Annotated in this window: 46 protein-coding genes and 1 tRNA gene; 26 read left to right on the top strand and 21 right to left on the bottom strand. The window is 73.9% G+C overall.

Annotated features, from left to right (window positions below):
* The first annotated feature begins 263 nt into the window (after positions 1-263).
* Positions 264-998: an ANTAR domain-containing protein gene (locus ACI79W_RS19255; protein ID WP_456563692.1), complete on the top strand. Its 735-nt coding sequence runs from the start codon at positions 264-266 to the stop codon at positions 996-998.
* 11 nt (positions 999-1009) lie between these two features.
* Here the strand turns inward: ACI79W_RS19255 and ACI79W_RS19250 are convergent, their stop codons facing one another.
* Both ACI79W_RS19250 and ACI79W_RS19245 read right to left on the bottom strand, forming a co-directional pair.
* Positions 1010-1399, bottom strand: a complete 390-nt coding sequence (locus ACI79W_RS19250; RefSeq protein ID WP_456563691.1) for a MerR family transcriptional regulator — start codon at positions 1397-1399, stop codon at positions 1010-1012.
* Positions 1400-1404: 5 nt separating this feature from the next.
* Positions 1405-2895, bottom strand: a complete 1491-nt coding sequence (locus tag ACI79W_RS19245; protein WP_456563690.1) for a SulP family inorganic anion transporter — start codon at positions 2893-2895, stop codon at positions 1405-1407.
* Positions 2896-3297: 402 nt separating this feature from the next.
* Between ACI79W_RS19245 and ACI79W_RS19240 the strand changes: the two genes are divergently transcribed.
* Positions 3298-4056, top strand: a complete 759-nt coding sequence (locus tag ACI79W_RS19240) for a YcnI family copper-binding membrane protein (RefSeq protein ID WP_456563689.1) — start codon at positions 3298-3300, stop codon at positions 4054-4056.
* Positions 4057-4185: 129 nt separating this feature from the next.
* The gene (locus ACI79W_RS19235) at positions 4186-6792 is read left to right on the top strand and encodes an HAD-IC family P-type ATPase (RefSeq protein WP_456563688.1); all 2607 of its coding nucleotides are present in this window, start codon (positions 4186-4188) and stop codon (positions 6790-6792) included.
* Positions 6793-7152: 360 nt separating this feature from the next.
* Here ACI79W_RS19235 and ACI79W_RS19230 read toward each other — a convergent pair whose 3' ends face one another.
* Both ACI79W_RS19230 and ACI79W_RS19225 read right to left on the bottom strand, forming a co-directional pair.
* Positions 7153-8028: a potassium channel family protein gene (locus ACI79W_RS19230; RefSeq protein ID WP_456563687.1), complete on the bottom strand. Its 876-nt coding sequence runs from the start codon at positions 8026-8028 to the stop codon at positions 7153-7155.
* A 151-nt stretch (positions 8029-8179) separates the two neighbouring features.
* Positions 8180-8560 carry an ArsR/SmtB family transcription factor gene (locus ACI79W_RS19225; protein WP_456563686.1) on the bottom strand — a complete coding sequence of 127 codons (381 nt, stop codon included), beginning with the start codon at positions 8558-8560 and terminating at the stop codon, positions 8180-8182.
* Positions 8561-8677: 117 nt separating this feature from the next.
* Between ACI79W_RS19225 and ACI79W_RS19220 the strand changes: the two genes are divergently transcribed.
* Positions 8678-9085 (top strand): four-helix bundle copper-binding protein, encoded by a 408-nt coding sequence (locus tag ACI79W_RS19220; protein WP_456563685.1) that lies wholly within the window; start codon positions 8678-8680, stop codon positions 9083-9085.
* 129 nt (positions 9086-9214) lie between these two features.
* A complete protein-coding gene (locus tag ACI79W_RS19215; protein ID WP_456563684.1) occupies positions 9215-9853 on the top strand; it encodes a DUF305 domain-containing protein in 639 nt (212 codons plus the stop codon).
* Between the two features lie 104 nt (positions 9854-9957).
* Here the strand turns inward: ACI79W_RS19215 and ACI79W_RS19210 are convergent, their stop codons facing one another.
* The 9 genes from ACI79W_RS19210 to orn all read right to left on the bottom strand — a co-directional run bounded on the left by ACI79W_RS19210 (position 9958) and on the right by orn (position 16313).
* Complete coding sequence (locus tag ACI79W_RS19210) at positions 9958-10821, bottom strand: F510_1955 family glycosylhydrolase (protein ID WP_456563683.1); 864 nt, start codon at positions 10819-10821, stop codon at positions 9958-9960.
* 83 nt (positions 10822-10904) lie between these two features.
* Positions 10905-11555 carry a DUF305 domain-containing protein gene (locus ACI79W_RS19205; protein WP_456563682.1) on the bottom strand — a complete coding sequence of 217 codons (651 nt, stop codon included), beginning with the start codon at positions 11553-11555 and terminating at the stop codon, positions 10905-10907.
* Positions 11556-11659: 104 nt separating this feature from the next.
* The gene (locus ACI79W_RS19200; RefSeq protein ID WP_456563681.1) at positions 11660-12109 is read right to left on the bottom strand and encodes a DUF6153 family protein; all 450 of its coding nucleotides are present in this window, start codon (positions 12107-12109) and stop codon (positions 11660-11662) included.
* 336 nt (positions 12110-12445) lie between these two features.
* Positions 12446-12985, bottom strand: a complete 540-nt coding sequence (locus tag ACI79W_RS19195) for a MarR family winged helix-turn-helix transcriptional regulator (RefSeq protein ID WP_456563680.1) — start codon at positions 12983-12985, stop codon at positions 12446-12448.
* A 14-nt stretch (positions 12986-12999) separates the two neighbouring features.
* A complete protein-coding gene (locus tag ACI79W_RS19190) occupies positions 13000-13896 on the bottom strand; it encodes a dioxygenase family protein (RefSeq protein ID WP_456563679.1) in 897 nt (298 codons plus the stop codon).
* Between the two features lie 43 nt (positions 13897-13939).
* The gene (locus tag ACI79W_RS19185; protein ID WP_456563678.1) at positions 13940-14539 is read right to left on the bottom strand and encodes a nitroreductase family protein; all 600 of its coding nucleotides are present in this window, start codon (positions 14537-14539) and stop codon (positions 13940-13942) included.
* A gap of 13 nt (positions 14540-14552) precedes the next feature.
* Positions 14553-15251 carry a GTP cyclohydrolase II gene (locus tag ACI79W_RS19180; RefSeq protein WP_456563677.1) on the bottom strand — a complete coding sequence of 233 codons (699 nt, stop codon included), beginning with the start codon at positions 15249-15251 and terminating at the stop codon, positions 14553-14555.
* Between the two features lie 250 nt (positions 15252-15501).
* Positions 15502-15577 (bottom strand) — tRNA-His (locus ACI79W_RS19175).
* Positions 15578-15665: 88 nt separating this feature from the next.
* On the bottom strand, positions 15666-16313 hold the full coding sequence (gene orn / locus ACI79W_RS19170; RefSeq protein ID WP_456563676.1) for an oligoribonuclease: 648 nt from the start codon (positions 16311-16313) through the stop codon (positions 15666-15668).
* A 155-nt stretch (positions 16314-16468) separates the two neighbouring features.
* On the opposite strand from orn, the gene ACI79W_RS19165 reads away from it, so the two are divergent.
* Both ACI79W_RS19165 and ACI79W_RS19160 read left to right on the top strand, forming a co-directional pair.
* Positions 16469-17647, top strand: coding sequence for a hypothetical protein (locus ACI79W_RS19165; protein WP_456563675.1), 1179 nt, complete (start codon positions 16469-16471; stop codon positions 17645-17647).
* A 136-nt stretch (positions 17648-17783) separates the two neighbouring features.
* The gene (locus tag ACI79W_RS19160; protein ID WP_456563674.1) at positions 17784-19547 is read left to right on the top strand and encodes a hypothetical protein; all 1764 of its coding nucleotides are present in this window, start codon (positions 17784-17786) and stop codon (positions 19545-19547) included.
* A gap of 21 nt (positions 19548-19568) precedes the next feature.
* Here ACI79W_RS19160 and ACI79W_RS19155 read toward each other — a convergent pair whose 3' ends face one another.
* Positions 19569-20198, bottom strand: a complete 630-nt coding sequence (locus ACI79W_RS19155) for an SACE_7040 family transcriptional regulator (protein WP_456563673.1) — start codon at positions 20196-20198, stop codon at positions 19569-19571.
* Between the two features lie 91 nt (positions 20199-20289).
* On the opposite strand from ACI79W_RS19155, the gene ACI79W_RS19150 reads away from it, so the two are divergent.
* From ACI79W_RS19150 to ACI79W_RS19140, 3 genes are read left to right on the top strand one after another with little or no spacing between them, the layout of a single operon-like run.
* Complete coding sequence (locus ACI79W_RS19150; RefSeq protein ID WP_456563672.1) at positions 20290-21903, top strand: carboxyl transferase domain-containing protein; 1614 nt, start codon at positions 20290-20292, stop codon at positions 21901-21903.
* 5 nt (positions 21904-21908) lie between these two features.
* Positions 21909-23912, top strand: a complete 2004-nt coding sequence (locus ACI79W_RS19145; protein ID WP_456563671.1) for an acetyl/propionyl/methylcrotonyl-CoA carboxylase subunit alpha — start codon at positions 21909-21911, stop codon at positions 23910-23912.
* A complete protein-coding gene (locus ACI79W_RS19140; protein WP_456563670.1) occupies positions 23913-25067 on the top strand; it encodes an acyl-CoA dehydrogenase family protein in 1155 nt (384 codons plus the stop codon).
* Positions 25068-25095: 28 nt separating this feature from the next.
* On the opposite strand, the gene ACI79W_RS19135 is transcribed toward ACI79W_RS19140, so the two are convergent.
* From ACI79W_RS19135 to ACI79W_RS19125, 3 genes are read right to left on the bottom strand one after another with little or no spacing between them, the layout of a single operon-like run.
* Complete coding sequence (locus ACI79W_RS19135) at positions 25096-26784, bottom strand: DUF885 domain-containing protein (RefSeq protein WP_456563669.1); 1689 nt, start codon at positions 26782-26784, stop codon at positions 25096-25098.
* Between the two features lie 35 nt (positions 26785-26819).
* Complete coding sequence (locus ACI79W_RS19130; RefSeq protein ID WP_456563668.1) at positions 26820-27833, bottom strand: NADPH:quinone reductase; 1014 nt, start codon at positions 27831-27833, stop codon at positions 26820-26822.
* Positions 27834-27869: 36 nt separating this feature from the next.
* The gene (locus tag ACI79W_RS19125) at positions 27870-28286 is read right to left on the bottom strand and encodes a hypothetical protein (protein WP_456563667.1); all 417 of its coding nucleotides are present in this window, start codon (positions 28284-28286) and stop codon (positions 27870-27872) included.
* A gap of 179 nt (positions 28287-28465) precedes the next feature.
* Here ACI79W_RS19125 and ACI79W_RS19120 point away from each other — a divergent pair, with 179 nt between their 5' ends.
* Positions 28466-28927 carry a hypothetical protein gene (locus ACI79W_RS19120; protein ID WP_456563666.1) on the top strand — a complete coding sequence of 154 codons (462 nt, stop codon included), beginning with the start codon at positions 28466-28468 and terminating at the stop codon, positions 28925-28927.
* Here the strand turns inward: ACI79W_RS19120 and ACI79W_RS19115 are convergent.
* Positions 28914-29354, bottom strand: a complete 441-nt coding sequence (locus ACI79W_RS19115; RefSeq protein ID WP_456563665.1) for a cupin domain-containing protein — start codon at positions 29352-29354, stop codon at positions 28914-28916. The two genes, ACI79W_RS19120 and ACI79W_RS19115, sit on opposite strands and share 14 nt — an antisense overlap.
* A gap of 51 nt (positions 29355-29405) precedes the next feature.
* On the opposite strand from ACI79W_RS19115, the gene ACI79W_RS19110 reads away from it, so the two are divergent.
* Positions 29406-30230 (top strand): alpha/beta hydrolase, encoded by an 825-nt coding sequence (locus ACI79W_RS19110; protein ID WP_456563664.1) that lies wholly within the window; start codon positions 29406-29408, stop codon positions 30228-30230.
* On the opposite strand, the gene ACI79W_RS19105 is transcribed toward ACI79W_RS19110, so the two are convergent.
* Complete coding sequence (locus ACI79W_RS19105; RefSeq protein WP_456563663.1) at positions 30217-32820, bottom strand: bifunctional FO biosynthesis protein CofGH; 2604 nt, start codon at positions 32818-32820, stop codon at positions 30217-30219. The two genes, ACI79W_RS19110 and ACI79W_RS19105, sit on opposite strands and share 14 nt — an antisense overlap.
* 378 nt (positions 32821-33198) lie before the next feature.
* Here ACI79W_RS19105 and ACI79W_RS19100 point away from each other — a divergent pair, with 378 nt between their 5' ends.
* The 5 genes from ACI79W_RS19100 to ACI79W_RS19080 are packed head-to-tail and all read left to right on the top strand — an operon-like array spanning position 33199 to position 37229.
* Positions 33199-34635 carry a 2-hydroxymuconic semialdehyde dehydrogenase gene (locus ACI79W_RS19100; protein WP_236834186.1) on the top strand — a complete coding sequence of 479 codons (1437 nt, stop codon included), beginning with the start codon at positions 33199-33201 and terminating at the stop codon, positions 34633-34635.
* The gene (locus ACI79W_RS19095) at positions 34632-35408 is read left to right on the top strand and encodes a 2-keto-4-pentenoate hydratase (RefSeq protein ID WP_456563662.1); all 777 of its coding nucleotides are present in this window, start codon (positions 34632-34634) and stop codon (positions 35406-35408) included. The genes ACI79W_RS19100 and ACI79W_RS19095 overlap by 4 nt, the downstream gene beginning before the upstream one ends.
* The gene (locus tag ACI79W_RS19090) at positions 35405-35830 is read left to right on the top strand and encodes a RidA family protein (protein ID WP_236834188.1); all 426 of its coding nucleotides are present in this window, start codon (positions 35405-35407) and stop codon (positions 35828-35830) included. The genes ACI79W_RS19095 and ACI79W_RS19090 overlap by 4 nt, the downstream gene beginning before the upstream one ends.
* A gap of 38 nt (positions 35831-35868) precedes the next feature.
* Entirely contained in the window at positions 35869-36447 is a 579-nt protein-coding gene (locus ACI79W_RS19085; RefSeq protein ID WP_236834189.1) for a 3-hydroxyanthranilate 3,4-dioxygenase, read from the top strand.
* 5 nt (positions 36448-36452) lie between these two features.
* Complete coding sequence (locus ACI79W_RS19080; RefSeq protein ID WP_456563661.1) at positions 36453-37229, top strand: alpha/beta hydrolase; 777 nt, start codon at positions 36453-36455, stop codon at positions 37227-37229.
* 28 nt (positions 37230-37257) lie between these two features.
* Here the strand turns inward: ACI79W_RS19080 and ACI79W_RS19075 are convergent, their stop codons facing one another.
* On the bottom strand, positions 37258-37701 hold the full coding sequence (locus ACI79W_RS19075) for an Lrp/AsnC family transcriptional regulator (RefSeq protein WP_236834191.1): 444 nt from the start codon (positions 37699-37701) through the stop codon (positions 37258-37260).
* 146 nt (positions 37702-37847) lie between these two features.
* Between ACI79W_RS19075 and ACI79W_RS19070 the strand changes: the two genes are divergently transcribed.
* The 8 genes from ACI79W_RS19070 (at position 37848) to ACI79W_RS19035 (ending at position 47839) form a co-directional block, all read left to right on the top strand.
* Positions 37848-38765, top strand: coding sequence for a tryptophan 2,3-dioxygenase (locus tag ACI79W_RS19070; RefSeq protein ID WP_456563660.1), 918 nt, complete (start codon positions 37848-37850; stop codon positions 38763-38765).
* Between the two features lie 5 nt (positions 38766-38770).
* Complete coding sequence (kynU, locus tag ACI79W_RS19065) at positions 38771-40099, top strand: kynureninase (protein WP_456563659.1); 1329 nt, start codon at positions 38771-38773, stop codon at positions 40097-40099.
* Positions 40096-41448 carry an FAD-dependent oxidoreductase gene (locus ACI79W_RS19060; protein ID WP_456563658.1) on the top strand — a complete coding sequence of 451 codons (1353 nt, stop codon included), beginning with the start codon at positions 40096-40098 and terminating at the stop codon, positions 41446-41448. Before kynU ends, ACI79W_RS19060 begins: the two co-directional genes overlap by 4 nt.
* On the top strand, positions 41439-42488 hold the full coding sequence (locus tag ACI79W_RS19055) for an amidohydrolase family protein (protein ID WP_456563657.1): 1050 nt from the start codon (positions 41439-41441) through the stop codon (positions 42486-42488). Before ACI79W_RS19060 ends, ACI79W_RS19055 begins: the two co-directional genes overlap by 10 nt.
* A gap of 78 nt (positions 42489-42566) precedes the next feature.
* Positions 42567-43676, top strand: a complete 1110-nt coding sequence (gene ald / locus ACI79W_RS19050) for an alanine dehydrogenase (protein ID WP_456563656.1) — start codon at positions 42567-42569, stop codon at positions 43674-43676.
* A gap of 51 nt (positions 43677-43727) precedes the next feature.
* Positions 43728-44987 carry an amidohydrolase family protein gene (locus ACI79W_RS19045; protein WP_456563655.1) on the top strand — a complete coding sequence of 420 codons (1260 nt, stop codon included), beginning with the start codon at positions 43728-43730 and terminating at the stop codon, positions 44985-44987.
* Between the two features lie 16 nt (positions 44988-45003).
* Positions 45004-46620 carry an amidohydrolase gene (locus ACI79W_RS19040; RefSeq protein WP_456563654.1) on the top strand — a complete coding sequence of 539 codons (1617 nt, stop codon included), beginning with the start codon at positions 45004-45006 and terminating at the stop codon, positions 46618-46620.
* Positions 46613-47839, top strand: a complete 1227-nt coding sequence (locus tag ACI79W_RS19035) for an amidohydrolase family protein (protein WP_456563653.1) — start codon at positions 46613-46615, stop codon at positions 47837-47839. The genes ACI79W_RS19040 and ACI79W_RS19035 overlap by 8 nt, the downstream gene beginning before the upstream one ends.
* A 28-nt stretch (positions 47840-47867) precedes the next feature.
* Here ACI79W_RS19035 and ACI79W_RS19030 read toward each other — a convergent pair whose 3' ends face one another.
* Positions 47868-48404 carry a helix-turn-helix domain-containing protein gene (locus ACI79W_RS19030; RefSeq protein ID WP_236834200.1) on the bottom strand — a complete coding sequence of 179 codons (537 nt, stop codon included), beginning with the start codon at positions 48402-48404 and terminating at the stop codon, positions 47868-47870.
* 296 nt (positions 48405-48700) lie between these two features.
* Here ACI79W_RS19030 and ACI79W_RS19025 point away from each other — a divergent pair, with 296 nt between their 5' ends.
* Positions 48701-50176: an ABC transporter substrate-binding protein gene (locus ACI79W_RS19025; protein ID WP_456563652.1), complete on the top strand. Its 1476-nt coding sequence runs from the start codon at positions 48701-48703 to the stop codon at positions 50174-50176.
* The last annotated feature ends 133 nt before the right edge of the window (positions 50177-50309 follow it).

Raw genomic sequence — 50309 nt, 5'->3', positions numbered from 1 at the left:
CCCCCCCCGCCCCCCCCCCCCCCCCCCCCCCCCCCCCCCCCCCCACCCCCCCCCCCCCCCCCCCCCCCCCCCCCCCCCCCGCCCCCCCCCCCCCCACCCCCCCCCCCCCCCCCCCCCCCCCCCCCCCCCCCCCCCCCCCCCCCCCCCCCCCCCACCCCGGTCGCGTGTTTCCGCCACCGGCCTCCCGGACAAGCACCGCTCTGCCGGCCAGCCCCGCCGGAAGGGGCGCGGTGCTCGGTGCTGCGCACGAGCACAGGAGTCCCGTGGCACTCGTCGAAGACTTCCAGATCGCGCTGGCCGCGTCCGCGGTCGACCTGCCCGGGCCGGAGCTGCTGCCCGAAAGGCTCGCCGTGGCCTGCGCGCGGGTCCTGCCCGTGGCCGGCGCCGGCATCAGCCTGTTCTTCGCCGCCGACCGGCGCCTGCCGCTCGGCGCGAGCGACCCGGTCTCGGCCGAGGCCGAGCGCCTGCAGTTCACCACCGGCGAGGGCCCCTGCCTGACCTCGCACGCGACGGGCGAGATCGTGCTCGCCGACGAGGCGACCATCCGCTCGAGATGGCCGGGCTTCCACGACGCGCTGGTCACCAGCACCCCCATCCGGGGCACCATCTCCCTGCCGCTCCGCGACGACCTGCGGGGCATCGGTGCGCTCGACCTGTACGTCGTCCCGCCGCAGGACGTGGGCGCGTTGAGCCTGCGGGACGCCGTGGTGGTCAGCGAGCAGGTCGCCGCGGTCCTGCAGGACCAGAGCCGGCGCACCCGGGCCGCGTCGGACGGCCCCGCCTGGCTGGACGCGCCGGCCGCGGAACGCCGGTCCACGGTGTGGCAGGCGATCGGCTTCGTGAACTCCGCCCTGGGCATCCCGAGCCCTGACGCCCTCGCCCTGCTCCGGGCCCACGCGTACGCGGTGGGGACGTCCCTGGACGACCTCGCCGCACGGGTGCTCGACCCGGAGGTGCGGGTGGAGGAGCTGGCCCTGGACGCGGGCAGCGCCGGTTAGCCGGACGGCGGTCAGCCCCGTGCGTCCAACTGGCCGGCGAGACCGTCGGCGAACCCCTCGGCGACGGCGAGCTGCTCGCGCAGCGCGGTGACCCGCGCGGTTGCCGCCTCGTGGAACATCCGCAGCCGGTCGAGCAGCTGCGCCCGGTCGCCGGTGCCGGCGTCGAGATCGGCGAGCAGTCCGAGCAGTTCGCGCATCTCCTCCAGCGCGAACCCCAGCGGCTTCATCCGCTTGATCACCTCGAGCCGGGCGACGTCGTCGGCGCTGTAGAGCCGGAAGCCGCCGTCGGTCCGCGAGGTGGGGACGACCAGGCCCTCCTCCTCGTACCAGCGGATGGTCCGCAGGCTGAGCCCGGTGCGCTCGGCGACCTGGCCGATCTGCAGCAGGCCCGTGCGCGTCACCTGCATCAGTGGGCCCCGGCGAGCCGGCCGGTGTGCCGCTCGAAGCGGTCGGCCGAGTGCCCGTTGAGGCCGGTGATCTCGACGGTCTTCCCGCGCACCTCGTACTTGTGCCGGATGGCGTCGAGCACGGCGACGGTGGAGGCGTCCCAGACGTGGGCGTCGGAGAGGTCGACGACGACGCTGTCCGGATCGCCGTTGTAGTCGAACTGGGAGACCAGGTCGTTGCTGGAGGCGAAGAACAGTGCGCCGTGCACCGAGTAGACGCGGGTGCCGCCGTCGGGGTCGAGGACGCTGGTGACCTCGACCAGGTGGGCGACCCGGCGGGCGAAGAGCACGCACGCGGTGAGCACGCCGACGCCCACGCCGATCGCGAGGTTGTGGGTGACCAGGGTGCCGGCGACGGTCACGAGCATCACCGTCGTCTCGCTGCGGGGCATGCGGTGGATGGTCCGCAGGCTGTGCCAGTCGAAGGTGGCGATCGACACGAAGACCATCACGGCGACGAGGGCGGCCATCGGGATGATCGCGACGACGTCGCCGAGCGCGACGACCAGGACGAGCAGGAACGCGCCGGAGAGGAAGGTCGACAGCCGGGTGCGGGCACCGGACTTCACGTTGATCATCGTCTGGCCGATCATCGCGCAGCCCCCCATGCCGCCGAAGAGGCCGGACGCCACGTTCGCCACCCCCTGGCCCCAGGACTCGCGGGTCTTGTCCGAGGCCGTGTCGGTGAGGTCGTCGACCAGCTTCGCCGTCATCAGCGACTCCATCAGCCCGACGAGGGCCACGCCGAGCGCGAAGGGCGCGATGATCGTCAGCGTCTCCCAGGTGAACGGGACCGCCGGGATGCCGAGGAAGGGCAGGCTGTCGGGGAGCTCGCCCTGGTCGCCGACGTCCGGGAGGGTCCAGCCGGCGGCGACGGTGAGCCCGGTGAGCACCACGATGGAGATCAGCGGCGAGGGGACGGCGGTCGTCAGCCGCGGCAGCAGGAAGATCATCGCAAGCCCGGCGGCGACCAGCGGGTAGACCAGCCAGGGGACGTCGACGAGGTGCGGCAGCTGGGCGGTGAAGATGAGGATCGCCAGGGCGTTGACGAAGCCGACCATGACGCTGCGCGGGATGAACCGCATGAGCCGGGCGACGCCGGCGGCGGCCAGCAGCACCTGGAAGACCCCGCCCAGCACGACGGCGGCGAAGAGGTACTCCACGCCGTGCTCGAGAGCCAGCGGGGCGACGACGAGCGCGATCGCACCGGTGGCGGCGGTGATCATCGCCGGCCGGCCGCCGGTGAAGGCGATCACCACGGCCATGACGAACGAGGAGAACAACCCGACGCGCGGGTCGACACCGGCGAGGATGGAGAAGCTGATCGCCTCGGGGATGAGCGCCAGCGCGACGACGAGGCCGGCGAGGACCTCGGTGCGGGCGGTGCCCGGGGACAGCCACGCCGGCCGGCGGAAGCGGGGCGCGGGCGGGGCAGCGGTGGCTGAGGACATGGATCCGTCTCGTTCGGGTGCGCCGTCTCGGGCGCAGGCGGGCAGCACCGGGTGGTGCCGGAGGAGCGGCGCACCGGTGCGCCGCGGCGGTCGCGCGCCGCTCGGCGGCGGCGTCGGCTCCTGCCGGTGCGCCGCGCCGGCAGCTGGTTCGCCGGTGTCAGGAGCAGTCTGCCCGCAACTCGTCCCTCACGTCAGGGTTGGCCGGTGAGTCGTTGCTCACGTCGCACCCGGCGCCCTCCGGTGGAACCGGGCGTCGCGCGGGGCAGCCGCGGCGTCCCGCGGGCGGGTGACCGCGGTCACCTCCGGCGCGGGCCGGGAACCGCAGCGGGTGCGCGGGCGACTACTGGACCACCGCACGGATCCGGCACGGTGCCGCACCGGCGGTCGACGAAGGAGCCTGCCGTGCCCGTCCGCCCCCTCCGCGCGCTCGCCGCGTCCTCCCTGGCCACGGTCGTGGTCCTCGCCGCCGGTGCGGGCGCGGCGTCGGCGCACGTCCGGGTGTCCTCGAGCGACGCTGCCCCGGGTGGGTTCGGCGAGCTGACCTTCCGGGTGCCGAACGAGAGCGACACCGCCTCGACCGTCTCCCTGCGGGTGCAGATCCCGGCCGACACCCCGCTCGCCTCGGTCAGCGTGAAGCCCGTGCCCGGATGGAGCGCGACCACGACCACCGGTCCGGTCGACCCGCCGGTCGAGGTGCACGGCAGCGAGGTCACCGAGGCGGTCTCGGAGATCACCTGGACCGCCGACCCGGGCGCCGGGATCGCCCCCGGCGAGTACCAGACCTTCTCCATCAGCGCCGGCCCCATCCCCGAGGTGGACGAGATCTCCTTCCCGGCGATCCAGACCTACGACGACGGCACCGAGCAGGCGTGGATCGAGCCGACCATCGAGGGGCAGGACGAGCCGGAGAGCCCGGCGCCCGTGCTCTCGCTGACCGGTGGGGGCGACGCCGCGCACGGGAGCGGAACCGGCTCGACGTCGGGTGCCTCGGCGGGGTCCGACGGCGCCGCGACCGGGACGGCCGCCGACGCCACGGCCGCCGACGACTCGACCGACGGCTCCGGGTTGGCCGTGACCGCGCTGGTCGTCGGCGTGCTCGGCCTGGCCGCCGGTGCCGCCGCCCTCGCGCTGGCGCTCGCCTCGCGGCGGCGCAGCAGCTGACCGCCCGAGCGGTCGCGGGACCCGGCGAGCCGCCGCGGCCGCCACAGCACAGACTGTCCGGGAGGTGCTTCCCGCGCAGTGACCGGCGACGGCGCGGGTGGTGGTCCCGGGCGGCCGTGCGGACCGCCGATGCGGGCGCGAGAGGGCGAGGTGGACGTGGACCAGGTCGACCCCGCGCACAGCAGGGGCGGAGGGGGTCCGGTCGGGCTGTCACCGGAGGAGGCCGAGACCCGTCGCCGGCGCGGCCGGGGCAACACGGCCGTCCGCGGGACGTCCCGCAGCTACGCCCAGGTCGTGCGCACCAACGTCTTCTCCTTCTTCAACCTCATCCTCTTCACCATCGGTGCCGCCCTGCTGTCGCTCGGCCGGGTCAACGACGCGGTCGTCAGCGTCGGCCTCGGTCTGGTCAACGCCGCCATCGGCGCGATCCAGGAGATCCGGGCCAAGCGCAAGCTCGACCGGTTGCAGCTGCTGAACCGGAGCCCGGTCACCGTCGTCCGCGGCGGCCGCGACGTCGAGGTGGCCCCGGACGAGGTCGTCGAGGGCGACGTGCTGCACGTGCGTCCCGGTGACCAGGTCGTCGTCGACGGACCGGTGCTCGCCGGTGGCCGGGTCGAGGCCGACGAGTCCCTGTTGACCGGCGAGCCCGACCCGCAGGTGAAGAAGCCCGGCGAGGACCTCCTGTCGGGCAGCTTCTGCGTGGCCGGTGGAGGGCACCAGCTCGCGCGCGACGTCGGCGCGGCGAGCTACGCCAGCCGGCTGACCGCCGACGCCCGTCGGCTCTCGACCGACACGACGCCGCTGCAACGTCGGATCCAGTTCGTCGTCCGGCTGGTGATGCTGCTCGTCGCGCTGATGAGCGTGACGATCCTGGCGCAGGCCGTCCTGGAGGGCTTCCCACTCGTCCGCGTGGTGCAGACGACGGCGGTGCTGTCGGGGTTGGTGCCGTACGGCTTGTTCACGCTCATCGCGGTCGCCTACGCCGTCGGTGCGGCGAAGAGCGCCGGGCACGGCGCCCTGGTGCAGCAGGTCAACGCCGTGGAGTCGATGAGCAACGTCGACGTGGTCTGCACCGACAAGACCGGCACGCTCACCACCGGCCGGCTCACCCTCGTGGAGGTCGCACCGGTCGGACCGCTGGGACGCGCCGACGTCGAGGGGGTGATCGGGTCGATGGCTCGAAGTGCGGCCTCGGCCAACCTGACCTCCACGGCCCTGGCCGCTGCGCTCCCGGGGGAGCCGTGGCACGTGCGGGAGGAGATCCCGTTCTCCTCGTCGTTGCGGTGGAGCGCGCTGCGCACCGACGACGGGGTGTACGTCCTGGGGGCACCCGAGGCGCTGGACCCGCACCTGTCCGGCACCCCGGGCACGAGCGCCGTCACCGAGCGGACGGCACGCGGTCTCCGGGTGCTCCTCGTCGCCCGCGCTGCCGACCCGCTGGTTCCGCTGCGTGACACCTCCGGCCGGCCCCGGTTGCCCGACCTCGAGCCCTTGGCCCTCGTCGCGCTGGCCGACCAGCTGAGGGAGGGCGTCGGCGAGACGATCGCCCGGCTCATCGACGACGGCGTGGAGGTGAAGGTCGTCTCGGGCGACGATCCCCGGACCGTCGCCGCCCTCGCCCGTCAGGCGGGGCTGGAGAGCGGGGTCCCGGTCAGCGGAGGCGACCTCGACTCCCTGCCGGACCCGCAGCTGGACGAGCTCGTCAGCCGCACCACCGTCTTCGGCCGCATCGCGCCGGAGCAGAAGGAGCGGCTCGTCGGTGCGCTGCGCCGCCAGGGCCGTTACGTCGCCATGCTCGGGGACGGCGTCAACGACGCCCGCGCGCTGAAGGCCGCCCACGTCGGGGTGGCGATGCGTAGCGGCAGCGCGGTGACGCGGGACGTCGCCGACATCGTCCTGACCGACGACTCCCTGGCCGCGCTGGTACCCGCGCAGCGGGAGGGTCGCCGCATCATCAGCGGCCTGTCGACGTCGTTGCAGCTCTTCCTGGCCCGGGTGAGCACCCAGGGTCTGGTGATCCTGGCCGTCACGATGCTGGGCCTGGGATTCCCGTACTCCCCGGCACAGGTGGGGCTGACCCTGCTCACCGTCGGGGTCCCGACCCTGCTGCTGACGGCGTGGGCACGTCCGGCACCGCCGGACCCGCAGCTGCTGGCCACCCTCGGCCGCTTCGTCGTCCCGGCGGCGGTGCTCACCGCGGCAGGTGGTGTGGCCGTGTACGCACTGCTGTACACGAATCTGCTGCAGGCCCTGGGCGACGCCCGGCTCCCGGCGTTCGCGGTGGCGGAGCTCGAGTCGTACACCGGCCTGTCCGCCGACGACGTCGGGTTCGCCGAAGCGGCAGCGACGCTGGAGGCGCAGACCGCCCTGTCGACCTTCGTCTCCTACGCCGCCTTCCTGCTGATTGTTCTCCTCAAGCCGCCGTCCCGGATGTTCGCGTCCTGGACCGAACCCGACGGCGACAGGCGACCGGCCGCCCTCGCCGCGGTGCTGGTCGTCGCGCTCACCGGGGGTCTCTACGTCCCCTGGTTCACGAACTACTTCGACCTCGCCGACGCGTCCGAGCCGATGTTCTCGGTGGTGGTGCCGACCCTGGCCCTCTGGTTCCTCCTGCTGAACGCCGTCTACCGGTTCCGGCTGCTGGACCGCGCGCTGGGCCTGCGGCACCTCCCGCCGGACGATCGGCCCGCGGTGTGCACGCACCAGCCGGCGGCAGCGGGACCGGCGACGAGCTGACCGGCCCGGCGGCCCGGGCGGATCTGCGAGCGACTCCGGCGCCGGCGTGGTCGACCCGACGCCGGAACGGGGAAGGCCTCGGTCAGTTGCCTGCCCGGGGACTTCGCCATGAGGTGAGTGATGGGGCTGGCACCCCCGACTGGGGCCGGTCCCGGCTTGGCCGTGGATGTCCAGGCCAGCCGATCGATGACCGTCCTCCTGCGTCCCTGGGCCTCCACGGGCCCTCTGTGCCTGACCGTTGCCCCCGATGTCACCCAGGGTCCGGAGCCAGCCGGCGAGCCCGTCGCACGGCGGGGCAGAGATCTCCCCGCGAGGAGCAACGGCCGGGCCGACGAACGGGCTGGTCGGGGTGCGCACCGGTCAGGATCCGGGGTGGCCGTGGTCCGCGGCGTAGTTCTGCAGCACGGTCCCTATGCTGTCTCCGGCGAGTGGGAACTGCCGCGCCAGCACGTGCGCGTAGTCCTGCACTGCCTCGGCCAGCACCGTCCCGGCCAACCGCAACTCCGCGTGTGTGGATTCCTGGCCGGCTCGGGCGAGCTCACGGGCGTAGGGCAGCTGCGCCGGCAGCGATGCCGCCGCATCGGCCTCGCGGAAGTAGTAGGTCTCGGCGTACTGGGTCAGGTCCACGCGGAGCTGGGTGAGTTCACCAGCCAGCGAGTGCAGCAGCGTGGCCGAGGACGAGGAGTCCGCCGGCAGCAGCTGTGCGGCGGCGGCCCGCCCCAGCAGGGCCAGCCGGATGGCCAGGGTCCGGCGCCGGGCCAGCGCCGGGTAGATCTGCAGGACCCACGACACCGCGGCGGTGAGCAGCGCGAAGCCGATCAGCGCCTGCAACGGCGAGGTCAGCCGCAACCAGGGCTGCTGGGGGACGATGTCGCCGTAGCCGAGGGTCGCGACGGTGACCAGGGAGAGGTACAGCGAGTCGAGGAAGTCGCTGCGCTGGGCGGGAGCCAGGCTGGAGCCGAAGGAGAACGCCTCGGTCATGTGCGGCCAGTAGATCAACGTCCAGCCCGCGACGATGGTGGCCGCCCAGGTGAGGATCACACCGAGCAGCGCCACCGGGCCCACGACCGAGCTCTGCTGGGCGCGGCGCTTCAGCAGGCGGGATCCGCGCCAGACCATCAGGACGACCAGTCGGCTGAGGGTGCCCTGGCCGCTGGGATGCCAGATGGTGTGGAACATGTCCCGTACGGCGAACAGGACGATCCCCGCGCCGCCGGCGGTGATGAGCCAGTCCATGAGCTTCCTCTCGTTCCGAGCGTGTGGTGTGCGCTAGCGGAGCCGCGGCAGCGCCAGATGAGCCGGACCCTGCGGCGGTAGCCGTACTGGCCGCCGGGCCGTGGCCGCACGGGTCGGGGGCGATCAGCCGGGGCTTGCGATGCGTGGCCTCTCAGCCCTCGTCGGGCGCCGGCGCCTGGGACAGGGCGATCAGCTGGCGCAGGCAGTGCTCGCGCAGCGGCTCGGGGAAGCCGTCGGCGAGGCGGTAGTACACAACGCGACCCTGCTTGCGGTTGACCACCAGCCCCGCCGTGCGCAGCAGCCGCAGCGCGTAGCCGACGGCGTCCTCGTTGGCCTCCAGGGCCAGGGCCAGGTCGCCGACGCACAGCTCCTCGACCACGTCGAGGGCGAACAGCACGCGGGCCCGCGTGGGGTCGGCCATCAGGCTCAGCACGCTGGTCAGCTGGGCTGCTTCGTCACGGCTGGGCAGCCGGGCGCGGGCGTGCGCGACGCGTCCGGGGTCGACCGGATGGGCGTGGGTGGGTTCGGTCATCCGAGAAACACCTCCGATGCGCTCATACCCGTACGGGTCTACGGGTAGCACGGATCGGCCGGCGACAGTCCCGGGCGGCACCCGAGCCCTCCGGCGCCGGACATCGAGGAGGTAGCCATGACCGTGGCCGCGCAGATGCTCGACACCTACCCCGAGGGCCTCGGCGGGGTGGACAAGGACAAGCTCCGGGAGTGCATCGAAGCGTGCTTCGACTGTGCCCAGGCCTGCACCGCCTGCGCCGACGCGTGCCTGTCCGAGGACACCGTCGCCGAGCTCACCACGTGCATCCGCACCAACCTCGACTGCGCCGACGTGTGCGACAGCACCGGCCGGGTGCTTTCCCGGCACACCGGCTACGACGCCAACCTCACCCGGGCGGTGCTGGAGGCCTGCGCCGCGGCGTGCAAGGCATGCGGTGACGAGTGCGCCGAGCACGCCGAGATGCACGAGCACTGCCGCATCTGCGCCGAGGCCTGCCGGCGCTGCGAGCAGGCGTGCCGCGACCTCATCAGCTCCCTCGGCTGACCGCAACCCCGACCTGATCAGCAGACGTCCCGGCGCACCAGCAGCCCCGAACGGGCGCGGGGACGTCGGCACGGCAGACCACCCACACCCGCACCGGAGACCGGCGGCGAGAGAACGGAGTACCACCCCATGGCGACCAAGAGCAGCAACGAAGAGCACCGGCACGGGCACGGTGGCGAGGAGTCGGACCACCACGACGACTCCGGTCACGGCGGGATGCAGACGAAGATGCAGCGGAAGATGTATGCCCGCTTCGCGGCGATGATCGCCACGTCCATGGTGGTCATGTACTGGACGATGTTCGCCGGCACCTGGGAGTGGAGCCACGTCCAGTTCAGCCAGAGCCGCGTGTTCATGGCGCTGACCATGGGCGGCACCATGGGGCTGGTCATGCTGGCCTGGATGCTCAACATGTACAAGAACATGAAGGGCAACATCGCGATCGTGGCCGTGAGCCTGCTGCTGCTCGGCGGCGGCATCGCCCTGGACCGCACCCAGGCGACCGTGCAGGACTCCGCCTGGATGAACGCGATGATCCCGCACCACTCGCTGGCCATCACCCGCTCCGAGCGCGCCGACATCGACGACGTCCGCGTGTGCCAGCTCGCCGTCGAGATCATCCGCGCCCAGGAGCGGGAGATCGCCGAGATGGAGTGGCTGATCGAGGACATCGAGCAGAACGGGAAGGCGACCACCCCCGAGGAGGCGCAGGCCCGACCCGTCCCCGAGTTCGAGGGCTCCGCGCTGCGCGACTGCCCGACCGGCTGAGCGGCGCCGACGGCCACCTCGGTGGCGACCGCGGCACGGGGCCGGCCGGCGGGGCCACTTTCGCCCGTCGGCACCGTCCGCGCTCGCTGTCCGCGGCGCCGGGCTCAGGTGGGCAACAGCGTGGTGAACGTGGCGCTGCCGTCGGTGGACTCCAGCAGACCGTCGTCGGTCACCACGAGGACGCGCAGGTCGCCGTCGGCGGTGGTCGCTCCGACCGCCTGCGGCGTCCCGTCCAGCTGCCCCCGCTGGGCCCAGCTGACCGCGGCGTCGGTGCTGGTCCACACCGCCCCGTCCGGCGTGAGGCCGACCGCGGCGGTGCCGTCGCCGGACCAGGTCACCACCTGCAGCAGCGGAGCGCCGTCCACCGGCGCCCACGTGGCCCCGGCGTCGGTGGAGCGCAGCAGCCCGGCGCCGGTGGTGGCCAGCACCTGGCCGTCGGGGGCGGCGGCGAGGGGGTGCGGCTCGGCCGGGATGTCCAGCTGCTCCCAGGTGATGCCGTCGGCGGTGCGGTGCAGCGACCCGTCGTAGCCCAGCGCCCCGCCGCCGGGCAGGGCGGTCAGGGCGTGGAAGTCCGACTCGCCGGCGCGGGACAGCGGCCTCCAGCTCATCCCGCCGTCGGTGCTCTCGATGAGGCCGACCGGGTTGGGCAGGTCCGTGCGCAGCCCGGGGTGCCCCGACGCCAGGTAGTGGTCCGGCCCGGCGACGGTGAAGCCCATGAGGTCGATGGCCGGGCCGGCAGCTGCCAGTCGTCCGTCGTCGCCGATGGTGATCAATCCCTCGTGGGTGGCCAGCAGCAGCGCACCGTCGCCGGGGTCGACGGCGACGGCGTGCACGTGCGCGGCCGGGAGCGTGCCGGTGGTGTCGGCCGTCTCGGGTGCGGCGGCGTCGCCGGTGGCCGCGCAGCCGGTCAGCGAGATGAGCAGGATGGCGCCCGCGAGCGAGCGATGAGCCGTGCGTGCCAAGCGCATGGGACAACTCCAGATCGGTGCAGTGCCGGGTCGGCTCCGGTGCGGCGGGGCAGGCCGGTGCGCCCGCCCCGCCGCGGGCCGGATCAGCCGCCGAGCTCGGTGAGCAGGTGCTGCATCTCGGCGATCTCGGCGTTCTGGCTCTCGCGGACGGAGGCGGCCAGCGCGAGCGCCTCGGCGTTGCGGCCGTCCGCGGACAGGCCGGCCGCCATCCCCACCGCGCCCTGGTGGTGGGCAATCATGCCCGACAGGAAGAGGCGGTCGAACTCGGCGCCGGTGGCGGACATCAGCGCGTGCATGTCGTCCGCCGACATCATCCCGCCGTCGCCGTGGTCCATGTCGTCGGGGTGGTCCATGCCGCCCTTGCCGACGTCGGTGTGGCCGCCGTCGGCGTCCCAGTCCTCCAGCCAGCCGGTCAGCGTCTCGATCTCGGGCCCCTGCGCGGCTCGGATGCGGGTTGCCAGGTCGAGCACACGGGGGTCAGCGGCGCGCCCTTCGGCCAGCTCGGCCATGGCGATCGCCTGCCGGTGGTGCGGGATCATCTCGCGGGCGAATGCCGCGTCGGCGTCGTCGAACGCGGCTCGATCGGCCGAGGAGCCGGCCGAGGGGGTGCTGCCGTTCGTCATCGAGCCGTGCCCGGCGGCGTCGAGGTCGTCGTCAGCGCACCCGGCGAGGACGACTGCGCCGGCGAGCAGAGCGGCGACCAGGCCGGTCAGGCGTGCGGTGGTGCGGGTCATGGTGGGGTACTCCTGGAGCTGCGGAAGCGAACCGGTGGGCATGCGCGCGTACCGCCACCGCGGCCGGCACGGTCGCTGAGGGCGGGGCGGTACAGGCGGTCGGCCTAGATCCGCAGCAGGCAGAGTGAGTGCAGGTCCGGCGGGCGCAGTGGTGCCAGGCCGATGGAAGCGTGCGTGCGCAGCCGCGCCCACGCCGCCGGCAGCGGCGCCAGCAGGCGGGGCAGCAGGGTGAGCAGCAGCGCCAGACCGGCGGCGAGCACGGCCAGGCACAGCGCCCACAGGTGGCCGCCTGCTCCGGTCGGCGCGCTGCCGTGGTCGGCGGCGAGCAGGCCGGCCAGCGGAGCGGTGGCGGCAACCGCCGAGAACGCGCCGCGGGTGGCGCCGTGGGCATCGGTCCCGGTGCTCGTCGCACCGTCGTCCAGCGGTTCGACCGGGATCGCGGCGAGGGCTGCGATGCCGTGCTCCGCCGGGTGGTCGGTGGCGGCGGCGGTGCACTGCAGGCCGTGGACCGCGAAGACGGCGGCCAGCAGCAGTGCTGTCCATCCTCGAGCCACCGCGCCCACCCCCTTTCCCGACGAGGCTACGACGCCTGCGGCCGGTCACCGCGCAGGCTGCCCGGCGGCCCTGCTCGTCGGTGAACCGCACCGGTGTTCACGGCGGAGGGCCCCGACGGCCCGCTTCCTGCCCGACCGGCGCGGCGATGTGCGACTCCTGCTCCGTGCTGGCCGATGGATCGGGAGCGGTGCCCCCGGCGGTGGCTCCAGCTACGAGCCCCCGCGACATGCGAGGCCACCGCAGCGACGGACGCGTGGGCCAGGCGGACGCTGCACCCGCCTGAGTGACCCGGTCGGTCCGGCTCGACCCGGCGAGCCGGCGGGACGAACGGCCGGTCAGCCCGAAGACGGTTCGCGGTCGCGCGGGTCAGCCGTGCCGGTGGTGAGCAGCCTGAGCGCGATCGACCGCAGTTGGGTGACCTCGGCGGAGGTGAGCCGGTCGAAGACCAACCGGCGGACCTCGGCGACGTGGCCCGGAGCGACCCTCTCCAGCAGTGACATCCCGGGGTCGGTGAGCGTGGCGTACTGGATCCGCCGGTTCGTCGGACAGGGCCAGCGGCTCACCCAGCCCTGCTCCTCCATCGCGGCGACGGCGTGGCTGAGGCGTGACGGGCTGGTCGCGGTCTGCCGGGCGAGCTCCCCCATGCTGAGCGTCCGCTCCGGCTGAGCGGAGAGGACGGCCAGGACCTGGTAGTAGGCGTGCTTGATCCCTGCGTCCTGGCGGAGCTGCCGGTCCAACGCCTGCGGCAGCAGTTGGAGGACCTGGACCAGGGACAGCCAGGTGGCCATCTCCTCGTCGTCCAGCCAGCGCACCGGCAGATCCCCCACCTCCGTGGCGCGGTCCAGGAGCAGCGGGTCGTCGATGGGGCGGGTCATCAGGGCTCTCGACGTCAGAGGATGTGGAAGGACCGCTTGGACAGCCCCAGGAAGAACCCGTCGACGGCGGTGGTGACCGGTGCGGTGGGCTCGGTGGCGGCGCCCAGCGTGACGAACAGCGGGGTGAAGTGCTCGACGGTCGGGTGGGCGTAGCGCAGACCGGGGGCCCGCAAGCGGAACTGGGCGAGCTCCTCGACGTCTCCGCGGTCCAGGGCGTCGGTCACCCACGCGTCGAAATCGGCCGACCAGCCGGGGACGGCGTCCGGCCGTGACCAGTCCATGTACTGCAGGCCGTGGGTCATGAAGCCGGAACCGATGACCAGCACCCCCTCCGACCGCAGCGACCGCAGCCGTTCGCCGAGGGCGAGCAGCGCGGTGGTGTCGTGCGTCGGCAGGCTCAGCTGGAGGACCGGGATGTCAGCGGCCGGGTACATGACCTTCAGCGGTACCCAGGCGCCGTGGTCGAGCCCGCGGTTGCGGTGCTCGTGGACGTGCTGGGTGTCCGGCAGGACCGACAGCACCTGGCCGGCGAGCACGGAGGCGTCGGGCGTGTCGTACCGCATGCGGCGGTACATGGGGTGGAACCCGCCGAAGTCGTAGACCAGCTCGGTCGGGGCCGTGCTCGTGATCCCCAGGCCGTCGGACTCCCAGTGCGCGCTGACGATGAGGATCGCCCTCGGACGCGGGAGAGCGCGGGCCCAGTCGTGCAGCTGCCGCATCCACCGGCCGTCCTCGAAGGTCGGAGGCGCACCGTGGCTGATGTAGAGCGCCGGCAGCGGGCCGTCGTCCGGCGTCCAGCCACGGTGCGGCCCGGCAGCCGCGTCGTGCCGCAGGTGCGCGACGAACGGGTGGCGGGGGTCGATCAGCGCGTCGGCTGCGGCTGTGCTGCTCAGCGGGGTGGTGGCGCTCATGCTGGTCTCCGAAGGTGTGCGGTGCCGGTGGTCCGGGCTGCGGTCAGACCTGCGCGTGCTCCGGCACCGGGGCGACGGCGAGCTGGAGAGCTCCCAGCGGCAGCCGCGTCCGGGCTGCAGTCTCGCGGCCGGCGAACGGCTCGGCCAACCGGGCCGTCGCGTCCCGGCGGCCGACGGCCAGCACGACCAGTGGTGTGACGCCGGTGGGCAGCAGGGCCCGGAGGCGGGCGGCATCGAAACCACCCATCTGGTGGACGGCCAGTCCCTCGGACTGGGCCTGGATCGACAGGTGCGCCACGGCCTGGCCGGTGTCGTAGCGGGCCCACGGCCGCTCGGCGCCATCGGCGTCCTCCTCCGTCGCGGCGACCACGACGAGCGCGGAGGCGGCGTGCGCCCAGGCTCGGTTGCCAGCGGCGAGGGTGTCGAGGACGGCGCCGTGGTCGGCGGTGCCGCGCAGGGCGACGGCGAATCGCCACGGCTGGGTGTTGGAGGCGCTCGGCGCCCAGCGGGCTGCCTCGAGCAGCGCAGTCACCTGCTCCGCGCCGAGCTCGTGCTGCGGGTCGAGGGCGCGGGGACTCCAGCGCTCGGCCAGCAGCGGGTGCAGCGGGACGGAGGTGTCGGCCGTCTTCGTGGCGCGGGTCATGGGTGTGCTCCGATCAGCCGACGAGCGGCAGGTCGAGGGTGTGCGCGGTGTGGTCGCGCTTGGCGATCAGGTAGCGGGTGTTCGACTCGGTCAGGTGCAGCCCGGTGGGCACCTGCTCGGTGACGGCGATGCCGTGCAGCTCCAGCTGGCCCGCCTTGTCCGGGTTGTTGGACAGGAGACGGATGCGCTCGGCACCGAGCGCGCGCAGCATCTGGGCGGCGACCGCGTAGTCGCGCTCGTCCTCGCCGCGCCCCAGCGCGACGTTGGCGGCATAGGTGTCCAGCCCGGCGTCCTGCAGGGCGTAGGCGTCCAGCTTGGCGTACAGACCGATCCCGCGGCCCTCCTGGCGCAGATACAGCAGGAAGCCGCCCGCGTCGGTGATGCGCTCGATCGCCTCCCGCAGCTGCGGGCCGCAGTCGCACCGCTCGCTGCCGAAGACGTCGCCGGTCAGGCACTCGCTGTGCGGGCGGACCAGCGGCGCAGGCCCTCCGGCCGCCGAGCCCTCGAGGACCCGCCGCCAGTCGCCGAGGCCGAGCAGGAGGTGTTCCCTGCCGTCGACCAGGCCGTCGAAGGTGGACACGTCCGCGGTCGTGGCATACCCGTCGGGGAAGCGCAGCGGCACGGTCACCGTGGTCCGGACTGCCGCGTCCGTCACCGCTCCGGCTCCGGTGCGCTGCGCGGGCACGTGCGCCGCCATGGCGAAGAGGGACATCGGGTACTCCTGTCGCTTGAAGCTTCAAGTAACCATAGGAGCAAAAGTTTGAGAGTTCAAGGAAAGACGTGGCGCGCACTGCGATGTCCCTGCGGCGGGGCCGGGGGGCCACCACGTCCGAGCGGTCGTGCTGCGGCGAGGTGAGCCGCGGCGGCTCGAGAGGTGCGGCGGTGGAGCGGCGTGGCACGCCACCACCCGGACCCGGATGCGGCGAAGGCCCTGGTCAATGTCCTGACCAGGGCCTTCGTCGTGGGGTGAGTGACGGGGCTCGAACCCGCGACACCCAGGATCACAACCTGGTGCTCTACCAGCTGAGCTACACCCACCGTGACTCCGCCCGGGGCGCACCGGCCCGGGGGAACGCGACAACGATACCGGAGGCCGCGAGGCGACCTGCCGGGGGAGTCGCCGGGCTCAGGCGGTCCCGGCGTCCCCGGCCGCGAGCAGCCCGGCGAAGGAGCCGACCACCTGGTCGGCGGCTTGCTTGGCCTGGTCGCCGCTGGGGCCGGGCGCGGGGACGAACAGCGTGCGCCGGTAGTAGGCCAGCTCGCGCACCGACTCGATGATGTCGGCCAGCGCGCGGTGGGCCAGACCCTTGGGCGGCTGGGCGAAGTAGACCCGCGGGAACCAGCGGCGGGCCAGTTCCTTGACCGAGGAGACGTCGACCATCCGGTAGTGCAGGTGGTCGTCGAGCTCGGGCATGTCGCGGGCGAGGAAGCCGCGGTCGGTGCCGATCGAGTTGCCGCACAGGGGGGCGGTGCGCCGCTCGGGGACGAAGCGCTTCACGTAGGCGAGGATCTGCTGCTCGGCCTCGGCGACGGTGAGCGTGGCGGCCCGGACGGCGTCGGTCAGCCCCGACTTCGCGTGCATCTCGGCGACGAAGTCGGTCATCCCGTCCAGGTCGGCGTCCTCGGCGGAGATGATCAGGTCCAGGCCCGGGTCCAGGACGTTGAGCTCCGAGTCGGTGATCAGCACCGCGACCTCGATCAGCTTGTCCTTGGTGAGGTCCAGCCCGGTCATCTCGCAGTCGATCCAGACCAGGTGCCCTGCGCTCTCCGCCACGACGCCCGACAGTACGCACCGCCCGCCACGACCGCCCCGATCACCCCTCGTGTCGATGCGCATCCCAGCCGCTGCGACGGCGCGACCCGAAGGGCTCGGATTCGGCGCTCGTGCCCGTTAGGGTCGCCCGAACGCCCGCCGTCAGGAAGCTCCCCGTGTCCTCTGCACCCGCACCCGTCGCGCCCGCCGCACCCCAGGCGCCGGGCACGCTCCGCGCCGGCCTGGCCCACCCGATCGCCCTGCTGCGGTGGCTGTGGGACGCCTACGTGACCCCGGGCCGGCCCGGGCGGCCCACCGGGCAGGCCGAGCTCCGGTGGATCTACACCGCCTGGCTTGCGGCGTTCCTGCTGAAGATGCTGGGCTCGTCCTGGGACGTCTCCTGGCACTTCAAGTGGCTGCGCGACGACCTCGCGCCGCCGCACCTGCTCAACACCGTGGGCACCGCGGTGGTCGTCGCCCTGGTGCTGTTCCACAGCTACACCGGCTACGGCGTGGACCGCCGCGCGCTGCGCTGGATGCAGGTCGGCACCGCGACCTTCCTCGTCGCCATCCCGGTCGACCTGGTCAACCACCGGGTCAACGGCCTGGACATCACCAGCTGGAGCCCGAGCCACGCGCTGCTCTACCTGGGGACGGCGATCATGCTGGCCGGCGCGCTCCGCGGCTGGTGGCTGTACGCGGAGCCGGGGCGCACCCGCGACCTCGTCTCACTGGGCCTGTGGCTGTTCTTCGTCGAGAACGTGCTCTTCGCGAACCAGCACCAGGAGTACGGCGTGCTCTCCCTGGAGGCTTACGAGGCCGGACGGACGACGGCCGAGCCGTCCCTGCTGGACTTCGCGGCCTCGCAGGGCCAGTCGCCGGCGATGTTCATGCTGCCGGTGCCGTCGTGGGTGCACCCGGCGTGGCTGGTCTGCGCGGGGCTCCTGGCGCTGCTGGTCGCCCGCCGGGTCGTGGGGGTGCGGTGGACGGCGACGCTGGTCGCCGTGGGGTACCTCGGCTACCGCGGTGTCATGTGGCTCGGGCTGGTGGCGCTGGACTTCCCGCCGTCCGTGCTGCCGGTGGTGCTGGTCGTGGGCGCGGTGCTGGTCGACGTCGCCGTGGATCGGCGGGTGCCCGGCTGGCTGGCCGGCCCGGCGGTGGCCGCGGCCGTCTACGCCGTCGCCTTCCCGCTGGAGCAGCTGGGACTGCTGCCGCCGTGGAACTGGTGGTCCGTGCTGCCGGTGGCGGCCGGGTTCGCCGCGCTGTGGGCGGCGCTCGACGCGTTGGCCGGCAGCGCGTGGTCGGCGCGCTGGCGCGCCGCGGACGAGCCTGCAGCCAGCACCCTCCCGGCCTGATCCCGCCGCCGCTGCGCGCGCAGCGGAGCCGGCGCGTCGATGACGTAGCGTCGTGGTCGGCTGCCCGCGGGGGTCGCCCGCGCCGCCCCACGCCGGCACGGCCCCGACCGCAGAACCCGACCGCCCGGAGGACGACGTGCTGGTCCTGACCCCGGCGCCGCTGGAGACGGCGGGTGAGCGCGCCTTCTTCGGGGAGCTCGCGCGGTGGGACACCGGCGCCTCGGTCCGCGCCGCGGTGGTGGCCTCCCTCCCGCTGGTCGACGAACCCATCGGCCGCCGCCAGTGCGACGGGGTCCTGCTGGTCCCCGAGGGCCTGGCCGTGATCCGCGTGGTCGAGGTGCTCCGGCAGTCGGGGGCGGTGACGGCGAGGCCCGAGGGGCCGTGGACGATCGCGCCCGCATCGGGCCCGGAGCAGGTGCTGCACCTGGCCGGTGGCGGCTCCTCGCCGCTCGACGGGTTGATGGCCGCCGGCATGGACACCGCGATGAAGCTGCGCCGGGCCGGGCTGGAGCCCGGGCGGATCGCCCGTCTCACGGTGCTGGTCGGCGAGATCACCGGCCTGGTCCCGGCCGACGGCGACCTCGGCGAGGGCGACCTGGTCGCCACGCTCGACCCCCGCTCCCTGCTGCTGGCGTTCGCCCGTGCCGCGCGGCACGCCGGCGTCGCGAACCCCCGGCTCTGGACGACCGCCGACGTGCGGGCGGCCCTGGAGGCGCTGGAGCTGCCGGGCCGGGGCCCCGCGGTCGAGGAACTCAACGGCGAGGCCTTCCCGTACTCGCCGTACGTGCTGCGCCGTCCCCAGCTCCTGGCCCCGGCGGCGATGGCCGCCTCCCCGGTGGTCGACCCGCCGCTGCTCGACCCGCCGGACGCCCGCGGCACCGGACCGGGCGCCGAGGAGGGGGCCACCGGGCGCGAGGGCGAGCCGCTGAGCGCCACGGCGGTGGCCCGCGCGGTCGCCGCCTCGGTGGCCTCGGCGCACGCAGCCGCGGTGGCGGCCGCCGCACCGACCGGTCCGGCGCCGGGGGCCACCGGCCGGCGGGACACCGTCGAGGTGGGCGGTCCACCCGCCCCGCCGCGCGCGGAGGCCGGGACGCCCGACCGCCGCGGCGCCGTGGACGACGGGCCGCCCACGCCGACCGGGCCGCGCACCGCGGTGCTCCCGGCCGCCTCGCGCGGCGCCGAGCCGCCGACCGCCGAGCCGCCGACCGCCGAGCCCCCGGTGCGCCCGCCGCTCTCCCCGGCGTGGGGCACCACCGCGTCGGGGCGTGCAGCGGACCGGACACCGGCCGAGCGCCGCCGGATCGCCGCGTTCGTCGCGGCGGTGGCGACGGTGCTCGTCGTCGGTGTCCTCGCTGCCTGGCTGCTCGGGGGTGAGCCGGCCGGCGAGGACGCCGGGGGCGGGAGCGGGGCCCCGACGGGCGCCGTCGTGGCCGGCCCCACGCCCGGCGAGGTGCGCGAGGTGGACGGCACCACCTACACCGTGGAGGCGGTGCAGGTCGACGGCACTTGCGCCGGGAACGCCTACGGGGAGGTGGCCGGGTTCTTCACCGCGCGCGACTGCATCGGGCTCTCCCGGGCGCTGTACTCGGCCGAGGTGGACGGGGCCCCGGTCGTGGTGTCGGTCTCCCGGATCACCATGGCCGACGACGCCGCCGCCCGCGAGCTGCGCGCGCTCACCGACCGCGACGGGAGCGGCAACGTCAGCGACCTGCTCCGCGAGGGAGTCACCTACGACGGCGCCCCGTCGGGGCTGCGGTCGGCGCAGTACGCCAGCGCGGTCTCCGGCTCCACCGTCACCGTCGTCGAGAGCGCGTGGGCGGGTGCGGGCTCCGGGGACACCGCGGCGGTGGACGAGGTGGCCTCCGACGGCCTGGCCCTGCCGGTGCCCGACCTGGAGTAGCCCCGTCGCGGGCGGAGGCCCCTAGCGAGCGGTGGCGGCCGCCCAGGCCATCGCGCGGAGCAGCTCGGCCATCGCGGGCCGGTCGAGCCGGCCGGCGCTGTGCGGGGTGGAGTTGATCAGCCCGAAGACGGCGTGCGCGCGGGCGCGGCACGCGGCCGCGTCGGCGTCCGGGTGCACCCGGGCCAGCACGGCCACCCACACCTCGACGTAGCGGCGCTGCAGCCGGCGCACCTGGGCCGCCTCGGCGTCGGGCAGCGAGGTGAGGTCCCGGTCGTGCACGACGATCAGCGCCGGGTTGTCCAGGGCGAACTCGACCTGGAAGCCGATGAGCGCGCGGAGCTGGTCGGCCGGGTCGCTGCCCGCGGCCGCCACCCGGTCGCGCCCGCCGTCGGCGAGCCGGGCGCTGATCCGCAGCAGCATCTCGGCGAGCATCGCGTCCTTGCTGGCGAAGTGCCGGTAGATCGCCGGCCCGGTGACCCCGACCGCCGCGCCGACGTCGTCGACCCCCACAGAGCGGGAGCCGCGTTCGGCGAAGAGCCGGGCGGCGGCCTGCAGGATCTGCTCGCGGCGCGACGGCCGCGCGGCGTCGGCGTGCAGCGCGCTGTCCCGGGCGGGGGAGCCCGGCTCCAGACCCGCGCCGGCCGACGTCATGCGACGGATGCTAGCCCGGCAGTGAGCCGCGGTTAACCCCTCCATGGGGAGGGGTGGACCACAACCGTGAACGGTGGTTAACCTCTCGGGCGTGGACGCACCGGTGCTCTCCCACGCCTCGACGGCCGACGCGGCGGGCGCCGCCCGCAACGCCGTGGCGCACGCCGAGCTGGTCGCCGACCTGGCCGGCCAGCTGAGGCGCGTCGCCCTGGGCGGCGGTGAGCGGGCACGCGAGCGGCACACCGCCCGCGGCAAGCTGCTGCCCCGCGAGCGGGTCGACGCGCTGCTCGACCCGGGCAGCCCGTTCCTCGAGCTCTCACCGCTCGCCGCCCACGGCATGTACGACGGCGAGGCGCCGGCCGCCGGGATCATCACCGGCATCGGCCGCATCTCCGGCCGCGAGTGCGTGGTCGTCGCCAACGACGCCACCGTCAAGGGCGGCACCTACTACCCGATGACGGTGAAGAAGCACCTGCGCGCCCAGGAGGTGGCGCTCCAGAACCGGCTGCCCTGCGTCTACCTGGTCGACTCCGGCGGGGCGTTCCTGCCGATGCAGGACGAGGTCTTCCCCGACCGCGAGCACTTCGGCCGGATCTTCTTCAACCAGGCGAACCTCTCCAAGGCCGGGATCGCGCAGATCGCCGCCGTCCTCGGCTCCTGCACCGCCGGTGGTGCCTACGTGCCCGCGATGAGCGACGAGGCGGTGATCGTCCGCGAGCAGGGCACGATCTTCCTCGGCGGGCCGCCGCTGGTGAAAGCGGCGACCGGCGAGGTCGTGACCGCCGAGGACCTGGGCGGCGGCGACCTGCACAGCCGGGTCAGCGGGGTCACCGACCACCTGGCCGACGACGACGCGCACGCCCTGCAGATCGTCCGCCAGATCGTGTCCACGCTCGGCCCGCGCGAGCCGCGCCCGTGGGACGTCGAGCCGGTCGAGGAACCGCTGCACGCCCCGGAGTCGGTGGTCGAGGTGGTGCCGCCGGACCCGCGCACCCCCTACGACGTCCGGGAGGTCATCGCCCGGCTGGTCGACGGGTCCCGCTTCGCCGAGTTCAAGCCGCTCTACGGGCAGACGCTGGTCACCGGCTTCGCCCGGCTGCACGGCCACCCGGTCGGCATCGTGGCCAACAACGGCGTGCTGTTCGCCGAGTCGGCCCTCAAGGGTGCCCACTTCATCGAGCTGTGCGACCGCCGGAAGATCCCCCTGCTGTTCCTGCAGAACATCACCGGCTTCATGGTCGGGCGGGACTACGAGGCGGGCGGCATCGCCAAGCACGGCGCCAAGATGGTCACCGCCGTCGCCTGTGCCCGGGTGCCGAAGCTGACCGTGGTCATCGGCGGCTCCTTCGGCGCGGGCAACTACTCGATGTGCGGGCGGGCGTACTCGCCCCGGTTCCTCTTCACCTGGCCCAACGCGCGCATCTCGGTGATGGGCGGGGAGCAGGCGGCCTCGGTGCTGGCCACCGTCCGCCGGGACGGGTTCGAGTCCCGCGGCGAGGAGTGGCCGGCCGAGGAGGAGGAGGCGTTCAAGGCGCCGATCCGCGAGCAGTACGAGTCGCAGGGCCATCCGTACTACGCCACCGCCCGGCTGTGGGACGACGGCGTGATCGACCCCGCGCAGACCCGCACCGTGCTCGGCCTCGCCCTGTCCGCCTGCGCCAACGCGCCGCTCGAGGACGTCGGCTACGGCGTCTTCCGGATGTGAGCCAGATGTTCGACACCGTCCTGGTCGCCAACCGCGGCGAGATCGCCGTCCGGGTCATCCGCACGCTGCGCGCGATGGGCATCCGCTCGGTCGCGGTGCACAGCGAGGCCGACGCCGGCGCCCTGCACACCCGGCTGGCCGACGTCGCCGTCCCCATCGGGCCGGCCCCGGCCGCGCAGAGCTACCTCTCCGTCCAGCGGGTGCTGGACGCCGCCGCCCGCACCGGGGCCCAGGCGGTGCACCCCGGCTACGGGTTCCTGTCGGAGAACGTGGAGTTCGCCCGGGCCTGCGATGCGGCGGGGACCGTCTTCATCGGCCCGCCGGTCGCCGCGATCGAGGCGATGGCCGACAAGATCCGCGCCAAGCGGACGGTGATGGCCGCCGGGGTGCCGGTCGTCCCGGGCCGGACGGAGCCCGGCATGAGCGACGCCGAGGTCACCGACGCCGCCGTCGCCGTGGGCTTCCCGGTGCTGCTCAAGCCCAGCGCCGGCGGGGGCGGCAAGGGCATGCGCGTGGTGCGGTCCAAGGAGGAGCTGCCGGACGCGATCGCCGGCGCACGGCGCGAGGCCAGCGGCTCCTTCGGCGACGACACGCTGCTCGTGGAGCGCTACGTCGGCAACTCCCGGCACATCGAGGTGCAGGTGCTCGGGGACGCCCACGGCACGGTGGTCCACCTCGGCGAGCGCGAGTGCAGCCTGCAGCGGCGGCACCAGAAGGTGATCGAGGAGGCGCCGTCCCCCCTGCTGGACACCGCGATGCGCGCCGCGATGGGCCGCGCCGCCGTCGAGGCGGCGAAGGCCGTCGGCTACACCGGGGCGGGGACGGTCGAGTTCATCGTCGACGCGGATCGGCCGGGCGACTTCTTCTTCCTGGAGATGAACACCCGGCTGCAGGTCGAGCACCCGGTCACCGAGATGGTCACCGGGCTGGACCTCGTGGAGCTCCAGCTGCGGGTGGCCGCGGGGGAGCCGTTGCCGATCGCCCAGGGTGACGTCTCGCTCGACGGGCACGCCATCGAGGCCCGGCTCTACGCCGAGGACCCGGCACGCGGCTTCCTGCCCCAGGCGGGCACCGTGCTCGGGCTCGCGGAGCCCACCGGCCCCGGCGTCCGCGTCGACAGCTCGCTGGCCGTCGGCGGGCGGGTGGGCACCGACTACGACCCGATGCTGGCCAAGGTCATCGCCTGGGCGCCCGACCGGGAGACCGCGCGGGCACGCCTGGTGGGGGCGCTGGGGCACACCGCCGTCCTGGGGGTGACGACGAACGCGGCGTTCCTGCGCGCGCTGCTCACCGACCCGGACGTCGTGGCCGGGAAGCTCGACACCGGCCTGATCGAGCGTCGCGGCGAGGAGTTGACCGCGGCCGGGGAGCCGCCGGCGCACGTCTACGCGGCCGCGGCGCTGGCGCTGCTGGTGGAGTCCGAGCCGACCGGCCCCGTCGTCGACCGCTGGGACGTGCCCGACGGGTGGCGACTGGGTGAGCCCGCCTGGACGGTGCGCCGCCTCCAGGTGGCCGGCGCGGACCCGGTGACCGTGCGGGTGCGCGGCCGGGCCGCCGACGCCGAGGTGGCCGTGGGGGACGCGGCACCGGCCCCGGCGCGGGCGGTGCGGGACGGCGAACGGCTGCTGGTCACCTACGCCGGCGAGTCGTCCTCCTACGTGCTGGTGCACGACGGCGGGACGGTGTGGCTGGCCGCCGGCGGCCGGGTGACCGCGTTGCGGGAGCACGAGCGGCTGGCGAGCTCAGCCGGACAGGCCGGGGGTGACGGTGCCGTGACCTCACCCATGCCGGGCACCGTGGCGGTCGTGCGCGCCTCCGTCGGCGACGAGGTGGAGGCGGGCACCCCGCTGCTCGTCGTCGAGGCGATGAAGATGGAGCACGTGCTCACCGCCCCGATCGCGGGGACGGTGACCGAGCTCGGGGTGACGGCGGGCCAGACGGTCGCGCTGGACGAGCGGGTGGCCCTGGTGACCCCGGCGGCTGCCGCTCCCGATCAGCAGGAGAACTGAATGCTCGACTACCGGCTCGACAGCGAGACCGAGGCGCTGCGCAAGACCGTCCAGGAGTTCGCCCGGGAGGTCATCGCCCCGCAGATCGGGGAGTTCTACGAGCGGGACGAGTTCCCGACGGAGATCGTGCGGCAGATGGGCGAGCTGGGCCTGTTCGGGCTGCCCTTCCCGGAGGAGTACGGCGGCGCCGGGGGCACCTACTTCGACCTGTGCGTGGCCCTGGAGGAGCTGGCGCGGGTCGACAGCTCGATGGCGATCACCGTCGAGGCGGGCGTCTCGCTCGGCGCCATGCCGATCTACCGGTTCGGCACCGAGGAGCAGAAGCGGGAGTGGCTGCCCCGGCTGTGCACCGGGGAGGCGCTCGGCGCGTTCGGGCTGACCGAGCCCGGCGGCGGGTCCGATGCCGGCGCGACGCGCACCACCGCGCGCCTGGAGGACGGCCACTGGGTGATCAACGGCTCCAAGGCGTTCATCACCAACTCGGGCACCGACCTGACCGCGCTCGTGACGGTGACCGCTGTGACCGGCACCAGGCCCGACGGCGGCAAGGAGATCTCGGCGATCATCGTGCCGTCGGGGACGCCGGGCTTCAGCGTCGGCCAGCGCTACTCGAAGGTCGGCTGGAACGCCTCGGACACCCGCGAGCTCTCCTTCGACGACTGCCGCGTGCCCGAGGAGAACCTGGTCGGGGCCCGCGGCCGCGGCTACGCGCAGTTCCTGTCCATCCTCGACGAGGGACGGATCGCGATCTCCGCGCTGTCGGTCGGCCTGGCCCAGGGGTGCGTGGACGAGTCTGTGAAGTACGCGGCGCAGCGGGAGGCGTTCGGGCAGCCCATCGGCCGCAACCAGGCGGTGCAGTTCATGATCGCCGACATGGAGGTGCGGGCCTCCACCGCGCGGCTGGCCTACTACCGGGCGGCGGAGAAGATGCTGCGCGGCGAGCCGTTCAAGCGGGAGGCGTCGATCGCGAAGCTCTACAGCTCCGAGGTCGCGATGGACAACGCCCGCTACGCCACCCAGGTGCACGGCGGGTACGGGTTCATGAACGAGTTCCCGGTGGGTCGCTTCTACCGCGACGCGAAGATCCTGGAGATCGGGGAGGGGACCAGCGAGGTGCAGCGGATGCTCATCGCCCGCGACCTCGGCGTCGGCTGAGGGGTCGCCCGCGGGCCGGACCGCCCGCTCAGCGGCGGGCGAGCTCGGCGGCCAGCGGGTCGAGGCCGAGCTGGCCCAGGGCGAGGACGTCGCGGTGCCACTGCGCCAGGTCGAAGGCGTCGCCCGCCCGGCGCCGGGCCTCCTCGCGGCAGGTCAGGAAGACCCGCTCGCCCACCTTGTAGACCGGCGCCTGCCCGGGCCAGCCGAGGTAGCGGTGCAGCTCGTCCACGCGCATGGCGTCCTCCATGCTCACGTGCCGGCGCAGGAAGGCCAGCGCCACGTCGTAGTCCCAGCGCGTGCCGGCCGCCGCGCCCGGGGGGATCGGCAGGTCGAGGTGCACCCCGATGTCGAGCACCACCCGCGCCGCCCGCAGCTCCTGGGCGTCGAGCATGCCCAGCCGGTCGCCCGGGTCCTCGAGGAAGCCGAGCTCGCCCATCAGCCGCTCGGCGTAGAGGGCCCAGCCCTCGGCGTTGCCCGAGCAGGAGCAGAGCAGCCGCTGCCAGCGGTTGAGCCGCTCCGCGTCGTGCACGGTCTGCCCGATCTGCAGGTGGTGGCCGGGCACGCCCTCGTGGAAGACGGTCGTGGTCTCCCGCCAGGTCGTCATCTCGTCGACGCCCTCGGGCAGCGACCACCACATGCGGCCGGGACGGCTGAAGTCCTCGCTGGGGGCGGTGTAGTAGACGCCCTCACCCGCGGTGGGGGTGAGCCGCCCCTCGATGCGGCGCACCGGCTCGGGGATGTCGAAGTGCACGCCGTCGAGCGCGGCCACCGCGCGGTCGGCGGTCTCCTGCAACCAGGCCTGCAGCGCCGCGCGGCCCCGGATGATCCGCGCGGGGTCGGCATCGAGGGCCGCCATCGCGCCGGCCACGCCCTGACCGGGCGCGATCTCCTCGGCGACCCGCTCCTTCTCGGCGACGACGCGGGCGAGCTCGGCCCAGCCCCAGTCGTAGGTCTCGTCGAGGTCCAGCCGCGCGCCGGTGTGGTAGCGGGACTCCACCAGGTAGCGGTCGCGCCCCACGCCGTCGGCCTCGGGCGCCAGCGGCAGCAGCACCCGCTCGAGGTGCCCGGCGAAGCCCAGCAGCGCGCCCGACGCCCGTTCGGCGCCGTCGGCCAGGTCGCGGCCGAGTGCGCTCCGCGGCTCCACCGGTGCCTCGCGCGCCAGCCGGGTGAAGAAGCCGGGCCGTTCCGGGGTGCCCGCCCACCGCCGCGCCCGCTCCGCCGCCAGCCGCACCTGCCGGGCGGCCGAGACGCGGCCCCCGTCGGCGGCGGCGTCCAGGCCGCGGGCGTACCCGAGCAGGGCCGCGGGCATCGCCGCGAGCCGGACGGCGACGGTGGACCAGTCCTCGTCGGACTCCGTCGGCATCAGGTCGAACACCTCGCGGAAGCCCTGCAGCGGGCTGTCGACCGTGTTGAGGTCGGCCTGGGCGTAGCCGGCGTCGTAGCGGTCCAGCTCGGCGCCGAGCCGCTCCAGCATGGCGCTGCGGGCGATCTCGTCCCGCCGGTCGACCGGTTCCAGCGCCTCGGCCTGCGCCCGGGTGCGGCGCAGCAGCTCGGCGTGCGCGGCGTGCCCGTCGGTGCTCAGGTCCGGCCAGCGGTCGTCGTGCCCCCGCACCCCGGTGTAGGTGGCGACCACCGGCTGCGCCGCGGCGTAGCTGTCGACGAAGCCGTCGGCGAGCTGGTCCAGGGGGGAAGGCGGGCGCGCGGGTGAAGCGGTCACCGGGCTCACGCTAGCCCGGTGCGTGGTCAGTACAGCTAGGCGGTGACGTCGACGAGCACCTTGCCGACGGCGCCGTCCTGCACCGCCTGGTGGGCGGCGGCCGTCTCGGCGAGCGGGTGCACGTGCAGCGGGAGGCCGGCGTCCTCACCGACCCGGATCGCGCCGTCGGCGACCGCTGTGGCGACGTCCTCGATGCCGAGCACCTTGGCCCGCTCCGGCTCGGTGTAGACCAGCACGAACTGCCACCGGGCGTTGGGCCCCATCTGCGCGCGCACCGGCACGGTCACCTCGGCGCCGCCGTCGTCGGCGTACATGGCGACCGCCCCGTGCATCCCGATCACCTGGGCATCGACGGCGGCGTTGACGGCCGCGGAGACCTCGACGATCGCGTCGACCCCCTTCGGGGCGATCTTGCGCACCTCGGCGACGACGTCTTGCTGCTTGTAGTTCACGACGTGGTCGGCGCCGGCCGCGGCCGCGAGCTGCGCCTTGCGCGGGCTGCTCACCGTGGCGATGACCGTCGCGTCGGCCCAGCGGGCGAGCTGGATCGCGGCGTTGCCCACCGCACCCGCGCCGCCCTGCACCAGGACGGTGTGGCCGGTGAGCGCCCCGGTGCCCAGCCGGTCGGGGAGGGACTCGGCGACGGTCAGGCAGCGGTGCGCGGTGAGGAACGGGATGCCGAGCGCCGCGCCGAGCTCGAACGGCGTGTTCTCGCCGAGGAGGACGACGTGCCGCGCCGGGACGAGGGTGTACTCCGCGGCGGTGCCCCAGGGCCGCTGCCACGCGGCCTCCCAGATCCACACCCGCTGGCCGAGCATCGCCGGCTCGACGCCCTGGCCGACGGCGTCGACGGTGCCCGAGCCGTCCTGGTTCGGCACCTGCCCGTCCGGGCCGGGCTGCGCGTTCGTGCGCGACTTCCAGTCGGTGGGGTTGACCCCGGAGAACGTCACGCGGACCCGCACCTCGCCGGGGCCGGGCTCGGGCACCGGGCGGTCGACCAGCTGCAGGACGTCGGGGCCACCGGGCTGGGTGTAGGAGATCGCTCGCACGCACCGCCCGCTACCCGGCACCGGGGGAACGATGCGTCAGCCGGGCGGTGCGTCGTCGTCGGTCGGCCACTCGGGGAGCGGCAGGCCGGACACGGTCAGCAGCCGCTCGACGGTCTGCTCGACCACCTCGTCGGTGGGCGGGACGCCGCCGGGGGAGGCCATGAGCCGTCGCACCTCGGCGGGCGCGAGGTCCGTGCCCACCGCGTCCCGGACCCACCGGGCGTAGCCCTCGGCCTCGGCGTCGACGTCGACCGGGGCGGAGGCGTCGGGCTCGTCGAAGTAGACGCGGGGCTCGTACCCCAGGAAGAAGCGGCCGCCGGAGGCGTCGGCGGCGCGGTAGTCGACGGTGGCGATATCGCTGTCGTGCACGTCGACCATCAGGAACGGCACCGCGGTCGGCCGTCCCGTGCGCCAGCGTCCCTCGCTGTAGACGAGCGTGCCGAAGTAGCCCATGGCCCCGAGGCTACTGACGTCCGGGCCGGCAGCCCGGGAGCCGGAGTCGTACCCGCGCCGGCAGGTCCGGTCCCGTGACCCGCGCTGACGACCGACCCGTCGGGCGGTTCCCGCCACTACTCTCCGGCGATCCGGGTGGCGCCCCTGCGGAGGCGGGGGTCGAGGGTGAGGAGCCAGGAGTGGACGGACGGCGGATGCTCAGGGCGCTGGCCGTCGGCACCGCGGCGGCGGTGCTCGGCGGAGCGGTCGGGGCGGTGCTGACGCGGGGGCTGATGCGGCTGGTCGCGCTCGTGGCCGGGGGCGACACGGCCTTCAGCTGGAGCGGTCTGGCCTTCATCGCGATCTTCTACATCGTCTTCCTGGCCCCCGGCGCCGTCGCGCTGGCCTGGAGGCGGTCCCGCTGGTCGCTGGCCGTGCTGGTCCTCGGCGCCGTCGCCATCTCGGTCCAGGCGGCCGGGATCGCGCAGAGCGACCTCGAAGGCGTCGGTCCGCTGGGCGTCGGCCGGTGGACCGCGCTCACGGTGCTGTTCGTGGCGATGGCAGCCGTGTACGCGCTCCAGGCCGTGCTCGTCCACCGGCTGGTGCGCGCAGGTGGGCGTGATCGGGGACGTGAGCCGGCGGCGCAGCTCACAGCTGCGTGAGCGACCCCGGCGGGAGGTTCACCACGATCGCCTCCTGGCTGCTGCGCGCCAGGACGACGACCGCTTCCTCGTCGCCGGGATTCTCCTCGCGGTGCGGGGTCCAGGGCGGCACGAAGACGTAGTCGCCCGGCTCCGGGGTCAGCCGCACCTCCTCGCCGTCCCGGGCGAAGACGAACACCGGCCGGCCGGAGACGACGTAGATGCCGGTCTCGGAGTCGCCGTGGTGGTGGTTGGCCGAGGCGGTGCCGGGCGCGACGTGCGCCTGGCCCATCCACACCTTCTCCGCGCCGACGCTCTTCCCGGACACCGCCTCCCGCCGGGTCATGCCGCTGCTCTGGCCGGTGTCGGTCGAGAGCTCGGCCGCGCGGACGTGCCGCAGCGGCGCGTGCCAGTGGTCGGTGCCGCCGGGGTTCGAGTCCTCTGCCATGCGCGGACGCTAGCGCTGGAACGCCGCCGCGGCAGGCGGGACCATCGGGAGGTGCTGCGCAGGGTGGGGCTGGGTGCGGCCGTCGTCGTCCTGCTGTGGACTCTTCTCGTGGGTCTGCTCTGGGCGTTCCAGCGCCACCTGGTCTACCTGCCCGACGCCGGTCCCGTCCCGCCGGCGGCGCAGGCCGTGCCGGGTGCGCGGGACGTCGTGCTCGAGACCGACGACGGCCTGCGGCTGGGCGCCTGGTTCGTCCCCGGCCGCACGCCGGACGCCGCCGGGGTGCTCGTCGCCAACGGCAACGGCGGCCACCGCGGCCTGCGGGCGCCGCTGGCGCGGGCGCTCGCCCAGGAGGGTCTCGCCGTCCTGCTCTTCGACTACCGCGGCTACGGCGGCAACCCGGGCACCCCCGGCGAGGCGGGGCTGGCGCTCGACGCGCGGGCGGCGCGGGAGTTCCTGCTCGGGGACGGCGGGGTGCCGGCCGACCGGCTCGTCTACTTCGGGGAGAGCCTCGGCGCGGCGGTCGTGACCGGGCTGGCGGTGGAGCACCCGCCGGCCGGGCTGGTGCTCCGCTCGCCGTTCGTCGACCTGGCGGCGGTGGGCAGCGAGCACTACCCGTTCCTGCCGGTGCGGGCGCTGCTGCGCGACCGCTACCCGGTGGCCGAGCAGGTCCGGGAGGTCGATGCGTCCACGACGGTGGTGTACGGCGGCGCGGACTCGGTCGTCCCGCCGGCGCAGAGCCGGGCGGTGGCCGACGCCGCCGCCGCGCTGCACCGGGTGGTGGCGGTGCCCGGAGCCGACCACAACGACCTGGTCATGCTCGCGGGGGACGAGGTGGTCGCGGCCGTCGTGGAGCTCGCCTACCTCAGCGCGGGGTGACCGACAGGGTGAGCCGGGCGCGGCCCTCCGCGGAGCGGGCGGTGGCGATCCGCTCGGCCGACGGGGTGCCGTACTCGGTGGTCCGCTGGCGGGCCGGCCGGCCGATCGCGGCGGCCATCGCCTCCAGCTCGGCGATGGTCTTCAGCGAGCCGTTCTCGCTGCCGGCCATCCGGCTGATCGTCTCCTCCATCAGCGTGCCGCCGAGGTCGTTGGCGCCGCCCCGCAGCACCGCCTGGGTGCCGGTGTCGCCGAGCTTCACCCAGGAGGTCTGGATGTTGCCGATCCGGCCGTGCAGCAGCAGCCTCGCCACCGCGTGCACCGCCCGGTTCTCCCGCACCGTCGGCCCCGGCCGGGCCACGCCGGCCAGGTAGATGGGGGAGTTGTGGTGCACGAACGGCAGCAGCACGAACTCGGTGAACCCGCCGGTGCGGTCCTGCAGCGCGGCCAGGGTGCGCAGGTGCGCCACCCAGTGCGCCGGGGTGTCGACGTGGCCGTACATCATCGTCGAGGTCGTCGGGATGCCGACCTCGTGCGCGGTGCCGATGATCTCCAGCCAGGTCGCCGTCGGCAGCTTGCCCTTGGTGAGCACCCAGCGGAGGTCGTCGTCGAGGATCTCCGCGGCCGTGCCGGGGATCGAGTCGAGGCCCGCCTCCTTGAGCCCGGTGAGGAACTCGCGGAAGGGCAGGCCGGTGCGCGCCGCCCCGTTGACGATCTCCATCGGCGAGAAGGCGTGCAGGTGGATGCCGGGCTGCCGCTTCTTCACCTCGCGCGCGAGATCGAGGTAGGCGGTGCCGGGGAGGTCGGGGTGGATGCCGCCCTGCATGCAGATCTCGGTCGCCCCGGCCGCCCACGCCTCGTCGACCCGGTCGCCGACCTGGCTCATCGAGAGCGTGTAGGCGTCGGCGTCGGTGCGCCGCTGGGCGAACGCGCAGAACCGGCAGCCGGTGTAGCAGACGTTGGTGAAGTTGATGTTCCGGTTCACCACGTAGGTGACGTCGTCGCCGTTGACGTCACGGCGCACCGCGTCGGCCAGCGCGCAGAGGTGCTCCAGGTCGCTGCCGTCGGCGCCCAGCAGGGCCAGGTACTCGGCGTCCGAGAGCCCGGCCGGGTCCTGCTCGGCGTGCAGCAGGGCTGCCAGCACGTCGGGGTCGCCGGTGGCCAGCGCGGTCGAGCGCCCGTCGCGAGCAGCCGTCGTCCGGTCGCGGAGCTCGGACCAGTCGCCGTAGACGGCGTCGAAGTCGCTGCGCCGGTCGGATGTCCGGCCGACCGTGTCCACCTCGACGTGCAGGTCGACGCGGCCCGAGGAGGTCCACGCCTCGTCGGGCTCCTGCCACGGCAGGCCGGCCGGGATGCGGCCTTCGACTGCCAGGCCGTCCGGTCCGGCCAGGGCGGAGACGTGCGGGCGCACGCGCGGGTCCAGCCACGGCTCGGGCTGCCGCACGTACGGGGGCTGGGCGGCCAGCCGCTCCCGCAGCTCGAACCCCGCCTCGGCGCTCAGCGCCGCCAGCTTGTCGATGTTCGGCCACGGCCGTTCGGGGTTCACGTGGTCGGGCGTGAGCGGCGAGACGCCGCCCCAGTCGTCCACCCCGGCGCGCAGCAGCAGCCCCAGCTCCGTGGAGTCCGACAGGTTCGGCGGCGCCTGCACCCGCGCCTTCGGGCCGAGCAGCAGCCGGGTGACGGCGACGGCCGCGATGTACTCCTGGAGCTCCAGGTCGTCGTGCGCGGCCATCGCGGTGCGCGGCTTGGCCCGGAAGTTCTGGACGATGACCTCCTGCACGTGCCCGTGCCGCTGCGCCGAGGCCCGGATCTGAAGGACGGCGTCGACCCGCTCGGCGTAGTCCTCGCCGATGCCGAGCAGCACGCCGGTGGTGAACGGGACGGCGGAGCGCCCGGCGTCCTCCAGCACCCGCAGCCGCACGGCGGGCTCCTTGTCGGGGCTGCCGAAGTGCGGCCCGCCGCGCTCGGACCACAGCCGCGTCGCCGTCGTCTCGAGCATCATTCCCATCGACGCGGAGACCGGTTTGAGCCGCTGGATCTCCTCCCACGACAGCACGCCCGGGTTGAGGTGGGGGAGCAGCCCGGTCTCCTCGAGCACCCGGATCGCCATCGCCCGCAGGTAGCCCAGGGTGGAGTCGAAGCCGTGCGCCTCCAGCCACTCGGCCGCGACGGGCCAGCGGTCCTCCGGCCGGTCGCCGAGGGTGAACAGCGCCTCCTTGCACCCCAGCGCCGCACCGGCCCGCGCGATGTCGAGCACCTCGTCGGGGGAGAGGTAGGGCGCCTTGCCGTCGGCGCGCAGCCGGCCCGGCGTCGTGACGAAGGTGCAGTAGTGGCAGCGGTCGCGGCACAGGTGGGTGAGCGGGATGAACACCTTGCGGCTGTAGGTGACGACGCCCGGCCGGCCGGCGCTGGCCAGCCCCGCGTCGCGGACCCGTGCTGCGGCGGTGAGCAGGCGGTCCAGCGGGTCGCCCTCGGCCAGCCCGCGCGCGTGCAGCAGGGTCTCGGCTTCGACGGCGTCGAGGGCCACCCCGCGCTCGGCGCGCACCAGGGCGCGGCGGAGAGCGGACTCGGACGGTGCGGGGAGCGCAGTCATAGCGCCTCCGACGCTAGCCCTTGGATCCCCGCGACTCGATCCGTGTCCCCGGATGTGAGGCCGATCACGGGGAGGGCGGCATCGACGGTGACGGCTCCACGGTGACGCACGGCGGGGCGGCACGCGGCCGCTGAAGGTCCAGGCGTCTCCCGACCTTCCGTACGGAAAGCGCCGGCCGGCATGTGGCGGTCGACGGCCCTTCCTCAGCACCGAGGACCTGATCGAGACTTTGCCCCCAGCACCCGATGGCCCGGGTGCTCCGGACCGCGGTACGCCTCTCCGTGCCGCCCGATGCGCTGAACAGGTGGATCGCCAGTGACCCAGACGACGGCGTCCGTCCGACCAGGGACGGGGTCCGCAGGACCCACCCTGCCCAATGTGGTGGACGGCGAGCGGGTCGAGACCGGTGAGCTCTTCGTCAAGCTCAACCCGGTCGACGGCTCGGTCGTGGCCCGTGTCCACGAGGCCGACGGTGCGACCGTCGACCGCGCGGTGGCCGCGGCTCGCCGCGCCCTGGCCGGCCCGTGGGGCCGCCTCGGGGTCACCGCCCGGGCGACGCTCCTGCGACGCGTCGCCGACCGCATCGAGGAGCGGTTCGAGGAGTTCGTGGCGGCCGAGGTCGCCGACACCGGCAAGCCGGTCACCCAGGCCCGTGCGCTGGACGTCGCCCGGGCGGTGGCGAACTTCCGGTCCTTCGCCGACACCATCTCGGCGGCCGGGCTGACCTCTTACCAGACCGAGACGCCCGACGGCCGGGGGGCGCTCAACTACGCCGTGCGCTCCCCTCTGGGCGTCGTCGCGGTCATCGTGCCGTGGAACCTGCCCCTCCTGCTGCTGACCTGGAAGGTCGCGCCGGCGCTGGCCTGCGGCAACGCCGTCGTGGTGAAGCCGTCGGAGGAGACGCCGTCCACCGCCACGCTGCTGGCCGAGGTGCTGCAGGACGCGGGCGTCCCCGACGGGGTTTACAACGTCGTGCACGGCTTCGGGCCCGGTTCGGCCGGCGAGGCGCTCACCGCCCACCCGGGCGTCGACGGCGTGACCTTCACCGGATCCTCGGCGACCGGCAGCGCGATCATGCGGGCGGTCGCGCCGCGGGTGCGGCCGCTGTCCTTCGAGCTCGGCGGCAAGAACCCCGCACTGGTCTTCGCCGACGCGGACCTGGACGCGACGATCGAGGGCCTCACCCGCTCGGTGTTCGCCAACACCGGGCAGGTCTGCCTGTGCACCGAACGCGTGTACGTGGAGCGCCCCGTCTTCGACGAGGTCGCCGAGCGGCTGACCGCCGCGGCGCGGGCTCTCCGCCTGGGCCGCCCGGACGACGACGACACCACGACCGGCCCGCTGATCAGCCGGGGGCACCGGGAGAAGGTCCTGTCCTACCTGGAGCTGGCCCGGCAGTCGGGGGCCACGGAACTGGTGGGCGGGGGAATCCCCGACCTCGGCGCCGACCTGGAGGGCGGCGCGTGGATCGAGCCGACGCTGTGGACCGGCCTGCCGCAGGACGACCGCGTCCTCCACGAGGAGATCTTCGGACCGGTCGCGGCGCTGGTGCCGTTCGACACCGAGGACGAGGCGGTGGCGCTGGCCAACGACACCGAGTACGGCCTGGCCGCGGCGACCTGGACCACGGACCTGCAGCGCGGTCACCGGGTCGCGCAGCGGCTGCGGGTGGGCATCAGCTGGGTCAACACCTGGTTCCTGCGCGACCTGCGCTCGCCCTTCGGCGGCACGGGGCTGTCGGGCATCGGCCGCGAGGGCGGGCAGTCCTCGCTCGAGTTCTACACGGAGCAGACGAACGTGTGCGTGAAGCTGTGACCACGACCCCGCGCGTGGACCACGCGCTGGTCGACCGCCTGGACGACGCCGTCACCGGCGTCCACGACGTCGTGAACGCCGAGGCCACCGACGTCGACGCCGCCTACGCCGTCCAGGAGGCGCTGGTGGCCCGCCGGCTGGACCGGGGCGCCCGCCAGGTCGGCTGGAAGCTCGGTTTCACCAGCCTGGCGAAGATGGCGCAGATGGGCGTCTCCGACGTCATCGTCGGCCGCCTGACTTCGGACATGCACGTGCCCGACGGCGGCGCCGTCGACCTGTCCCGCCTCATCCACCCGCGCGTGGAGCCCGAGGTCGCCTACCGCCTGGCACGCGACGTCTCCCCGGACGACGACCTGCTCGCGGCCGTGGACGCGGTGGCACCGGCGCTGGAGATCATCGACTCGCGCTACCGGGACTTCCGTTTCACCCTCGCCGACGTCGTCGCCGACAACACCTCGGCTGCCGGCTTCGCGATCGGCCCGTGGACGGCCCTGCGGGACGCCGGAGAGCTCGGCGGGCTGCCGGTGGCGCTCTCCGTCGACGGCGAGGTCGCCGAGACCGGGACCACCGACGCCATCCTCGGCCACCCGCTCGAGGCGCTGCCGGCCCTGGCGGGCATGGCGCGCCGGCGTGGCTTCCGGTTGCGCGCCGGTCAGGTGATCCTGGCCGGCGCAGCCACCGCAGCCGTCCCGCTCACCGCCGGCACGACCGTCGTGGGGCGCGTGGACGGGCTGGGCTCGGTGCGCATCGAGGTCTCCGGAGGAGCCCGATGACCGGCGACCGCGCGGTGACCGTCGCCGGCAAGGCGACGCCCCGCGGGCGGTTCCCGCACGTGAAGGTCGCCCGGGGGATGGCCTGGGTGTCGGGCACGAGCAGCCGTCGACCGGACGACACGATCGCCGGGGCCGAGCGCGGGGACGACGGGGAGGTCGTCCTCGACATCGCGGTCCAGACCCGAGAGGTCCTGGCCAACATCGCCGACATCCTCGCCTCGGTGGGCGCCTCGACGAGGGACCTGGTCCAGGTGACGACCTACCTCGTCTCCATGGCCGACTTCGACGCCTACAACGCCGTCTACGCCGAGCACTTCGACGAGGACGGCCCGACCCGCACGACGGTCGCCGTCGCGGAGCTGCCCCACCCGCACCTGCTCATCGAGATCCAGGCTGTCGCGGTCCTCCCGGACCGCGGCTGAACCGCACCACGGCCGACCACGAAGAGGAGAACCCGCACATGCCCGACCCGCGCGAACTCAAGGCCTTCAACTTCCAGTCGTGGATCGAGGAGCACCAGCACCTGCTGAAGCCGCCGGTCGGCAACGTGCAGGTCTGGGAGGACGCGGACCTGATGGTGACCGTCGTCGGCGGGCCCAACCAGCGGACCGACTTCCACGACGACCCGATCGAGGAGTTCTTCTACCAGCTCAAGGGCAACATGGTGCTCCGCGTGATGGAGGAGGAGGGGCAGCCGCCCACGGACGTCCACATCCGCGAGGGCGACATCTTCCTGCTCCCGCCGCACGTCAAGCACTCGCCGCAGCGTCCCGAGCCGGGCAGCATCGGCCTGGTCGTCGAGTTCGCGCGTCCGCAGGGGCAGCGGGACGCCGTCGAGTACTACTGCATGGAGTGCAACCACCGGATCTTCCGGGCGGAGCTGCAGCTGACGTCGATCGTCGACGACCTGCCGCCGGTGTTCGAGACCTTCCTGTCGGACGAGCAGGCGCGCACGTGCGGCAACTGCGGCGCTCTCCACCCGGGCAAGCAGTGGCCGGAGCACCTGCGCCCGGTCACCGGGACCCCGGCGAACGCCTGAGCGGCGTGGACGTCGTCCGGGTCCCGGAGCCGGTCCGGCCGGAGGACCGCTCGGTCCTGGCGCGCCCGGCTCCGGGACCGGACCTCGTCCTGCGCTACGGCGCTGGCGACGAGCAGGTGTGCGACGTGCGGCTCGGTGGTCCGGCGGCGACCGCGCGCCCGCTCGTCGTCCTCCTGCACGGCGGCTTCTGGCGCCCCGAGTACGACCGGGCGCACGTGCGCCCGATGACCGACGCGCTCGCGCACGCCGGCTGGACGACGGTGACGCCGGAGTACCGGCGCATCCCCGGCCGACCCGACGCCACCGTCGCCGACGTCCGCGCGGCGCTGCGGGAGGTGCGGAGATCCGACCTGGCCGCGGCGCACGGGGGCGGCCGGCTCCTGCTGGCCGGTCACTCGGCGGGCGGTCACCTGGCGCTGCACGCGGCGGCGACGGCGTCCGAGGACGTCGTCGGCGTCCTGGCTCTCGCGCCGGTGGCCGACCTCGGCCTGGCTGCGGCCCTGGCCCTCGACACCGACGCGGTGCCGGCCTTCCTCGGCTGTCCGGCGCCGGCCCGCACCGACCTGGACCCGGCGCGGCTGCCCGCCCCGGTCGCCGCCGTGCACCTCCTCCACGGCACCGACGACGACGTCGTCCCCGTGGTGCTCAGCGAGTCCTACCGCCGGTACAACCCCGGTGCCGTGCTCACCACCGTCCCGGCGGGCCACTTCGCGCTGATCGATCCGGACAGCGACGTCTGGCCGGCCGTGCCGGCCGCCCTGGACGGGCTCGCCGCGGTCTGACCGGCTCGCCGACCGGGCGGCCGCCCGCTCACGGTTCCGGCCGGTGGACCCGGCCTCGGCTGAGCGGGCTGGAGAGCACCAGGGTCGACGACGGCTGGCCGTACTCGGCCAACCGGTCCACCACCGCCTCGAAGGCCGGCATCGAGGCGGCCACGACCTTCAGCTCGCAGCAGACGTCGCCGGTGACGCGGTGGAGTTCCAGCACCTGGGGCCAGGCCACGACGCTCTCGGCGTGCTGCAGGATGCACCGGGGCCCGAAGCACTGCATGCGCACCAGTGCGAGCACGCTCCAACCGGCCGCCTCGAGGTCGACGGTGGCGTGGTAGCCGGTGATGACCCCGTCCTGCTCGAGCCTGCGGACGCGCTCGGCGACGGCCGGCGAGGACATGTGCACCCGGCGGCCGAGCTCGCTGAAGGAGAGCCGGCTGTCGTCCTGCAGCTCGGCGAGGATCGCCCAGTCCGTGGCGTCCAAGGCCCTCGGACCCCCCTCCACGACGCGAAAGTCGTTTGCGGCTGCGACCTTCCGATCGAAAGGTCCGGACGACTATACGACCCTCGCTCGCCATTCCCGGACGGCATGCACCTGGCCAGACTTCTCCCCGTGAAGGAGGGCCGACAGTGACCGTGGAAGAGCACGACAGGGGGCCGGCGAGCGAGGTCAAGGGCCGGCGCTCCGTCGGTACGGCGACCGCCGAGAGCCGCGCAGCCCTCGCCCAGGCGACCGGCGGCAAGCCGCACATGTCCTTCGACGGTGCGACCCCGTACGACCACTACGTGCGCACCGACGTGCTGCACGGCATCCAGGACACGATGACCGACGTGCCCGAGGAACGGGCCTTCCTCGTCGCATCGCAGATCATGGAGCTGTACTTCGGTCAGCTCCGGTTCGAGTGGGAGCTGGCGCAGGAGCACCTGCGCGAGGACGACGTCCGGGGTGCCGTCGCGGTCCTCCGGCGCTCCGTCCGGCAGTTCGAGGGGCTCGTGGCGTCCTGGTCGACCATCGACTGGCTCTCGCCCATGGCGTTCAACCGCTTCCGCGACACCCTGGGGGTGGCGTCGGGCTTCCAGTCCTGGGCCTACCGCCGGCTGGAGCTCCTGCTCGGCATCAAGCAGCGCCGGCTCACCGAGCTGTACCGCAGCAACCCGGCCGTCTACGAGCCCCTGATGGAGGCCTTCGAAGGTCCTTCGCTGTACGACGACGTGATCGCGGCCCTGGCCCGCAGCGGGATGGACATCCCCGACGACGTCGTGAACCGCGACTTCGGCCAGGACTACGAGCCCCGTCCCGAGGTCGAGGCGGCCTGGTTGCAGATCTACACGCGCGAGCAGGACGGCGACCCGCTGTGGGAGCTGGCCGAGGTCCTGACCGACATCTCCACCGCCTTCACCGACTGGCGGCACATGCACCTCCTCGCCGTCCGCAGGGGCATGGGGGACAAGGTGGGCTCGGGGGGCTCCTCGGGGACGTACTGGCTGGCCAAGAGCCTGGCCCGTGTCGTCTTCCCCGAGGTCTGGTCCGCACGGACGGCGGTGTGACGCCGGTGTCCGAGACCGTGACCGCCCGGCCCGCCGGGCGAGACCTGCTCGCCGACCTCCTCGCCCGCGAGGAGGAGGCACGCGCTCTCGACGTGACCGACGGGCTGCGCAGCCGGCGCGCGGAGTTCCACGTCCCGCCGGCCGAGGGCGGGGACCACCCCGAGACGGCGTACTTCGCCGGGAACTCGCTCGGCCTGCGCCCGCGACGCACCTCGGTCGAGCTGCTCGAGGACATGGACGCCTGGGCGCGGTGGGGGGTGGAGGGCCACACCGAGGGCAGCCGCCCCTGGCTGCCGTACCACGCGCTGCTGCGGGAGCCGATGGCCCGCCTGGTCGGCGCGCGGCCGGAGGAGGTCGTGGCGATGAACTCGCTGACGGTCAACCTCCACCTGCTGATGGTCTCCTTCTACCGGCCGGAGGGTGCTCGCCGGAAGATCCTCATCGAGGACAGCGCCTTCCCCTCCGACAGCTACGCGGTGCGCAGCCAGGCGAGCTTCCACGGGCTCGACCCGGACCAGACCGTCACCCGCATGCGCCCCCGGGAGGGGGAGGACAGCCTGCGCACCGAGGACGTCGTGGACTTCCTCCGCCGCCACGGCTCCGAGCACGCGGTCGTGATGTTCGGCGGGGTCAACTACCTGACCGGTGAGCTGCTCGACATGCCGGCGATCACCCGTGCCGGGCACGAGGCCGGGTGCGTCGTCGGCTGGGACCTGGCGCACGCCGCGGGCAACGTCCCCCTCGCGCTGCACGAGTGGGGGGTCGACTTCGCCGCCTGGTGCACCTACAAGTACCTGAACAGCGGCGCCGGCGCGGTGGCCGGTGCCTTCGTCCACGAGCGCCACCTGGCCGGGGGGCGGCCGCGGTTCGAGGGCTGGTGGACGACCCGGGAGTCGACGCGCTTCCAGATGGCGCCCGTGGCCGACCCGCCCGCCACCGCCGACGCCTGGGCGCTGTCCAACCCGCCGATCTTCGCCATGGGGCCGGTCCGCAGCTCCCTCGAGATGTTCGACGAGACCGGCATGGCGGCGCTGCGCGCCAAGAGCACCCGGCTGACCGCCTACCTGGAGTCGCTCTTCGACGAGGTGTTCCGGGACCGCCCGCTGACCCAGGTCACGCCGCGCGACCCCGCTGCCCGGGGGAGCCAGCTCTCGGTCCGGGTCGAGGGCCGGACCGCCAAGGAGCTGACCCACGCGCTGCGGGTCCGGCACGGGGTGATCGCCGACGCCCGCCAGCCGGACATCGTCCGGTTCGCCCCCGTCCCCATGTACGTCACGTTCCACGACTGCTGGCGCGCCGCCGTCGCGCTGGCCAAGGAGGTGGCCCCCCGATGAGCGACCGGCGTCCCGCCGCTCCCGAGCCGGCGGCGCAGCGATCCGTGGCGGTGGTCGGCGCCGGGCTCGTCGGCTGCCTCGCGGCCTGCTTCCTGGAGCGTCGCGGCTACCGCGTGACGCTCTACGAGCGTCGTCCCGACCCCCGCGTGACCGCCGCGGAGCGGGGGCGCTCGATCAACCTGGCGCTCTCGGAGCGGGGCCTCGACGCGCTGCGCCGGCTGGACCTGGCCGAGCAGGTCATGGCCCCGGCCCTGCCCATGCACGGGCGGATGCTCCACGGCGTGGACGGCAGTCAGAGCTTCCGCTCCTACTCCGCGGACGGGCGCCAGCACATCAACTCGATCGGCCGCGCAGCCCTCAACGCGACGCTGCTCGACGCCGCGGAGAAGGCCCCCGACGTCACGGTGCTGTTCGACCACCGGCTCACGGGGCTGGACGTCACCACCTCGAGGCTGACCTTCGAGACCCCCGACGGCACCGTCGAGGCGACGCCGGACCTGGTGGTCGGCGCCGATGGCGCCGGCTCGGCCGTACGCCAGGCGCTGATGGCCGCCGGCGTGGTGACCGCCCAGGAGGACTGGCAGCCCTACGGCTACAAGGAGCTCACCATCCCCGCCCGGGAGGGGGAGTTCGCCATGGACCCCGACGCGCTGCACATCTGGCCACGCGGCGGGTCCATGATGATCGCCCTGCCCAACCCCGACCGCTCCTTCACCTGCACGCTCTTCTGGCCCCTCGAGGGGCCGGGCAGCTTCGCCGCGATCACCACGGCCGAGCAGGTGCGCGAGCACTTCGAGCGCCACTACCCGGACGTCCCGCCGCTGTCGCCGGACTACGTGGCGGACTACCTGCACAACCCGATCGGCCCGCTGGGGACGCTGCACACGTCGCCCTGGCAGCACGACGGGCGGTTCCTGCTGATGGGAGACGCCGCGCACGCGATCCTCCCGTTCTTCGGGCAGGGCGCGAACGCCGGTTTCGAGGACTGCGTCGCCCTCGACCAGGTGCTGGAGAGCACCGGCGACGACCTCGCCCGGGCCCTGCCGCTGTTCGAGGCGGCGCGTCGGGAGAACGCCGCGGCCATCGCCGGCATGGCCGCGGACAACTTCACCGAGATGCGGGACAAGGTGAACTCGCGGATCTTCCAGCTCACCACCCGTGCCGAGCACCTGCTGGAGAAGTGGTTGCCCGAGTACCGCACCCGCTACGAGCTGGTGTCGTTCACGACGGTGCCCTACGCCGAGGTGGTCCGGCGCGTGCGGCGTCAGCGGCGGCTGGTGGCGGCCGCGGCGGTCGGGGCGGTCGCGGCTGCGGCGTCCGTCGGCGCGGGAGCGCGGCGGTGGCGGTGAACGCCACGGGGGAGCCCGGCGGGATCGCGGAGGTCGGCGACGGCCAGGTGATCGACGTGCACACGCACTTCGTGCCCCGTGGCTGGCCGGACCTCGCCGCCGCCTGCGGGCCGGGCACGTGGCCCTCCCTGCGCATCGACTCCGAGCGCGAGGCGATGATCATGGTGGGGGAGACGGAGTTCCGCCCCATCGGTGCCGAGTGCTGGGATGCCACGACCCGCTTCGGCGACATGGACGGCGACGGTGTCGCGGTGCAGGTGGTCTCGCCGACGCCGGTCTTCTTCTCCTACGACCGCCCTGCTGCCCAGGCGGCCCGGGTCTGCGAGATCTTCAACGACCTCGCCCTCGAGCTGACCGACGGCTCGGCGGGACGGCTCGTCCCCTTCTGCCAGGTGCCCCTCCAGGATCCCGACGCGGCGTGCGCCGAGCTGGAGCGGGCTCTGGCGGCCGGCCACCGGGGGGTCGAGATCGGCAACCACGTCGGCGACCGGGATCTCGACGACGCGGGGGTCGTCACCTTCCTGCAGCACGCCGCGTCGCTGGGCGTCCCGGTGTTCGTGCACCCCTGGGACATGCCCGGCGGCCCGCGCCTGGACCGCTGGATGGCGCGGTGGCTGACCGGCATGCCCGCGGAGACCCACCTGTCGGTGCTCGCGATGGTGCTCGGGGGCGTCTTCGACCAGGTCCCGCCGTCGCTGCGGATCTGCTTCGCGCACGGGGGCGGTTCGTTCGCCTTCTGGCTCGGCCGCCTCGACAACGCGTGGCACCGCCGCGGCGACGTCGTCCGGGGGAAGTCGTCGCGTCCGCCGTCGGAGTACCTCGGCCGGTTCTCGGTGGACTCGGTGGTGTTCGCCCCGCCGGCGCTCCGGATGCTCGTCGAGACGCTCGGGGCCGACCAGGTCATGGTCGGCTCCGACTACCCCTATCCGCTGGGTGAGCGCCCCGTCGGCGCGGTCGTCCACGAGGCGGGGCTGACCGGGGAGCAGCGACGGCAGCTGCTGTCCGGGAACGCGCGCCGGTTCCTGACCGGGCAGCCGTGACAGGGCACCGGCGCCCCGCCGCCGGCTGACCACCTCTTCCGCCACACCCCTTCGAATCACCGGGAGCAGACCGTGCGAGTGGGCATCCCCACGGAGATCAAGAACCACGAGTACCGGGTGGCCATCACGCCGTCCGGGGTGGACGAGCTCGTGCGACGCGGGCACGACGTCTTCGTCCAGCGTGGCGCCGGCGTCGGGTCCTCGATCCCGGACGACGCCTACGCGGCGGCCGGTGCCAAGGTGCTGGACACCGCGGAGGAGGTCTGGGCGGCCGGGGACCTGCTGCTCAAGGTCAAGGAGCCGGTGGCTGCCGAGTACGGCCTGCTCCGTCCCGACCAGGTCCTCTTCACCTACCTGCACCTGGCCGCGTCCCGGGAGTGCACCGACGCCCTGCTGGCCGCGGGGACGACGTCGATCGCCTACGAGACGGTGCAGCTCGCCGACCGCAGCCTGCCGCTGCTCGCCCCGATGAGCGAGGTGGCCGGGCGGCTCGCCGCCCAGGTGGGCGCCTACTACCTGATGCGGCAGGACGGCGGCCGGGGGGTGCTCATGGGCGGCGTCCCCGGTGTGCGCCCCGCGAAGGTCGTCGTGATCGGCGCCGGTGTCTCCGGGCGGAACGCTGCCACGGTCGCGCTCGGAATGGGCGCCGACGTCGCGCTGCTCGACCGGGACCTGGCGCGTCTTCGGGAGGTCGACGCCGTCTTCGGCGGCCGCTGCCGCACCGTGGCGTCCAACACCTTCGAGGTGGAGAACGCGGTGACCGAGGCCGACCTGGTGATCGGTGCCGTCCTCGTCGCCGGCACCAAGGCCCCCACGCTGGTCAGCAACGAGCTGGTCGGCCGGATGCGGCAGGGCTCCGTGCTCGTCGACATCTCGATCGACCAGGGCGGGTGCTTCGAGGACTCCCGACCCACCACGCACGCCGACCCGGTGTACCGGGTGCACGACTCGGTGTTCTACTGCGTGGCGAACATGCCTGGTGCCGTGCCGCACACGTCCACCTACGGGCTCACCAACGCGACGCTGCCGTACGTGACGGCGCTGGCCGACGGCGGCTGGCGGACGGCGCTGGCCGCCGATCCGGCGTTCGCCAAGGGACTGAGCACCGTCGGTGGACGACTGGTGAGCGAGCCCGTGGCCGCGGCGCACGGCTACGCGCACGACACGTCGGCCGACGTCCTGGCCTGACCCGCCGCGGCCCCCGGCCGCACCAGCATCCGCGACCAGGGAGGTACCCCCATGCAGCGCACCTCGGTGCTGCTCTCGCAGTGCCACGTCGCCGACGCCGATCGCGACGTCCTGCTGGAGGACGCCGCCGTCTGGGTGGACGACGGGACGATCCGCGCGGTCGGGCCCCGGGACCGGGTCCTCGACGAGCTGCGCGAGGAGCTGGCGGCGGCGGACCGGCCGCCGGAGCTGGAGCTCACCGGCCGGACGGTGATGCCGGGCCTGTTCAACATGCACACGCACCTGTCGCTGGCCCTCCCCGGCCCGCTCGGTGCGCAGATCGCCGCGATGACGCCGCACGAGCTCGTCCTCTACATGGCCGACGGTGCCCGCCGCTCGCTGCTGTGCGGGGTGACGTCCGTCCGGTGCGTCGCCGAGAGCGACCACGCCGACTTCGCACTGCGTGCGGCGATCGAGGCGGGGCGGGCGCAGGGGCCGCGGATCTTCACCGCGGGGCGGGCGCTGGTCTGCACCGGCGGTCACGGTCACGAGACCAGCTCCACCCTGGAGTGCGACGGGGCGGACGGCTTCCGCCGCGGGGCGCGGGAGCAGATCCGTGCCGGCGCGGATCTGATCAAGGTGATGATCTCCGGCGGGATCGCAGGGGAGCACGAGTCGATCGACACCCGCCAGCTCACCTCGGACGAGATGGCGGCGGTCATCTCCACGGCGCACGAGTGGAACCGCAAGGTGACGGCCCACGCCGGCCCGGCGCCGGTCATCCTCGAGGCGGTCGAACTCGGCCTCGACTGCGTGGAGCACGGCTACCAGCTCACCCCCGAGACGGCCGCGGCCATGGCGCGCCACGGCTGCGCGCTCGTCCCGACGCTGGGGGTCAGCCGGTGCGGTGAGTTCTTCGACGAACTGGGCGTCCCCGCGTGGATGCAGCAGCGCGCCCTCGGAGCCGGGCCGCGGCACGTCGAGAGCTACCGCATGGCCCTGGACGCAGGGGTCCCGGTCATGCTGGGCAGCGACCTGCCGCCGTTCTGGCGGATCGACGGCACCAACGCCACGGCGTGGGAGTACGGCCTGATGGCGGAGCTGGGGCTGGGCGCCCGCGGTGCGCTGGCCGCCGCGACCACCGTGCCGGCCGCCTGGCTCGGCGTCGACGACCGGCTGGGCAGCGTCGCCGTCGGCAAGCACGCTGACCTGCTGGTGGTCGACGGGGACCCGCTCACCGATGCATCGGCGGTGCGCCGGCTCTCCATGGTGCTGCAGCAGGGATGCCGCGTCGACGTCGCGGAGGTGACCGCCGGTGCCGCACGCCGGTGAAGGAGGAGGAGGCACCATGACGGCCGACTGGCTGCTCACCGGTGGACGGGTCGAGACCTTCGCCCCGGGCACACCCGGCGGTACCGCCCTGGCGGTGCACGACGGGAGGGTCCTCGCCGTGGGGTCCGACGTCGAACTCGAGGCGCTCGCCGGGCCCGGCACCCGCCGCACCGATCTCGCGGGTGCGACGGTGTGGCCGGGTTTCATCGACACGCACATCCACCTGGAGAAGGTGTCGCACGAGTTCCAGATGCTCAGGCTCGAGGCGGCCAGATCCGTGTCCGAGGTGGTCGAGGCCGTCCGGGAGCGGGCGCTGTCGTCGAGCGAGGACGTGTGGATCCGCTGCTTCGCCGACACGGCCGCCTGGAACGAGCGCAACCTCGCCGAGGGCCGGCTGCCGACCAGGGACGAGCTGGACGCCGCCGCGCCGCGGACCCCGGTGTACCTGTACCGGCGGCCGGACCGCGCGGTGATCAACACCGTGGGAGCCCGCCGCATGGCCGGGAAGCTGGCCGGCCTGCCGGCGGACGCCTACGACCCGGGGACCGGCCACCTGCGCGGTCAGGCGGTCCGGGTGGTGAACGACGCCATCTACACCCAGAGCATGGACGACGACGAGTACCGCCTCGACATCCTGGACGACGCCTGCCGGCGGCTGCTGCGGATGGGCGTCACCACGGTCGTCGACCCGGGGCTGGCCGGCGCCTTCGAGTCGTCCTGGGGGCTGTACGGCGAGGCGCGACGCCGCGACCGGCTGCCGCTGCGCGTGCGCCTGATGAACCGGTTCGACTGGCGCAAGCCGTTCGAGTCCGAGCTGGAACGGCTGCTCGCCGCCTCGGCCCTGCCGATGACCGGGGACGACCACCTGCGCGCCTGGGCGGTCAAGCTCCTGCTCGACGGCGAGTTCGCCACCGCGTGGATGCGGTCGGGGGAGGAGATCGGCGACCCGCACCCGCACTACACCGGTGAGGAGCTGCGCACCCTGCTGCGCCTCGCCGCCGAGCGCGGGTGGCCGGTGTGCATCCACGCCATGGGCGGGGGAGCGATCGGGGAGATCACCGCGGCGGTCGACGACGTGCGCCGGTCGGGTGCTCCGCTGGAACGCGGGCAGGTCAGCATCGCGCACGCCTTCCTCATCGACGTGCTGGATCTGCGCGAGTGCAGCCGCCTCGGGATCAAGATCTCGGTCAACCCTCCGCTCGGCTACGTGTACAGCGACGAGATCCGCGCCGCGTGGGGTCCGCTCGCGGGCCGGACGATGCCGCTGGCCACCATGTCCGCGCTCGGGTTCCGCTTCGCCGCCGGGTCCGACACGCACCCGTGCGCCCCGATGCACGGCGCGCTGATGGCCGTGACGCGGCGGGTCTGGGACGGCTCGAGCCTGGGGGACCACGAGGCCCTGGCACCCCGTGAGGCGTTCCCGATGTACACACGGCACGCGGGCGACTACGTCGGCGAGCCCGACCTGGGGCACCTCGCCCCCGGCGCCCGAGCCGACCTCGCCGTGTGGCCGCAGGACCCGCTGGACCTCGCCCCGGAGGAATGGCCCCGGCAGGAGCCCCTGGCGGTCGCCGTCGGCGGTCGTCCCGTCCACCTCGACCCGTCCACCACAGGGAGTGCCTTCCATGTCTGACTCGATCCTCCTGCGCGGCTGCTCCGTCGTCGACGCGACGCGGAAGGCGCCGTTGACGGACGCGGCCGTGTGGGTGCGGGGGAACCGCATCGCGGCCGTCGGCCCCGAGGCGGAGGTCCGCGCGGGCATGGACGCCGACCACCGCGAGATCGACCTCGGCGGCCGGGTCCTCTCGCCCGGCCTGGTCAACATGCACACCCACCTGTCGCTGTCGCTGCCCGGTCCCCGGGGTGCCGAGGTCAAGGCGATGGACGAGGCGCAGTTGGCGCTGTACATGGCGGGCGGCGCCGCCGCGACCCTCCGGGCGGGCGTCACCACCATCCGCTGCGTGGGCGAGAAGAAGCACGTGGACTTCTCCCTGCGGCAGGCCATCGAGGCGGGGCACGTCGTGGGACCGCGGATCTTCACCGCCGGCCGGCCCATCTCGTGCACCGGGGGTCACGGGCACGGCTCCTCCGGGGCGTTGGAGTGCGACGGCCCCATCGGCTTCCGCAACGGCGTCCGTCAGCAGATCCGGGCCGGTGCCGACCTCATCAAGGTCATGATCTCCGGTGGCATCTCCGGGCAGCACGAGACCATCACCACCCGGCAGGTGGCGCGCGACGAGCTCGAGGCGGCGATCACCACCGCCCACGAGTGGAACCGGAAGGTCACCGCCCACGCGGGGCCGGCCGGCGTCACCGGCGAGGCGGTGGAGCTCGGGCTGGACTGCGTCGAGCACGGCTACGAGCTGACCGACGAGGTCACCGCGGCGATGGCCGCGTCCGGCTGCGCCTACGTGCCCACCCTCGTCGTCACCCGGTGCAAGTCCTTCTTCGACGAACTCGGTGTCCCGGAGTGGATGCAGCAGCGCTCGCTCGGGGCGGGGGAGCGGCACCTGGAGAGCTACCGCAGCGCTCTGGCCGCCGGTGTCTCGGTGATGCTCGGCTCGGACATGCCCCCCTTCTGGCACTTCGAGGGGACCAGCGCGGCGGTGCGGGAACTCGAGCACATGGCCGAGAACGGCCTCGACGCCCCCGACGCCGTCGCCGCCGCCACGCTCGTGCCCGCGACCTGGCTGGGGGCGCAGGACGACATCGGCTCGGTGGAGGAGGGAAAGTTCGCCGACCTGATCGCGACGGACGGCGACCCGACGGCGGATGTCGGCGCCTACCGCTCGCTGTCCTGGGTCATGAAGGGCGGCGACGTCGTCCGCGACGACGTCGCGACCGGGGCCTGAAGCCGTGGCCGGCGCAGCGCGTACCCGGTCAGGGGACCGGCGGGGTGACGGCGAGCAGGTACTCGGCGGGCTCGTCGCCGTCGTTGAAGTACCGGTGGGGGAGCCGGGAGTCGAAGGTCAGGCTGTCGCCGATGGCCAGGTCGTGCCGGACGCCGTCGACCTCGGCGCTCATGCTGCCGACGACCACGACGGCGCACTCGGTGGACGGGTGCGACCAGGCCTCCTCCGACGTGCTCTGGCCCGGACCCAGCCGCCCGTGCAGGACCTCCAGGTCGGAGCGCCCCGGCGTCAGCCGCTCGTAGGACATGAGCCCCACGCCCGCCGAGAGGAGGGGGCGGTGGCCGGGTCTGCTGTGGTGCACCTGGGGCGGCGGCTCCTCGGCGAAGAGGGTCGCGAGATCCGCGCCGAGCACGGCCGCGAGCTTCCGCACCGTGTTCAGGCTCGGGTCGGTGGCGCCGCGTTCGACCTGGCTGAGCAGTGCGGCCGAGACGCCGGTGGCAGCGGCGAGCTGGCGCAGGCTCATGCCCCGTTGCTTGCGCAGCCGGCGAACCCGTTCGTGGAGCATGTCGACTCTCGATCCTCGGCGGGGCGAACAAACGTGTTCACAGAGGCTATCGCTTCGTAAACACTGACGATACATTTCGCCTCTAGGTTCTCCCTCACACGAGCGATGGCACCGCCGCCGCTCACCGACCACGTCAGAGGAACTCCATGTCGATCGAGATCCGACCCGTCGCTCGGCGCCTGTCCCGGCGTCATGCAGCCGCAGTATTCGCAGCCGCGGTCCTCGTCAGTGGGTGCACGGCCGGCTCCTCGGCCGGTGGTGGCGGCGGGGGTCGAGGCGAGGAGCAGACGCTCCTGGTGAACACGACGTTCGTGTACTCCACCCTGGACCCCGGCCGGGTCTACGAGCAGACCGGCTACCTGGCGGTCCACAGCCTCTACGACTCCCTCATGACCTTCGAGGGCGCCGACGTCACCGAGCCGGTGCCCGACCTGGCCGAGGGGTACGAGGTCTCCGAGGACGGGACCACCTACACCTTCACCCTGCGCGACGGCCTCACGTTCTCGGACGGCTCGCCACTGACCTCCGAGGACGTCCTGTTCTCGCTGAACCGCATGCTGAACCTGAAGTCCAGCGGATCGACCTTCTTCGCGGGCCTGAGCTTCTCCGCCCCCGACAAGTCGACCTTCGTGGTGACGGCGGACCGGCCCACCGCCGAGGTGCCCACGCTCATGGCCATGCCGGTCGCCAGCGTCCTCAACTCCGAGGTCGCCAGGGAGAACGGCGCGACCGATGCCGCGGACGCCGCGACGACGGACACGGCGCAGTCCTTCCTCGACAGCACGTCCATCGGCAGCGGGCACTACGTCCTCGAGCGCAACGAGCCCGGTGACGAGCTGGTCCTGGCCGCCAACGAGGAGTACTGGGGTGACGCCCCCGGTTACGGGCGGGTGGTCATCCGCAACGCCGACGCGCAGAACCAGCAGCTGTCCATCAGCCGTTCGCAGGGTGACGAGGTGGCGATCGACGTCGCCGGCAGCCTGCTCGACGGCCTGCCCGAGGACGTCAACGTCTCCCAGACGCAGGACACGGTCTACCTGCTCTACATGAGCACCGACCCTGCCGTGTCCCCGGCCACGGCGAACCAGGACTGGCGGAACGCGCTGCGCCAGTCGCTGGACTACGAGGGCCTGGCCGCGCAGTTCGGTCAGGGAGGCAGCCGCCCAGGAGGGGTGCTCGCCGAGTCCTACCCCGGTTCGATCCCCCCGGAGGAAGGCCCCGAGCGCGACCTCGACGCCGCCAGGGCGTCGCTGGAGGCGTCGGGCCAGGGCGGCACGTCGGTGCGCTTCATCTACCCGTCCATCACCTACCGCGGTGTCGACCTCGGCACGATCGCGACGAAGATCCAGGGCGACGCCGCCGAGGCGGGGATCCAGCTCGAGCTGACGCCGCTGGCCCTGCCGGCCTTCCTCGAGGAGCAGCGTGGCGGCAGCGTGGTCATGGGCATGACGCCGCACGCCCTCTCCTACCCCCGGCCCGAGTCGCTCGTCCGGCAGCTGAGCCCCGGTGGGGTCAACGCCGAGCGCGTGCGGTGGAACAGCGGTCCCGCGGCCGACGAGGTCACGCGGCTGAAGGAGGAGGCGCTGAGCTCGGTGGACGCCGCCGACCTGGAGCAGGCGCTCGTCGACTGGCAGACGGCGCTGGCCGAGGGCGGGCCCTACATCCCCGCCGCGCAGAACTCGGGGACCGTGGTGTCCACCGCTGACGTGTCCGGTGCCGAGTACACGCCGGCCGGGTGGATCGTCGACCTGGCCGCGGTGGAACCGGCATGACGTCGCACGTGCCGGGCTCCGCTGCTGCAGCGGAGCCCGGGGGGGGGGGCCCCCCCCCCCCCCCCCCCCCCCCCCCCGCCCCCCCCCCCCCCCCCCCCCCCCCCCCCCCCCCCCCCAACCCCCCCCCCGCCCG

This window comes from Blastococcus sp. SYSU DS0533 (genome assembly GCF_054050775.1).
The sequence above is the reverse complement of the archived record's forward strand: the minus strand, read 5'-3'. Positions and strand labels throughout refer to the sequence as shown.

Excerpts from the sequence above, each read along its gene's own strand:
- ACI79W_RS19245 (WP_456563690.1), bottom strand. The coding sequence starts at position 2,895 with ATGTCCTCAGCCACCGCTGCCCCGCCCGCGCCCCGCTTCCGCCGGCCG.
- ACI79W_RS19235 (WP_456563688.1), top strand. The coding sequence starts at position 4,186 with ATGCGGGCGCGAGAGGGCGAGGTGGACGTGGACCAGGTCGACCCCGCG.
- ACI79W_RS19230 (WP_456563687.1), bottom strand. The coding sequence starts at position 8,028 with ATGGACTGGCTCATCACCGCCGGCGGCGCGGGGATCGTCCTGTTCGCC.
- ACI79W_RS19225 (WP_456563686.1), bottom strand. The coding sequence starts at position 8,560 with ATGACCGAACCCACCCACGCCCATCCGGTCGACCCCGGACGCGTCGCG.
- ACI79W_RS19220 (WP_456563685.1), top strand. The coding sequence starts at position 8,678 with ATGACCGTGGCCGCGCAGATGCTCGACACCTACCCCGAGGGCCTCGGC.
- ACI79W_RS19215 (WP_456563684.1), top strand. The coding sequence starts at position 9,215 with ATGGCGACCAAGAGCAGCAACGAAGAGCACCGGCACGGGCACGGTGGC.
- ACI79W_RS19210 (WP_456563683.1), bottom strand. The coding sequence starts at position 10,821 with ATGCGCTTGGCACGCACGGCTCATCGCTCGCTCGCGGGCGCCATCCTG.
- ACI79W_RS19205 (WP_456563682.1), bottom strand. The coding sequence starts at position 11,555 with ATGACCCGCACCACCGCACGCCTGACCGGCCTGGTCGCCGCTCTGCTC.
- ACI79W_RS19195 (WP_456563680.1), bottom strand. The coding sequence starts at position 12,985 with ATGACCCGCCCCATCGACGACCCGCTGCTCCTGGACCGCGCCACGGAG.
- ACI79W_RS19190 (WP_456563679.1), bottom strand. The coding sequence starts at position 13,896 with ATGAGCGCCACCACCCCGCTGAGCAGCACAGCCGCAGCCGACGCGCTG.
- ACI79W_RS19185 (WP_456563678.1), bottom strand. The coding sequence starts at position 14,539 with ATGACCCGCGCCACGAAGACGGCCGACACCTCCGTCCCGCTGCACCCG.
- ACI79W_RS19180 (WP_456563677.1), bottom strand. The coding sequence starts at position 15,251 with ATGTCCCTCTTCGCCATGGCGGCGCACGTGCCCGCGCAGCGCACCGGA.
- ACI79W_RS19155 (WP_456563673.1), bottom strand. The coding sequence starts at position 20,198 with ATGACGTCGGCCGGCGCGGGTCTGGAGCCGGGCTCCCCCGCCCGGGAC.
- ACI79W_RS19145 (WP_456563671.1), top strand. The coding sequence starts at position 21,909 with ATGTTCGACACCGTCCTGGTCGCCAACCGCGGCGAGATCGCCGTCCGG.
- ACI79W_RS19140 (WP_456563670.1), top strand. The coding sequence starts at position 23,913 with ATGCTCGACTACCGGCTCGACAGCGAGACCGAGGCGCTGCGCAAGACC.
- ACI79W_RS19125 (WP_456563667.1), bottom strand. The coding sequence starts at position 28,286 with ATGGGCTACTTCGGCACGCTCGTCTACAGCGAGGGACGCTGGCGCACG.
- ACI79W_RS19115 (WP_456563665.1), bottom strand. The coding sequence starts at position 29,354 with ATGGCAGAGGACTCGAACCCCGGCGGCACCGACCACTGGCACGCGCCG.
- ACI79W_RS19105 (WP_456563663.1), bottom strand. The coding sequence starts at position 32,820 with ATGACTGCGCTCCCCGCACCGTCCGAGTCCGCTCTCCGCCGCGCCCTG.
- ACI79W_RS19090 (WP_236834188.1), top strand. The coding sequence starts at position 35,405 with ATGACCGGCGACCGCGCGGTGACCGTCGCCGGCAAGGCGACGCCCCGC.
- ACI79W_RS19085 (WP_236834189.1), top strand. The coding sequence starts at position 35,869 with ATGCCCGACCCGCGCGAACTCAAGGCCTTCAACTTCCAGTCGTGGATC.
- ACI79W_RS19060 (WP_456563658.1), top strand. The coding sequence starts at position 40,096 with ATGAGCGACCGGCGTCCCGCCGCTCCCGAGCCGGCGGCGCAGCGATCC.
- ACI79W_RS19045 (WP_456563655.1), top strand. The coding sequence starts at position 43,728 with ATGCAGCGCACCTCGGTGCTGCTCTCGCAGTGCCACGTCGCCGACGCC.
- ACI79W_RS19040 (WP_456563654.1), top strand. The coding sequence starts at position 45,004 with ATGACGGCCGACTGGCTGCTCACCGGTGGACGGGTCGAGACCTTCGCC.
- ACI79W_RS19035 (WP_456563653.1), top strand. The coding sequence starts at position 46,613 with ATGTCTGACTCGATCCTCCTGCGCGGCTGCTCCGTCGTCGACGCGACG.
- ACI79W_RS19030 (WP_236834200.1), bottom strand. The coding sequence starts at position 48,404 with ATGCTCCACGAACGGGTTCGCCGGCTGCGCAAGCAACGGGGCATGAGC.